The sequence below is a fragment of the Xanthobacter sp. ZOL 2024 genome, assembly GCF_052932325.1.
In genome coordinates, this window is the sequence record NZ_JBRFIN010000001.1 from 55567 (window position 1) to 100409 (window position 44843).

Annotated in this window: 34 protein-coding genes and 10 pseudogenes (1 of these 44 running past the window's edge); 38 read left to right on the forward strand and 6 right to left on the reverse strand. The window is 62.9% G+C overall.

What is annotated here, in order from left to right; all coding sequences use genetic code 11:
- The 9 genes and pseudogenes from ACU4E7_RS22735 to yfdX2 form a co-directional block, all read left to right on the forward strand.
- Window positions 1–511 carry the 3' portion of an RNA polymerase sigma factor gene (locus ACU4E7_RS22735; protein WP_447021706.1) on the forward strand. Its footprint begins 662 nt before the window's first position, so only the last 511 of its 1173 coding nucleotides appear in the window; its start codon lies beyond the left edge, outside the window; its stop codon occupies window positions 509–511.
- A complete protein-coding gene (locus ACU4E7_RS22740; protein WP_447021707.1) occupies window positions 508–1155 on the forward strand; it encodes an HdeD family acid-resistance protein in 648 nt (215 codons plus the stop codon). Before ACU4E7_RS22735 ends, ACU4E7_RS22740 begins: the two co-directional genes overlap by 4 nt.
- An 8-nt stretch (window positions 1156–1163) precedes the next feature.
- Entirely contained in the window at window positions 1164–1385 is a 222-nt protein-coding gene (locus ACU4E7_RS22745; RefSeq protein WP_447021708.1) for a hypothetical protein, read from the forward strand.
- A complete protein-coding gene (locus ACU4E7_RS22750; protein WP_447021709.1) occupies window positions 1366–1986 on the forward strand; it encodes a hypothetical protein in 621 nt (206 codons plus the stop codon). The genes ACU4E7_RS22745 and ACU4E7_RS22750 overlap by 20 nt, the downstream gene beginning before the upstream one ends.
- A 1-nt stretch (window position 1987) precedes the next feature.
- Entirely contained in the window at window positions 1988–2551 is a 564-nt protein-coding gene (locus ACU4E7_RS22755) for an NADH dehydrogenase ubiquinone Fe-S protein 4 (protein WP_447021710.1), read from the forward strand.
- Between the two features lie 46 nt (window positions 2552–2597).
- A pseudogene (locus tag ACU4E7_RS22760) lies at window positions 2598–3395 on the forward strand (IS3 family transposase); the annotation flags it as partial.
- A 13-nt stretch (window positions 3396–3408) separates the two neighbouring features.
- Window positions 3409–3552 (forward strand): annotated as a pseudogene (locus ACU4E7_RS22765) (Hsp20/alpha crystallin family protein); the annotation flags it as partial.
- Window positions 3553–3574: 22 nt separating this feature from the next.
- Window positions 3575–4489 carry a heat resistance protein YfdX1 gene (yfdX1, locus tag ACU4E7_RS22770; RefSeq protein WP_128094963.1) on the forward strand — a complete coding sequence of 305 codons (915 nt, stop codon included), beginning with the start codon at window positions 3575–3577 and terminating at the stop codon, window positions 4487–4489.
- A gap of 102 nt (window positions 4490–4591) precedes the next feature.
- Complete coding sequence (gene yfdX2 / locus ACU4E7_RS22775) at window positions 4592–5479, forward strand: heat resistance protein YfdX2 (RefSeq protein WP_447021711.1); 888 nt, start codon at window positions 4592–4594, stop codon at window positions 5477–5479.
- Window positions 5480–5553: 74 nt separating this feature from the next.
- On the opposite strand, the pseudogene ACU4E7_RS22780 reads toward yfdX2, so the two are convergent.
- Window positions 5554–5943, reverse strand: a pseudogene (locus tag ACU4E7_RS22780) (IS5 family transposase); the annotation flags it as partial.
- Between ACU4E7_RS22780 and ACU4E7_RS22785 the strand changes: the two are divergent.
- From ACU4E7_RS22785 to ACU4E7_RS22800, 4 genes and pseudogenes are all read left to right on the forward strand, one after another.
- Window positions 5923–6126 (forward strand): annotated as a pseudogene (locus ACU4E7_RS22785) (SDH family Clp fold serine proteinase); the annotation flags it as partial. The pseudogenes ACU4E7_RS22780 and ACU4E7_RS22785 overlap by 21 nt on opposite strands.
- A 51-nt stretch (window positions 6127–6177) precedes the next feature.
- Window positions 6178–6600 (forward strand): thioredoxin TrxC, encoded by a 423-nt coding sequence (gene trxC, locus ACU4E7_RS22790; RefSeq protein ID WP_011982916.1) that lies wholly within the window; start codon window positions 6178–6180, stop codon window positions 6598–6600.
- Window positions 6601–6648: 48 nt separating this feature from the next.
- A complete protein-coding gene (locus ACU4E7_RS22795; RefSeq protein WP_447021712.1) occupies window positions 6649–7818 on the forward strand; it encodes a cation:proton antiporter domain-containing protein in 1170 nt (389 codons plus the stop codon).
- 110 nt (window positions 7819–7928) lie between these two features.
- Window positions 7929–8148 (forward strand): annotated as a pseudogene (locus ACU4E7_RS22800) (Tn3 family transposase); the annotation flags it as partial.
- A 178-nt stretch (window positions 8149–8326) separates the two neighbouring features.
- Here ACU4E7_RS22800 and ACU4E7_RS22805 read toward each other — a convergent pair.
- From ACU4E7_RS22805 to ACU4E7_RS22825, 5 genes and pseudogenes are all read right to left on the reverse strand, one after another.
- Window positions 8327–8734, reverse strand: a pseudogene (locus ACU4E7_RS22805) (IS6 family transposase); the annotation flags it as partial.
- A gap of 23 nt (window positions 8735–8757) precedes the next feature.
- Complete coding sequence (gene tnpC / locus ACU4E7_RS22810) at window positions 8758–10341, reverse strand: IS66 family transposase (RefSeq protein ID WP_447021713.1); 1584 nt, start codon at window positions 10339–10341, stop codon at window positions 8758–8760.
- A 74-nt stretch (window positions 10342–10415) separates the two neighbouring features.
- Complete coding sequence (tnpB, locus tag ACU4E7_RS22815) at window positions 10416–10760, reverse strand: IS66 family insertion sequence element accessory protein TnpB (RefSeq protein WP_447021714.1); 345 nt, start codon at window positions 10758–10760, stop codon at window positions 10416–10418.
- Window positions 10757–11170 carry a transposase gene (locus ACU4E7_RS22820; RefSeq protein ID WP_447021715.1) on the reverse strand — a complete coding sequence of 138 codons (414 nt, stop codon included), beginning with the start codon at window positions 11168–11170 and terminating at the stop codon, window positions 10757–10759. Before ACU4E7_RS22820 ends, tnpB begins: the two co-directional genes overlap by 4 nt.
- Window positions 11171–11235: 65 nt before the next feature.
- Window positions 11236–11538 (reverse strand): annotated as a pseudogene (locus ACU4E7_RS22825) (IS6 family transposase); the annotation flags it as partial.
- 47 nt (window positions 11539–11585) lie between these two features.
- Between ACU4E7_RS22825 and ACU4E7_RS22830 the strand changes: the two are divergent.
- The 25 genes and pseudogenes from ACU4E7_RS22830 to ACU4E7_RS22950 form a co-directional block, all read left to right on the forward strand.
- Window positions 11586–12032, forward strand: a pseudogene (locus ACU4E7_RS22830) (nucleotidyl transferase AbiEii/AbiGii toxin family protein); the annotation flags it as partial.
- A 59-nt stretch (window positions 12033–12091) separates the two neighbouring features.
- Window positions 12092–13735, forward strand: a pseudogene (locus tag ACU4E7_RS22835) (ATP-dependent nuclease); the annotation flags it as partial.
- Between the two features lie 79 nt (window positions 13736–13814).
- Window positions 13815–15166 (forward strand): IS3 family transposase gene (locus ACU4E7_RS22840; protein WP_447021716.1). Its coding sequence is split into 2 segments (ribosomal slippage): window positions 13815–14151 and window positions 14151–15166, totalling 1353 coding nucleotides; the frame shifts between segments, so codons are not numbered across the junction.
- Between the two features lie 155 nt (window positions 15167–15321).
- Window positions 15322–15774, forward strand: a complete 453-nt coding sequence (locus tag ACU4E7_RS22845) for an OB-fold nucleic acid binding domain-containing protein (protein WP_447021717.1) — start codon at window positions 15322–15324, stop codon at window positions 15772–15774.
- Window positions 15775–16017: 243 nt separating this feature from the next.
- Entirely contained in the window at window positions 16018–16536 is a 519-nt protein-coding gene (locus tag ACU4E7_RS22850; protein WP_447021718.1) for a helix-turn-helix domain-containing protein, read from the forward strand.
- 93 nt (window positions 16537–16629) lie between these two features.
- Window positions 16630–17349: a hypothetical protein gene (locus ACU4E7_RS22855; RefSeq protein ID WP_447021719.1), complete on the forward strand. Its 720-nt coding sequence runs from the start codon at window positions 16630–16632 to the stop codon at window positions 17347–17349.
- Window positions 17350–17358: 9 nt separating this feature from the next.
- A complete protein-coding gene (locus ACU4E7_RS22860) occupies window positions 17359–21363 on the forward strand; it encodes a PIN domain-containing protein (RefSeq protein ID WP_447021720.1) in 4005 nt (1334 codons plus the stop codon).
- Window positions 21364–21479: 116 nt separating this feature from the next.
- On the forward strand, window positions 21480–21758 hold the full coding sequence (locus ACU4E7_RS22865; RefSeq protein WP_447021721.1) for a hypothetical protein: 279 nt from the start codon (window positions 21480–21482) through the stop codon (window positions 21756–21758).
- Between the two features lie 290 nt (window positions 21759–22048).
- Window positions 22049–22234: a hypothetical protein gene (locus ACU4E7_RS22870; protein WP_447021722.1), complete on the forward strand. Its 186-nt coding sequence runs from the start codon at window positions 22049–22051 to the stop codon at window positions 22232–22234.
- 219 nt (window positions 22235–22453) lie between these two features.
- A complete protein-coding gene (locus tag ACU4E7_RS22875) occupies window positions 22454–23413 on the forward strand; it encodes a DUF3991 and toprim domain-containing protein (protein WP_447021723.1) in 960 nt (319 codons plus the stop codon).
- Window positions 23414–23560: 147 nt separating this feature from the next.
- On the forward strand, window positions 23561–24163 hold the full coding sequence (locus tag ACU4E7_RS22880) for a DUF1419 domain-containing protein (protein ID WP_447021772.1): 603 nt from the start codon (window positions 23561–23563) through the stop codon (window positions 24161–24163).
- Window positions 24164–24175: 12 nt separating this feature from the next.
- The gene (locus tag ACU4E7_RS22885) at window positions 24176–24574 is read left to right on the forward strand and encodes a DUF3085 domain-containing protein (RefSeq protein ID WP_447021724.1); all 399 of its coding nucleotides are present in this window, start codon (window positions 24176–24178) and stop codon (window positions 24572–24574) included.
- A gap of 96 nt (window positions 24575–24670) precedes the next feature.
- Window positions 24671–29779, forward strand: coding sequence for an Eco57I restriction-modification methylase domain-containing protein (locus tag ACU4E7_RS22890; protein WP_447021725.1), 5109 nt, complete (start codon window positions 24671–24673; stop codon window positions 29777–29779).
- A gap of 338 nt (window positions 29780–30117) precedes the next feature.
- Window positions 30118–31782 carry a ParB/RepB/Spo0J family partition protein gene (locus ACU4E7_RS22895; protein ID WP_447021726.1) on the forward strand — a complete coding sequence of 555 codons (1665 nt, stop codon included), beginning with the start codon at window positions 30118–30120 and terminating at the stop codon, window positions 31780–31782.
- Between the two features lie 281 nt (window positions 31783–32063).
- Entirely contained in the window at window positions 32064–33563 is a 1500-nt protein-coding gene (gene istA, locus ACU4E7_RS22900; protein ID WP_447021727.1) for an IS21 family transposase, read from the forward strand.
- The gene (gene istB, locus ACU4E7_RS22905; RefSeq protein ID WP_447021773.1) at window positions 33563–34291 is read left to right on the forward strand and encodes an IS21-like element helper ATPase IstB; all 729 of its coding nucleotides are present in this window, start codon (window positions 33563–33565) and stop codon (window positions 34289–34291) included. The genes istA and istB overlap by 1 nt, the downstream gene beginning before the upstream one ends.
- A 94-nt stretch (window positions 34292–34385) precedes the next feature.
- Window positions 34386–34808, forward strand: a complete 423-nt coding sequence (locus tag ACU4E7_RS22910) for a hypothetical protein (RefSeq protein ID WP_447021774.1) — start codon at window positions 34386–34388, stop codon at window positions 34806–34808.
- Window positions 34808–35695, forward strand: a complete 888-nt coding sequence (locus tag ACU4E7_RS22915; protein WP_447021728.1) for a DUF7007 domain-containing protein — start codon at window positions 34808–34810, stop codon at window positions 35693–35695. The genes ACU4E7_RS22910 and ACU4E7_RS22915 overlap by 1 nt, the downstream gene beginning before the upstream one ends.
- The gene (locus tag ACU4E7_RS22920; RefSeq protein ID WP_447021729.1) at window positions 35695–36021 is read left to right on the forward strand and encodes a hypothetical protein; all 327 of its coding nucleotides are present in this window, start codon (window positions 35695–35697) and stop codon (window positions 36019–36021) included. The genes ACU4E7_RS22915 and ACU4E7_RS22920 overlap by 1 nt, the downstream gene beginning before the upstream one ends.
- 409 nt (window positions 36022–36430) lie before the next feature.
- Window positions 36431–37018 carry a hypothetical protein gene (locus ACU4E7_RS22925; RefSeq protein ID WP_447021730.1) on the forward strand — a complete coding sequence of 196 codons (588 nt, stop codon included), beginning with the start codon at window positions 36431–36433 and terminating at the stop codon, window positions 37016–37018.
- A gap of 286 nt (window positions 37019–37304) precedes the next feature.
- A pseudogene (locus ACU4E7_RS22930) lies at window positions 37305–38021 on the forward strand (ArdC family protein); the annotation flags it as partial.
- 166 nt (window positions 38022–38187) lie between these two features.
- Window positions 38188–39612, forward strand: a complete 1425-nt coding sequence (locus ACU4E7_RS22935) for a tyrosine-type recombinase/integrase (protein ID WP_447018920.1) — start codon at window positions 38188–38190, stop codon at window positions 39610–39612.
- Complete coding sequence (locus ACU4E7_RS22940; RefSeq protein WP_447018919.1) at window positions 39609–41396, forward strand: hypothetical protein; 1788 nt, start codon at window positions 39609–39611, stop codon at window positions 41394–41396. Before ACU4E7_RS22935 ends, ACU4E7_RS22940 begins: the two co-directional genes overlap by 4 nt.
- Entirely contained in the window at window positions 41393–43567 is a 2175-nt protein-coding gene (locus tag ACU4E7_RS22945) for an integrase (RefSeq protein WP_447018918.1), read from the forward strand. The genes ACU4E7_RS22940 and ACU4E7_RS22945 overlap by 4 nt, the downstream gene beginning before the upstream one ends.
- A gap of 318 nt (window positions 43568–43885) precedes the next feature.
- Entirely contained in the window at window positions 43886–44788 is a 903-nt protein-coding gene (locus ACU4E7_RS22950) for an ArdC family protein (RefSeq protein WP_447018917.1), read from the forward strand.
- Window positions 44789–44843 lie beyond the last annotated feature (55 nt).

The window sequence follows — 44843 nt, forward strand, 5'->3', positions numbered from 1 at the left end:
CTCCATCGAGGCGGAACCCGAGGCCCCGGCGGAGGATCCGACCGAGGCGGATCAGGCGATGTTCGAGTTCTACCAGCCCGACGAAGTGCTGATGCTGGAGGACCTCATCGCCGACGACGGCGGCACAGACGCCGAGACCGAAGTGGATCGTCATGATATCGCCATGGCACTGCACCGGGCTATCGCAGATCTTGCTCCGGTCGAGCGCCGCGTCCTGTATCGGATGTACCTGGAAGACGCCACGATCGCGGAGACGGCGCACCTCCTGGGTCTCACTGAGGCGGAAGTGTTGAAGATTGCAGAGAACGCGGCGGAGACACTGCGCGGCACGCTGGTCGAAGCCGGGTTGATCGGCGAGGCATCGGGGCGCGCGCCCGTGGAAAGGGAAATCGCCCGGACGCAGTGTCTGCCTCAACCGGTCGAGGACCGCCGCCGCGTGGCGGCCGCCCTGGCCGGCGCGGAGACAATCGGTACTACTGAGTTGAAACCTGAACAGGAGATGGACCAATGACGACAACATCTGCAAACCAATCCGACACGATGCAGGACATGCTGTGCAGCCTGTCCGGGAACTGGTGGCTGTTCGTGCTGCGCGGTATCCTGGCGCTGGTGATCGCGGTTCTCGCCGTCCTCATGCCTGCGGAGTCGCTGCTTGCTCTGACGCTGGTCTTCGGCGCTTTCGCCTTTGCCGACGGCGTGTTCGGCCTCGTCGCCGCGATACGTAACATCCGCAAGGGCGAACGCTGGGGCTGGCTGATGTTCAGCGGCATTCTGGGCATCGCCACGGGCGTCGTCGTGGTTGTCTCGCCTTTTGTCGCGACGCTTGTGCTTGCGACATTCCTCTGGGCCAGCATCGCCTTCTGGTCCGTGTTCTCGGGTGCCCTCGAGATCGCGGCAGCGATCCGCCTGCGCAAGGAAATCGAGGGCGAGATCTGGCTGATCCTGAGCGGCCTTCTCTCGGTCGTTCTCGGTGTCGTCGTGACCTGGATGCTGCTGACGCGCCCGCTCGAAAGCTTCCTCGCGCTCGGCTGGCTGATCGGCTTCTACGCCGCGATCTTCGGGGTGATGATGATCCTCCTCGGGCTACGGCTTCGCAAGGCGGATCGTTCGGACGGTGCGGCCTTCGATGACGCTCCCCCATCGGCAAAGGCGTGAGGTGCCCTGTGGTGGATGACGGGCGACTTGCCGGCGAGGAGCACGATTTCACCCGATGGGACGAAACGATCTTCGACCGTTGCCTGAGCACCGGCTTCAATCCGTTCGGCAGCGGTCCGACGCCAATCTTCCTGCGGCACCGGGTCGCAGAGGCGCCGGACGCCGATGCAAAGCCGTGCATGCCACCTGACACCGAAATGCGAGGTGCTGATGTCGAACCGCCTGCCTGACTTGGCATTTGCTGCTGCGGCCGCTGCCTTGGGCATCGGCATCGTTTTCGTTTTTCGTTCGATGTATCTTGCCGAAGACACACTGCCTTTCGCGCAGGAGATGACGCTCATCTTCCTCGGCGCTGTCGTGACGATCATTCTGACCGCGGCGCTTCTCAATCGCCAGACCGATCTCGAGCTTCGCAAGGAAGGAAGGGTCATCATCCTCCAGCAGCAATGCGACATTTACATGGCCTGCATCGAGAAGGTCGCAGAGATCGTGGAAACCGCAAGGCACGATGCGAAGCTGATCGATGAACTGCGTGTTCTCAGCCACAAGCTGGCTGTGGTCGCGAGTGCAGGGGTTGTGTCCAGCTTCGAGCAGGTACTGGAGAGCTTGCAGTCCGGTTTTGCTGACGGCACGCTCTCGGATGGGGACGGAGAGGGCGTGATGAATGCCGTCGCCGATCTCACGATAGCGATGCGGTCGGACGTCCTGCACGCTGCTGCCTTTCCTTCGCAGAACACCGAACGCGCCGTTCGCCTGAACTCAAGGCGAATGGAAAAACTCGACGATCTCGAACGTCACCTTCTCGTATCCACCGACACCCGGGAGAACTGATATGCGCGGCCATAATCGCCCACCATTCCCGCCGAAAATTCCCGGAACCGATCTGCCATCCTGGGACGTGCCGACGGCAATCATCTACCGTCCTGCCCGTTCCGCGATGACATCGGCGCCTCGGCCCAACTACTGGGTCCTCGAGTTCGAGCCGTCCCGGCCGCCGCAGATCGAGCCGCTGATGGGATGGACTGCAAGCGACGATCCCTATCGCCCGATCCGGCTGAAGTTCCCCGATCGTGACAGCGCTGTGGACTTCGCTGAGCGGCAGGACTGGCATTATGTCGTGCGCGAGGACGCTGGGGGAGCCCGGATGGCGAACCCTTGGGCGGGTGAGACGCGCCACCGGCTGCACAGGGGCGTCGATGCCCCGGGAGCCTTCCGGGTCCCGTTCCGCCCCGATCGCCGCCTCTCAAGAGGCGTCCAGCATGAGAGCACGGCCGACCCGTCTACCAGCGACAGGGAGAGTTTCGATCCGGTCCTCGAAGCCTCGCTCGAATCCTTCCCCGCCTCTGATCCTCCGGCGTGGACGGGTGTGACAATTGCAAGAAAGACGACGGGATGACGGCCAGCTACATGCGCTCGGGGAAATGAGATGTTTCCATGGGCCGGAGACGGAGTTGCGCGGCAAGCTGCGTGACCTCGCAAACGAACGCCGGCGTTTCGGCTACCGGCGCCTGTTCGTCCTGCTGCGGCGGGAGGGCGAGACGTCTGGCGTCAACCGCATCTACCGGCTCTACCGCGAGGAGGGCCTGACGGTGCGCAAGCGCCGGGCGCGGCGACGCGCGGTCGGCACGCGGGCGCCGATCCTGGTCGAGGCAAGGGCGAACGCGCGCTGGTCGCTGGACTTCGTGCACGATCAGTTCGCCTGCGGGCGGCGCTTCCGTGTGCTCAACATCGTCGATGACGTGACGCGCGAATGCCTGGCAGCGATCCCGGACACGTCGATCTCCGGTCGCCGCGTTGCTCGTGAGCTGACGGACCTGATCTCCCGACGCGGCAAGCCGGGCATGATCGTCTCCGACCACGGCACGGAGTTCACCTCGAACGCGATCCTCGCCTGGTCGAAGGATCATCGCGTCGAGTGGCACTACATCGCGCCCGGAAAGCCCATGCAGAATGGCTACGTCGAGAGCTTCAACGGCCGGATGCGCGATGAGCTCTTGAACGAGAGCCTGTTCTTCGGCCTCGACCACGCCCGCAGCGCCATCGCCGAATGGAGGCAGGACTTCAACACCGCGAGACCGCACTCCTCGCTCGGATACCAGACCCCGGCGGCCTTCGCCGGAACCCTTACCGCAACCGGCTCCGACGCTTCGCTCGATAAGGGCTTCGCGTCTCCGCCCGTTGCTCAACCCGCGCCCAACGGCGTAACAGAAACGGTCGAGACTCTAATCGCCGCTGGATGAAAGTTCAGTGGCAGGTCACTTTGTGCGCAACTTTGTCTTGCCTGACAACGTTGATCCGACCAAGGTGACGGCTTCGATGAAAGACGGCGCGCTGGAAGTGCGGCTTGTCAAGGCCGAGCAAGCCAAACCGAAACAGATTGAAATCTCAGTCAACTAACTTTAATTAGGAGCCCAAGATCATGAATATCAAACAGCCCCAATCAACCTTCTCCGCACTTGCCCTGGCGGTCGTCGTCGGACTTAGCGGACCGGCTCAGGCCCAATCGGCGGCAGGTTCTAGCCCAGGTGCTGCAGCACCCTCTGCCGCATCCAAGGCGGCGCAGCCACAGGTAGATGACAAGGCCGCCCGGGAAGCCGAAAAAAAGCGTGCTGAGCTCACTCAGGACGCCATCACGGCGCTCACCAAGACCCAGGAGGCTTTGACACTCCTTGATGCAAAGAAGACCAAGGAGGCGCTCGCTGCGCTGGAACTGGCCAGCGGAAAGCTGGAACTGGTATTGGCACGCGACGCCAAACTTGCTTTGGCGCCGGTCGATGTACGCGTCATCACCCACGATATCCACGCCAACGTGGAAACGGTGAAGAAAGCGGTCGAGTTGTCTCGGGAGTTGTTGGGTGATGGCGAGGTGCAAAAGGCCCGGCCCATCGTCGCCAATCTGGCCAGCGAAATCGTGATCGAAACCGACAACCTGCCGATGGCAACGTACCCGGCAGCGATCAAGTCGGCCGCACGGCTCATCGACAGCGGCAAGATCGACGACGCCAAGGCGGAACTCGCCCGAGCACTGAACACGCTGGTGGTGACCTCGGTCGCCTTTCCTCTGCCCGTGCTACGGGCTGAAGCCGCGATGGCAAAAGCTGAAAAGCTGGCCGAGACCGACAAGCGCGATGCCAAGCAGAACGAGGAGCTCAGCACCTTGCTGTCGTCCGTGCGCACGGAGATCGAGATGGCGCAGATCCTGGGTTATGGCAAGAAGGCGGATTTCAAACCCATCTTCGATCAGGTGAAGTCCATTGAGCAAAAGTCGGCTGGTGGCAAAAGCGGCAAGGGATGGTTCGACGAGTTGAAGACGCGCCTCCAAAAGCTGTTTTGAGGTGATGAAGGAGCCGACTGTTCGGTCGGGCAGTCTCGCGATGTTCGCAGTCAGCCCCAATAGATTCGCCTATTTTCACTAACTCATACGAGGCATATCACCATGAATGAGCAAACATCGAATCCCAATGCGACGAACAAAGAAATAAACGAACAGGCCGCGGTAAGCAGCCTTCCTGTCAGTCCAGAGGCCAAGCCTGAAGTCGTCACGGAGGTACAGCCTGAGGTTCAGAAGGAAACGGACTCGCAGGCGGCAGACAAACGTAAACAAGTCCTCGATGAGGCCGTCTCGGCCTTGGCGCTGACCAAATCAGCGCTGGCCGCACTTGACGGCAAGGACGCTGCACGCGCATTGGCAACGCTGGCCGAAGTGACGGGAAAGCTGGAGCTGATCGTTGCGCGCGAACCCACGCTCGCCCTGGCCCCCGTTGATGTGCGCACCATCGTGCACGACTTGTTCGCCAACACGGAAACCATTGAGGCGATGACCGACGAGGCGCTGGATGCCCTCAAACATGGCGAGGTGCAACAGGCACGTCACGTGCTGGCTTTGCTGGCCAGTGAAATCGTGATCGCGGTCACCAACATCCCTCTGGCGTCCTATCCCGCAGCCGTGAAGTCAGTCGTGCCGCTGATCGATCAGGGCAAGATTGAAGAAGCCAAAGCCGCGCTGCAGGCAGCGCTCAGCACGCTGGTCGAGACGCGCAGCGTGCATCCGCTGCCCGCCCTGCGCGCCAGGCTGCTCCTGAAGCGCGCCGAGACCTTGGTAGAAGATGGTCAGCGGAGCGAAGCGTCCAATGAGCGCCTGGAGACATTCTTGAACGAAGCGCGGCAGCAGTTGGAAATGGCAGAACTGCTGGGCTATGGAAAGAAGAAGGACTTTGAGCCCCTGTATGCTGAACTCAGGAAAGTCAAGCAAAAGACGGCTGGGGGAGGCGGCGGAAAAGGCTGGCTCGATGAAATCAAGGCAAAGCTGTCCAAGTTGTTCTGAAACCGCTGGATAGGGCGTAAGAGGGGCGCGTCGCGCCCCTCTCTTTGCTCAGGAGTGTATGCTTTTTCACCCCATTAGGCCGCGTGGACGAACCTGATCCATAAGCGGATGCAGCCGAGCAGGGCGAAGCCGAGAAAGCTGGAAGCGGTGTGGTCGTAGCGGGTGGCCACGCGGCGGCAGTTCTTGAGACGGTTGATGAAGCACTCGATGCGGGAACGCAGGGCGTAGAGGCGTCGGTTGACGCTGTGCTGCACCTTGCGGTTCCGCTTGGTCGGGATCTCCGGCTGGGCCCCCCGGTCGCGCGCATCCTGCCGCAGGCGGTCACTGTCGTAGCCCCTGTCACCGAGCAGCACGCCGGGATCGCTGTCGCGCTCGGCCATGAGGTCGTCATAGGCGATTAGGTCGTGGGTCTCGCCGGGCGTCAGCACGACGCTGATGGGCAGGCCACCGGCACCTGGACGCACGACTACCCTATCTCTGCGGAAGAGGCGCGCGAGATGGGGCTGCCGGTGCGGACCGACATGCCCGAGGAAATACTCGAGCTGATGACCCTCTATCCGCAGCCCGTCCGCCGTCTGGGCGGCGGCGTCGAATACCTGCCCGAACCCCGCCACCGAGAGGCCCGGCGGGCCACGACCTCGCGCTGAACGGCGCCGCCCTGCCTGCCCCTCCGAAACGATACTCAAAGGGAGAACAGAATGCCCACCGTTGCTTGCCCGAAATGCAGTTCCGTCAATCGCGTTCCGCAGGAACGACTGACGGATAACCCCAGCTGCGGCCGCTGCGGCGCCGCCCTGTTCGAGGGCCGGCCAGTCACACTGACCGCCGCCAGTTTCGACCGACACGCCGATGCCGATCTGCCCCTGCTCGTCGATTTCTGGGCGGAATGGTGCGGGCCATGCAAGATGATGGCACCTCAGTTCGAGGCTGCGGCGCGTTCGCTCGAACCCCAGTTCCGTCTCGGCAAGCTCGATACCGAAGCCGAACAGCAGATCACCGACCGTTACGGGATCCGCGGCATTCCCACCATGATCTTGTTCAGGGGCGGCAAGGAAATCGCGAGGACGAGCGGTGTAATGCCTGCCGCGCAGATAGCGCAGTGGGCGCGGTCGCACGTTTAGAGTATACAGGTATTGGCATTTCCTGCGACATGATATCAGGAGAAGAACATGCATGGCGTGACTGGATTTGCCGAAAGTGCGGCCTTGTTGGTTTGCGCCGCGTTCGTACTCGTGACGATATGTTCACGGATTGGCGTGCCTAGCATCGTCGGTTACATTCTTGCCGGTATAGTCATTGGACCCGCTGGCCTCGGCCTGATTGCGGAGAGCGCTGCCCTGAGCAGTATTGGCGAAATCGGAGTGGTGCTGCTGCTGTTCGCGCTCGGCCTGGAATTCTCCTTCGAGAAGCTCGTAACACTCAGGAAGCATGTCTTCGGTCTTGGGGCTGTACAGGTTTCAGTCACGACGATAACGGTTTCGTTGGTAGCGAGTTTGGTCTTCGATCTCGCATCAGTTTCCGCAATCCTCATCGGCGGGGCCGTTGCGATGTCATCCACAGCCATGTGCCTCAAGGTGCTCGCAGGCGCGAACGCTCTTGGATCGGCTCATGGGCGCTTGGCCATCGCAGTGCTTCTGTTTCAGGACTTGGCAGCCGTCGCGTTCCTGCTTCTGCACGATGCAATGAGTGGTGCCGCCGAAGGGTATGGCGTGATAACGGTCATCGCCAGTGCAACGGCAGTGGTTGCTGCTCTGTTCATTGCCCGAGGTCCGTTGCAGGTACTTGCCCGTTGGGTCGCGTTGCGTGGCGATCCGGAGCTTGCCCAACTCCTCGCACTTACCATTGCGCTTGGGTCCACGATCGTCGCGACATCTGCTGGCCTTTCTCCGGCGCTCGCCGCATTCGCGACCGGTATGATCATCGGCGAGGGCGACGCGCGCCATGCTGTCGAGAACGAGATCCGGCCCTTTCGCGACTTGTTTGTAGGGATTTTCTTTATCGGTATCGGGACTCAATTGCCACTTTGGATCCTTCCATCTCAATGGCCTGCCGTGCTGGTCTGGCTTGCAATAATACTCTGCGGAAAGACGCTGATTGTTTTCGTCGTCGCCCGACTATTCGGCGAAGCGCTTCAGACCGCATTGCGGACCGGGGTCATCCTGGCCCACGGGGGAGAATTCAGCCTGATGTTGCTATCGGTTTCCTCGACGTCGGGTACAGTGGCCGAGGAGTTCGCCGGCCCCCTCCTCCTCGCGATTGGAGTGAGCATGATGGCTGGAAGTCTTATGATTAGATGGGCGGGGTCAGGCCTAGGACCAATCGACATTAGGCCCTGTTGACAAAGTATGGCAGCCATATCTTTGCGGCGGCCAAAGCGAGAAATGCTGACACTCTAACCAAGCAAAGTCAGCCTTCGGCCCCCATTGCGGTCATCACGGGCCGAAGGGATATCCTGTGGAACACAGTCTATCGCAGCCGCGCTGTCGATTATGTTCGCACCCAGAGCATCGATATTCCCGCCGAACTGCTCTCCCAGGTCGCACCGCTTCCCTGGGCCCATATCGCACTCACCAGCGACTATCTCTGGAACGAAATTGACGGCCCCCCTCGAACGCTTCAGGCCGATCCGCGCTAACCGTTTCAACCCAAACAACTTAGCTTTCCCTTAGCGGGTTTTATTGCAGAAATGTCCACGGAACCCCTATTTGCAACACCTCTACCGGCGCGAATTGCTCTCGACTACGGGCAGGACAACCGGGCAACGCTGCTCCTTCTGGCTCTGGAACATATCCGCAAGGCGTTGTCACGTTGTTCGATTGAGGCCGGACGAAGCGCTTTCAGTTAAACTCAGGCAGTTGCGCCGGTCACGGCCTTCCAGTGCGCCATGGCGCGGATCCGATGAATGTGGGTGGCGAGGGCGGAGTGTTTTTGATGCGACGGGACAAAATGATTTCTAACCGCTGAAAATACGGGGACAAATTGTTGCAGACTGCCGACGGATCGGAAGCCCTGCATCACTCGTTCTCGTTTTCGCAGCGGCAGATGGGAATTTTCCGCACGGTTGTTAAGGCCCTTGTGTGATCTATGTTCAATGGCCGGCATCACATCTCGCTTTGCCGCCCCGTATGAACACAGTTTATCGGTGACAATCCTCTTTGGCGCGAGGCCTTGCTTCTTCAGCAGCCTGATCAGCAATCGCTTGGCAGCCTTGGTGTCTCGACGGGTCTGCACGATCTCGTCGAGAACATATCCGTCCGTAAGCGCGTAGCCGGCACCGTTCAGGGATTGAAGTTCCAGGGCATGAGCTGGTCGAGCTGAGAGATGGGCCAGCGGTCGGCGATGCGCTCCAGCGTTTGGGTCAGCCATGCGAGCGGGTCGACATCGTTCATGCGGCAAGTCTGGAGCAGCGTCGCGATCGTTGCCCACGTCCGGCCGCCGCCGTCGCTGCCGGCGAAGATTGCGTTCTTTCTGACAATGGTCTGGGGCCTGATCGCGCGTTCGACGGTGTTGGAGTCGATTTCGATCCTGCCATCGATGATGAAGCGCTCCAGGGCCTGGCGGCGCGTGATCGCATAGCGGATCGCTTCGGCCAGTTTCGATTTCCCCGGGATCCGTCGCAGCTCGGTTTCCCACAGCGCGAAGAGCCCGGCGACGATCGCGGACGACCGATCCCGCCGGCCGGCGGCACGGATCACCGGATCCTGGCCGCGGATTTCCTCCTCGATCTTCCAGAGCTCGGCCATGACGGTCACGGTTTGCGTGGCGACCGTGGATGTCCCGTTGATATGGAGTTCATAGAAGCGCCGGCGCAGATGCGCCCAGCAGCCGGCGAGCGTGACGGTTTCGTTGGTGCCGGCCTTCGCCTTCGCGAGCTGCGCATAGGCCGCGTATCCGTCGACCTGCAGGATGCCGGCAAAGCCCCGCATATGGCGCGCGACGCAATCCCCGCCGCGACTATCCTCGAAGCGATAGGCGACCATGGGAGGCGATGTGCCGCCAAAGGGCCGATCGTCGCGTGCATAGGCCCATAGCCAGGCCGTTTTCGCTTTGCCGCTCCCCGGTGCCAATGTCGGCAGCGTGGTCTCGTCGGCGAAGATCCGCTCGGCCTGCTTGATGCGCTCCAGAACGTAATCAGCCAGTGGCGTGAGTTCGAAGCCCACCTTGCCCATCCATTGCGCCATCAGCGATCGGCTGAGCTCGACCTTGTCGCGCGCGTAGATCGCCTCCTGCCGGTAAAGCGGCAGGCCATCGGCGTATTTGGAGACCGCGATCTGGGCCAGCAGCGCCTCGCTCGGGATACCGCTTTCCACGAGATGGGCAGGCGCCGGCGCCTGGATCACGCCATCACGGCCCCGGAAGGCGTATTTCGGGCGACGGGTCACGATCACCCGGAACCTGGCTGCCGTGACGTCGAGGCGCTCCGAGACGTCCTCGCCGATCAGCACCTTTTCCAACCCTTCGCAGCCGGGCGGGATCTCCGGTTCGATCACGTGCTCGATGCGCTCCAGATGCGGAGCAAATCTCTTCCGCGGCCGAGGCGCGCGCTTCGGGCGATCCGCGTCGGCCGCCTGCAGTTCCTCCTGGATCGCCGCAAGGCCTGTCTCGATCTCATCGAGCACGAAGGCATACTGGTCGTCGTCCAGTCCCGCGTCGACCAGCCGCTCCGAGCGCCGGCCGTAACGCGCCCGCTCCAGCATCTTCACGATCGCCGTCAGCGCCGCGATCCGCTCGTCGGCCGCCTTGTTCACGGCCTCCAGATGATGGCTGCGCTCTTCAAGGCGTGCCGATTGCGATGCCATGGCGAGAACCATCGCCTTGAGCGCTTCGATGTCGTCCGGAAGCTCTGAAATGGCCGCGGTCATCACCGCGATCACAGCACAGGCCGGCGCGTTCTCCCAAGCCTTTCAAAGGCCTGATTCACTTTGCCACAGACCGCTCAACCCAATGATTGCGGCCGCCGGACCGAGGCCGAGCGGACCTTCTTCCAGTCCATCCCGTCGACCAGCGCCAGCAACTGGGCATGGTTCAGCCGGACCCGCGACGCAGACACCGGCGGCCAGCAGAACCGCGTCGTCTCGATCGTCTTGGCGTAAAGGCAGATCCCGCTGCCATCCCACCAGACGATCTTCACCCGGTCGGCTCTTTTCGAACGGAACACGTAAAGCGCCCCGTTGAAGGGATCGACGCCGCCGTCGCGCACAAGCGCCATCAACGACAGCGGCCCCTTGCGGAAGTCGACCGGCGTGCTCGCGACGTAAACCGCCACACCCGACGGGATCATGCCTGGCGAACCGCCCGCAGCACCGCCGCAAGATGGTCACTCGTCACATCGGGGCCGGCACGGACCACGATGTCGCCGATCACGATCTCAACCAGCGCACTGCGGGCTGCCTCAAAGCGCGTGAAGCTCAGCGGCGGGTCACCTTCGGCTGCAGCCGCGACCGCGCCGCTGGCCAATGCCTGACGCCGCCAGCCGAACAACTGCGACGGCGCCATCCCGGCCCGGCGGGCGATCGCCGAAACATTCGCCCCAGGAGCAAAAGTCTCCGCGACGAGCCGCGCCTTCGCTTCATCCGACCAGCCCCTCCGTCCCCGCAACGGCCGGGCCTCCAGAGCCTCGATCACATGACAATTTCTGTCATCAGGCATAGGCGTAGATATAGAAATTTCCATCAGCAGATCCTTCGACACCAAACGGCGCGAAGAATCTCAGATCACCGCAAGAACCGCTACGCGGTGGCCCCTTGGCGCTTACATCCGTCCTGGTCGACGGCTCGCCAAAGCCAATGCTTTCGCCCGCCGATCGTTACGACCACTTCGTCCAGATGCCAGATATCCTCTCGCGACGGCGTCTTTCTGCGCAGTCGCTTTGCGTAGGCCGCACCGAATTTCCGGCCCCAGCGCCGGATCGTTTCGTAGGACACGACAATGCCGCGCTCCAGCAGCATTTCTTCCACCAGCCGCAGGCTTAACGGGAACCGGAAATACAGCCAGACGGCATGGGCGATGATATGCGGTGGGAAACGGTGGTTCTTGTAGCTGATGGTCGGCGTGCTCATCACGTCCGGTTATCCGTCAACCGTTAAGCCACGAACAACGTGACAACGCCGTCCAGCGTGCTGATGGCGCCGATCTCGCGCTTCGTTTCTATCAGCTCGTCGCCATCTCCGGCGAGATGCCGGAAGGCGGGACTAATCGCGTCGAAGTCGCCGTATGCTCAATTCCGGCCCTGCTGGCTATGAAGGGCCATGCCGTGAACGGTCGTCACAAGCAGAAGGACGCCTACGACATCTATTACTGCATCAGAAATTATCCTGACGGGATCGATGCGCTTGCGGAAGTCTGCAAACCTCTGCTCGATCAACAGAGCGGCGCGCAGGGTTTCAAGTTCATCGCCGAGAAGTTCGACGCTCCGGAGGGATATGGTGCGACCAGCGTGCGCAAATTCGTGGACGAAACGGCAATACTCGACGGACGGACACCGGAACAGTGGCAACAGGACGCCTTCGGTCAGGTTGATGCCTGGCTGCGCGCACTCGGTTTGCGGCATTAGCGTGAGGACACGATGAAGTCGGCAAAACGGCAATAACAGAGCTTCATGGGGGAGGGGACATGCGCATACAGAAGGTGAGGGTCCAAGGCTTCCGCCTGATCGAGGATGCCGAAATCATGCTCGAATCTGGATCGACCGTCATCGTTGGCCGCAACAACAGCGGAAAGACCTCGCTAACCGATGTGTTCGAGCGCTTCGCAGGAGATGGTGGTGCGAAGTTCCGGCTGGAGGATTTCTCTGCCGGTACACGCAACAGGTTTTTCGAAGCAAAGGAACTCAGGGAAAAGGGTGAGGCGCCGGAAAAAGTGCTTGCGACTATGCCGCGGATCACGATCACCCTGACCTTCGCCTATAGTAGCTCTGCCCCCGCCCTGGGCCCGCTCTCTCCGTTCATCATCGATCTCGATATGAACTCGACGATTGCTGTTGCCCAGCTGGAGTACGCGCCAACCCTCTCTTCGTTGCAGCAACTGCTCAAGGTCGCAGACGCCCCCGAAAATGTCGATGCGAAGGTGCATTTCATGCGACATTTGAAAGAGGCGATACCGAAAGCCTACAGCGTCCATGTCAGTGCGATCGATCCCACCGATCCAGCAAATGTGCGGCAATTCGAGGGTACGACGCACCTTGCGGCGCTGCTTCAATGCAATCTGGTGCGCGCACAGCGCACGCTCGATCACGCCAAGCATGGCGATGCCGATGTTATCGGCAAGCTGCTCAGCACCTTATTCAAGACTGCATCCACCCCGACAGCGGCCATTGCGGACCAGCAGCTCGCAGCCCAGCTGAAATCCTCGGTCGAGAACATCGAGCGGGAGATGCAGTCGGAATTCGATACTATGCTGAAGGCACTGCTGCCGGCGATGAACGTGCTTGGCTTTCCGAGTATGAATGATACCGAGTTGCAGCCGGAGACGTCGCTTAATGTCGATGCACTGCTGTCGGACCACACCAAGGTGGTCTATGCCGGCGCCGACGGCGTCCACCTGCCCGAGGGATATAACGGGCTTGGCACACGCAACCTGATTTACATGCTCCTGCAGCTAGAGAGCTACCATAAGCTCTACCGCGCGCGGCCGACGCGTCCCGCGACGCATCTCATATTCATCGAAGAGCCCGAAGCGCATCTGCACCCCCAGATGCAAGAAGTGTTCATCGGGCAACTGAACGCTGCCGTCGGCAAGCTATCGGCGAAGTATCCGGACGAACCTGCATGGCAGGTGCAGTTTATCATCACGACGCATTCCTCGCATGTTGCAAACGCCGCGCCGTTCGAAGCGATACGCTATTTCCTGAATCAGCAGCCGGTGCCGACGTCGGGTCGCCGCACGAAGGTGAAGGATTTCAAGAAGGGCATGGCGGCAATTCCGAAGCCCGACCAGGAGTTCCTGCACCAGTATATGACCCTCACGAAGTGCGACCTCTATTTCGCTGATAAGGCCATCCTAGTGGAGGGCACGACCGAGCGAGTGCTGATGCCGAGGCTATGCGAGATCGTTGATCGCGATCTCGGTGATGGCCATAAGCTGGCCAAGCAATACATCACCACGGTAGAGGTGGGCGGCGCGTATGCCCATATCTTCTATCCTTTGCTGAACTTCCTCGAACTCAAGACGCTGGTCATTACCGACCTCGACGCTGTTCGTTCGGCCACCAGGAAGGATAAGAAAGGAAAGGAGCGCCAAGTCTGGGAGAAATGTCCGGCATCAGCGCCCCTGGCACAGAATTGGGTTTGAGCTTTAAGGAGAGTTCTGGTCTCGTCTGAAGGACGAAAGACCCAGAATGACGACGAAAACCATAAAGACGAAGAAGCGCGCCGAGCAGGTGGTCAAGGATATCCGCCGGGCGACCCGACGGCACTTTTCTGCCGAGGACAAGATCCGGATCGTGCTCGATGGATTGCGCGGTGAGGACAGCATTGCCGAGCTATGCCGGCGCGAGGGTATTGCCCAGAGCCTTTATTATACCTGGTCCAAGGAGTTCATGGAGGCCGGCAAGCGTCGCCTCGCCGGTGATACTGCGCGTGCGGCGACCAGCGACGAGGTCAAGGACCTGCGCCGGGAGACGAGCGCTCTGAAGGAGTGCGTTGCCGACCTGACGCTCGAAAACCGCCTGCTCAAAAAAAGCATGCTGGGGGATGGGGAAGACCAGGAATGAGGTATCCCGCTTCCGAAAAACTCGAGGTCATTTGGCTGGTCGAGCAATCGCACCTGCCAACTAAACAGACGTTGGACCGGCTGGGCATCCCTCGCCGGACCTTCTATCGCTGGTATGATCGCTACCTCAATGGCGGCCCCGAGGCGCTGGAAGACCGATCCTCGGCGCCCAGCCGGGTCTGGAACCGTATCCCGGCCGGCATCCATGACCAGATCATCGAGATGGCCCTGGAGCACTCCGAGCTGAGCCCGCGCGAACTGGCGGTGCGCTTCACCGACGAGAAGGGCTACTTCATCTCGGAAGCCAGCGTTTACCGGCTCCTCAAGGCCCATGACCTGATCACCAGCCCCGCCTATGTGGTGATCAAGGCGGCCAATGAGTTCCACACCAGGACCAGCCGTCCCAACCAGATGTGGCAGACCGATTTTACCTACTTCAAGATCATTGGCTGGGGCTGGATGTATCTGTCCACGGTGCTGGATGATTACTCCCGCTACATCATCGCCTGGAAGCTGTGCTCGACCATGCGGGCCCAGGACGTCACCGACACGCTGGACATGGCACTGGCCGCCTCAGGCTGCGATCAGGCCCATGTTCAACACCGGCCGCGCCTGCTCAGCGACAATGGTCCGAGCTACATCGCCGGCGAACTGGCCGACTATATCGAGGCCAATGGCATGGACCATGTTCGCGGCGCCCCGCTCCATCCCCAGACACAGGGCAAGATCGAGCGCTGGCATCAGACCCTCAAGAACCGCATCCTGCTCGAAAACTATTTCCTGCCCGGTGACCTCGAAAGCCAGATCGAGGCCTTCGTCGAGCACTACAATCATCGGCGCTATCACGAGAGCCTCGACAATGTGACACCCGCCGACGCCTACTTCGGCAGGGCCGAAGCCATCATCAAACACCGAGAAAGGATCAAACGCCAGACCATCCAGCATCGCCGCTTGCTGCACGCCGGCATCGCCGCATAACATCAACTGGTTGACGAGCAGAACTCTCCGCTAATCGCGACACCCGTCTGCGCCAAAGCATCTGACGACGGACAGAGGACTACGGCCATGTCGGGCTGACTCTGCGCCGGCACCCTCTCTCATTCCTCCGGCCGGACCTTGCGCGCCGACGTATCATGACCTGCGCGGAAGCCGTCGCCTGCCGCGACAGGCGCTGGGTTCATGTCGCCGGCCTCGTTCTCGTCCGCCAGAGGCCGGGATCGGCCAAGGGCGTTATGTTCATCACGCTGGAGGACGAGACTGCAGTCGCCAACCTCGTCGTCTGGACCAAGGTGTTCGAGAAATACCGCCGCATCGTACTCGGCTCCGGCATGATCGGGGTGAAGGGCAGGGTGCAGCGCGAGGGCGAGGTCGTGCATATCGTCGCCCACGAGCTGATCGACATGTCGGCGGAGCTGGCCAGCATCGGTTCGCGGGAAGTGGCGTTCGCGCTGCCGCATGGCCGTGGCGATGAATTCCATCACGGCTCCCCGACGCCCGATCCGCGCGGCATGCCGAAGGCGCGCAACATGGTCGATCCCTATGGGCACATCGACGAGATCCGGGTCAGGACGCGGGATTTCCGCTAGTCGGACGGTTCTTAGCGGCGACCCACCGGTCATTCTTGACCGGGAGTGAAGCGATACTCGTTTATCCCGCATCCCGCTTCGTCCGAATTGAACGATGCGTCTTTCTTTAGGAGACGCCCTTGTCGCCACTCCTGCGGACGCTTATGTCTAGTGGGAGGCGTCAGATATGTCCGCTTGATGCATATTGCGCATCGCCACAACCGACTGCATTTGTTGGCTTCAACAGTCAACGGGAACTCTATCATGACGACGGAAGCCGAACAACCTCCTGAAGACGAGGCCGCCCCCGCCTCGAAAGCGACGAAGAAGGCCTCGGCCGCGAAATGGGGCCAGGCCGTTATGGACCTTGGCTTTTGTGTCGTGCCGTCTCTCCTGCTGCGAGCGCAGCGTCGGCTGAACCTCAATCCGACCCAGCTCGCCGTTCTGCTGCAACTCTGCGACTTCTGGTGGGACAAGGAGCGCAAGCCGTTTCCGAGCAAGGAGACCCTGTCGCAGCGTCTAAGCCTGAGCGAGCGCCAGATCCAGCGCTACATCGCGGAGCTGGAGAAGGAGGGGTTGGTTCAGCGGATCGAACGACGGGCGAGCAACGGTGGCAAGCTCAGCAACACCTACGATCTGACCGGGCTTGTGAAGAAGTTGCAGGCGCTCGAGCCGGATTTTCGGGAGGCCGAGGAAACAGCCCGGGCGGCGCGCAAGGCGGTCGCCAGGCGCGGCTTTAAATCCGCAAAAGCGTCTGCGGCCTCCAAGGAGGCGGCGGCATGATCTACAATCTCTGGGGGAAGGGAGGCTCTGGAAAGGCTGAGCCCCGGGTGCATGCCAATGGCAGAGGCGATCCCAGGGCTTACGGGAGGCAATATGGGTGACCCGGGGGCAGTAGTCAAGAACGCCTTCTCCTATACCGACGCTATCATCGACGCCCTGGAGACTTCCCTGTCGCCGGAGCGCATGGCTACCTATGTCGGCCACGCTGGCGGAGACCGCGAGAAGGCGGTTCGCCTTTATAGCTGGAACACGGCCGTCAGCGCAGCTTTCTACGGCCCTCTTCAGGGGCTGGAGGTTGCCTTGCGCAACGCCATGCATCGTGAGCTTGCCGCGCGCTATGGCGCGGATTGGTACGATAATGCTGCCGCGGGGCTCGATGCCGGCACGCTGTCAAGGATCTCCGGAGCCCGAGCGGATTTGCGCCGCGACGGCTATCCCGACGATCCGTCTCACATGGTGGCGGCGCTCTCCTTCGGATTCTGGGTCGCCCTACTCGGACCGGGCGGGCGCCTTCCAGGCTACGGCAAAGCCAATTACGACATGACCATCTGGCGCGCCGGTGTCTTCAGAGCATTTCCCCATGCTCGATTGAGCCGTAAGGCGGCCCATACACCGCTCGACTATCTCCGCACCTTCCGGAACCGGATCGCCCATCACGAACCGATCTTCGACCGCCACCTCGTCGCGGACTATGCGTCTTTGCTTCAGGTTGCCGGATGGATCAACGCGGAGACGCGGGCGTGGATCGAGCACCACAGCCGTGTGCCGGCGGTGCTGGCGCTGTCGCCCGACGATGCCGGCCTTCTGTTCTGACGGTCGCCGATGTCGCTGCTCGCTGCCACCCAAATCCCCAAGCCCGCCGATGAGCAGGCATTCGAACGCGCATCCGTCGTCCTATGGCGCGGCCTGCTCGACGACCCAGCAGTCCAGCGCAATGGTCGGAGAGGCCAGCGCCAGAATGGCGTCGACCTTTCCGGCATGCGCGACGGTAACGTTGACTGGCATGTCGGCATCCAGTGCAAGCTGAAGAGCGAAGGGCACGCGCTTTCGGAAGACGAGGTTCGGGCCGAGGTCAAGAAGGCGCTGACCTTCATGCCGCCGCTCAAGGAATATTACGTCGTCACCACCGCGCCCGACGATGTCGCGATGCAGGAGCTGGCGCGCGGGATCACGAAGGAGCTCGCTGCCGACGGGAAGACGATGCGCGTCTTCGTGTGGGGTTGGAATACGCTTGAAGAGCGGATCAGCGAGGATCCGGCGGCGCGCAAGGCCTTCGATCCGACCTACACCCTTTTCAGCGAGGAGATTCTTACCGAAACCAGATCGATTGCCGCCGGTCAGAGTGCGACGCGCGAGGATCTCTCCGTCGGGTTCGCCCGTATGGAATCCATGCTCGCTGAGGTGACCGGCAGGCTTGCCAGTCCACCCGGCGACACCACGGTCGAGATCAACGCGGTCGAAGCGTATCTCGATGCCGAGATCGACGAGTATCGAGATCTCAACAACAGCGGCAAGACGCTCACCGCCATGCCTCTGTTGGAAAAGCTGCTGGCGCGCGTCGCCGCCTCGGCCTCCGGCCGCGTCCTGTTTCGCATCAAGGCGAATATAGGCCATTGCCTTCTGGCGCTCGGCAAGGACGATGAAGCCGCCGCTATGCTTCTCACATCGTTCGACCACGCGCCGGGCGAACCGAAGGCGATCGCCAACAAGGCCTTCGGCCTCCTGCTGCAGGGCAAGTGGGAAGAACTCCTCACGTTCGGCAAGACGCAGCTTGAGGTCGATCCAGCGAACGAATGGGTTGCCGGCTATCTCGTACAGGCCGCCCGGTTCGACATGTCGGTGTCCGACCCGCTCGAGCTGATTCCCGAACAATTGCATCGAACTGCTGCCGTGCAAGTCGGCTGGGTCGATTTTATCAGGCGGCGGGGCAAGCCCGGAGAGTGGTGGGAGCCGGCTCGGGCGGCGCTTGGCATGCATCCCCACGAGAACCATGCCGTGCAGTTCGCGGCGGAGGCGGATCTCGACGAAATCCTGACCAGCACGAGCTTCCAACGCATGCGCGTTCTCTCGTTGCCGGAACGGCGAAAGCTGGAGGCAGCGACAGCTACATTGACGTCGCACTGGGACCGGGAGCGTAAGACCGACGGCCCCCTACGGCCGGAAGATGCTGCGCTCTGCGGCAACGTCCTGGTGGGCCTGGCGGCGCTCGATGATTTCGCAAAAGCCGTCGAGATCGCGCGGCAAGGCCTCGCTCTCGCTCCGGACGATCATGATATTCTGGTCAGAGCGGCCATGGTCGCGGTCGAAGCCGGTGACGATGCGCTTGCAGGCGAGCTTCTTCCGAAGCTGCCGGCGACTGCCGACGGCCTCGTGCTCAAATTCCGCTATCACGCGGCGCGGGCCGACTGGCCGGAAGTCGTCGCGCTAATCGAAAACAGTGCGTCCTTGATCCCCTCAACCGAGGAACCGATCATCACAACCACCGCGAGGCTTGCGGCGATCAAGATCGGCGTCAAGGATCCAGAAGAACGCCGGCAACAGATCACGGTCGTTGCTGCGGACGCCGCCCGCGATCCCCGCGCCGGCATCGTCGTTGCCGACTTCGCCCGACGCGAAGACTTGGAAGACATCGCGGACGCTGCATTTGAGGCCGCCCTGAAGCAGATCGACGACAATAGCCATGCGGCCGACCGGCTGATGGTCGCCCATCACGCCAATCGCCGCGGCGACGCCGGCATCGTCGTCGATCTGCTGGATGGCCGGATCGCCGAAGACCACGACAGCAGTGAACTGCGGATGCTCACCCGCGCCTTCGTCAACGACAGCCCGATCCGCCGGCGTGCGCTTTCTTTCTTCGCCCGCCTGCCCGCCACGATGCGCGAGCTTCCCTACTACCTGCATGCGGAAGGTTTGCTGCATTTCAATCGCGGAGCGTTGAACGAAGCAGAAGCCGCCCTGCGAAAGGCGACCGAAGCCGAGCCCGATCTCGAAAACTACATCACCTTGTTTTCGGTCCTGCACCGCCTTGATCGCGGCGACGAGGTGAAGGCGCTCGTCGATGGCATCGATCTGGCGACGGTGAAGGGATCGCCAGCGCAGAAGATGTTCCTGGCCCAGGTGATGCGCAAGATCGGTCAGGGGCCGAAGGCGCTCCAATACGCCTATGAGGTTCTGCAATCGGCTCGCAACGATCAGAAGGCCGTCCTGCGCTACTTCGGGCTGATCATGATGGATCCCGACTCGGATCTGATCCCGCCGACGGCGATCGTTGCCGCCGATACCTGGGTGCGACTCGAGGGTGACCGGCATGAACGTCACGCCTTCCTCATCGAGGAAGGAGCGGATCGCCCGGCGGATGACGTCGTCAGCCCGACCCATCCGATTGCGGCGGCCGCGCTCGGGCTTCGGGTAGGCGATGAATTCGAGTTGCCTGTCGCATTCGGCGGGACACGGCGGTGGCGTGTCACCGAGATCAAGCACAAATATCTCCATGCGCTCCACGATGTCATGGAGAACTTCGAGAACCGGTTTCCTGACGCGAAGGGCTTCTACACCATCACCATGCAGGATGGTGATATCCAGCCGGCGCTGGAGCAGGTTCGTCGCGTTGCCGAAAGCAATCGCAATCGCGCCGATCTCCATTTGAAGCACAACTGCCCGATCAGTTTCGTCACGTCCAAGGGCGAGCGCGATTCAATCCGCTTTGTCGAATACATCCGTTTCCTCGATTTCGACATTAGGACCTGTCTCGGCACGGAGCCCGAACGTTTAGCCGCCCGTGGTTTGATCGACTCTCACCGGAAGGCGGGCCTCGTACTCGACGCCTACGCGGCCTGGACTGTGTCCACCATGGACGCCTTCGACGTGCTTGAAGCGGTCTTCGGTAGGCCGACCGTGCCGCAGACTGTGATCGATGAGATCAAGACGCTTCGGGACGAGCAGGAAACCACCGCGCCGCGCTCAATGACGATGACCTGGCATGATGGTCAGTACATCCGGCAGGAGCATACGGCAGAGGAGATTGCCACGCGGCGCGACTATATCGTCGAGCAGCTCACGCGGATTGAGGCTGCTTGCGAGGTTCGCCCTGTTGTCGCCCCGGACGATCCGACCGACATCGCCATCCTGATCACCCAATCATTCGGCAGCCATGTCTTGGATGCCGCAAATCTGGCGGGCGCGGAACGTCTGCTCCTCTCCGAGGACATGTATTATCGCCAGTTCGCCGACGCCGCCTGCGGTGCCAAGGGCATATGGCTGCAGGCGATTCTCTCGTTCGCGCTTGAAACTGCGGTGATCGACCATCGTCGTTATGCCGATCTCGTGATCAAACTCGCTTGGCGCCGCCACGGGCATCTCGCTCTCACCGCCGACACCATGCTCGCGGTTGTTCGCGAGGATCGGGAACACGGGTCTGACAACTTCAAGGCTGTTGCGGCCTTTATCGGGACGCAGAACGCCGATCTCCGATCGCATATCGAGGTATCGAACGAGTTCCTCAACCGCCTTTGGCACGATCTTGGGCAGTTCGATCTACGTTGCATGCGGGCGACAAGCACAATCTTGGACCGGCTTATCCGCTTCAGGCCGGCACAGTGGGCCATTGTTCTTGCGTTCCTAAGGCGCGGTTCTTCCCCGGCCGTTCAGCGCTACATCGATGGATGGATTAGGGGTCATTTCCTTCCCAGTGGGGAATTTTCGGCCGCCATTAGCGAGATCGATGCTGCCGCAAACCGATTGCGAGCGGGACGAGAGCGGCGTGCGAAGGTCGCGTCAATTCCGCCACCGAAGAAAAAGCGTGCTCGGCACAAAAGCCGTCGGAGATGAGTTGGGACGTCTCCCTACGGGGCGGGCTGTCGGCAGAGCTGAAGCCCTGCGAGGTCTTCACCCATGCGGGCTTCCATCCCTGACGCTGGAACGGCTGCCGCCGGAGAGGAAAAGGAATGCTCGGCATCCTGAAATCCTGGCTGGAGCGGCGCGGCGCCATTCGCCGGCGGTGGCAGGCCGAGGCGCGTCGCCTCGTGCGGGAGGATGAGCAGGACGCCTATTACGAGGCGCAGCGCCTGGCAGCGCGGGCGCGCGCTGAGGGCAGGGGCAGGGAGTTCGCCCATTGGGCCAAGGTCGCGGCGGAGGTGGCGCGGATCTCGCCGCGTGCGGAGATGGATCTCGCGACCGTGCAGGCGATCGTCGACGCGGAGCTGCGGCGGGCGGGGAGGCCTTAAGCGGCGTCTCGCCGGGCGGCGCGACAGGACCATCAGGGGCGATGCCGCGGCAGCGCCCGGCGAGAATGGTTTGTTCGGGAGAGACAGGGGACCAACGGAAGCAGCCCAATCCCGCTCTTCTGCGATGTCTCCTGGTCCAGTCCCGGATCTTCCACGATCAACCCGCTGCGGGGTCGGCTAGCAAGCTGCCGCCGCTTTCGTCTTCGACTTCGCGGTGATCGCGACCGGGACCGGCCCCTCTGGGGAGCCATCGAGCGGGAATTGGCCCGCTCCCGATGGAGCCTCAACCCATGTCGAACGACCTCGATCTCGCACAAAACGCCGCCTTCCAGCTCGCCCGCACCCTGATGGTCCCGGTCTCCCTCTTCGAGGTCGACGGCTCATACGGCGTCCTGCCGGCCGACGAGCTCGACGGTGACGATGTCACCGTGCTTTTCGAGTACGATCCCTTCTCGGGCGCGCGGCCGGTTCATTGAACCGGCCTTGCCGTGCCGGGTGCCGCTTGCGAGCTGGCACCCGCAAGGGAAGCTGACGCCGCGGGCCGGATCGCCCGCGACCATGCTGATGAATTCCCCAGTTGCCGGCCCACGCCCTTGCGGGCTTGCTCTTCGCGCCCGGCGGGAAGCGGTCCCGCGAGGTGCGGGGAGAAGAGAGACGAAGAAAGGACGTCCGCGAGTGCGTCCGGGAAGAGCGAGATGGAGACGAGCGAGGTCGAATATCTGAAGGAACGCGTATCCTGCGCGGCAGTGCTGGAGAAGGCCGGCTTCGCGGTCGATCTTAAGGAAAGCACCCGCCGCGCGGTCAAGTATCGGCGCGGCGACGAGATCGTCATCGTGATCCATGACGGCAAGGGCTGGTTCGATCCGCAATCGGATGCGAAGGGCGACGTGTTCTCGCTGATCCGGCATCTCGCCGGCGGCAACTTTGCCGACGTGCTCGCGATCGCGGCAGAGCTGGTCGGTTTCGTCCCGGCGGAGCCGGCATGGACACGCGCGCCCCGCGAGCAGGAGCCCGTGGCTTCGCTTTCCGAACGCTGGCGCGAGCGCCGCAAGCCGTGGCCCGGTTCGGCGACCTCGCGCTATCTACGCGACGAGCGTTTCCTTCCAGATGCGATCATCCGTGCTGCAATCCGACACGACCGGCTGCGGGAAGGTCCGCACGGCAGTATGTGGGCGGCCCATGTCGATGACGAGGGCAGCGTCACCGGCTGGGAAGAACGCGGTCCCGACTGGCGCGGCTTCTCGACCGGCGGGTCGAAGGTGCTGTTCCGGTTGGGCGCGCCCGATGCCCTGCGCCTCTGCGTCACCGAGGCGGCCATCGACGCGATGAGCCTCGCTGCCCTCGAAGGCCTGCGGGAAGGCAGCCTCTATCTCAGCACGGGAGGCGGTTGGTCGCCGGCGACGGAAGCGGCGGTGCGATCGCTCGCCTCGCGCTCCGGTGCACAGCTCCTCGCCGCGACGGATGCCAATCCTCAGGGCGAGACTTTCGCCGGGCGGCTTCGCGATATCGCCGAGGAGGCCGGATGCGAATGGTTTCGCCTCACGCCTCCGGCCGAGGACTGGAACGACGCGCTGCGCGCAAAGGGGACGGAGAAAATTGAGAATGGAGAGGGGAGGCGGGGCCTGCCGCATGCCCGCCGGCCGCGTCAAGGGTGAAGCTCCGCCCGGCTGCGCCGGCCCTTGACCCGTCCGGACGGAGAGGCGGCGGCGAGGGAGGGGTCTGAAGGGCTGAAGAAAAGATGGCGACCCGGTGGGTGAGCCGCGCTTCGGCCCGGACGAGGCCAGAAGGAGCCCGTCATGAAAATTTCCGTTCACCCCATCCGGAAGATCTATCAGGGCGTCGCCGATCGTCGGCAGATGTTCCGCCTGTTCGATCGCCATGCCCAGCGCCCCAACCGTTTCGAGGGTGACGACAGCGCTCTCTTTCGCGGCGAGTGGTTCGAGCTCGGCAAAGTCGAGCACGATTACATGTTCGAGATCCTGCCGCCGCTTTGGATGCGGGGCGAGATGTTCGCGATGCGCGAATACCTGACAGGCTCGATCACCTCGATCTTCTTCGAGCTGTCGATCGACGGCCGCATCCGTCACTTCCACGGCTATTGCGATCTGGCCGAGAAGGCCTCGGCCGCGCGGATGCGCGACGCGATCGTCGAGCGTGAAGCCCGGCCGGTACGGGCCATGTCGCGAGAAGAACGGCTCGAGCACATCTGGAGCGCCACCGAGGACGCCTATCGGGGTTATGCCGATGAGCGATTTCCGCCAGCGCAGCGTGGCCAGCGTATCGTGATGATGTGCGCGTCCTGGCAGGCGCGGACCTTTAGACTGCTCGACCAGCTCACCGATGCGGAGGTCTCGGCGAAGCTGCCGGTGCATCTTCGCTACCTCCCAGATGCCATCGCGGCGTGAGCGGAGGCGACGATGTTCACCTTCTCCGTGCCGCATGTCCACGCGGTCATCACGCGCGGCCGCATCGACGCCTTCCTCAATGGCGGCTTTCGCAATCCCTATTATGGGACCCGCCCGGGCGAGGGCGAGCAGCCCGGTGCATGGCTGGTTGGAGACGAGGGTGTTTACCTCATGGCCAACGGCAAGCTTGCCGAAGGCCAGAAGACCTTCGTGATCTATGCCGAGGAGTGCGATCCGAAGACCAACCCCGACCACTGGCACTACAAGCGCCAGCACTTCGGGGCAGATGACGGCATCGAGTTTCTCGATGCCGCAATGCTCGTGAAGCTGATCCGGGCCTCGCCTTGGGCGACCCATCTGCGGATCGAGATGACCGACAGCAACCTGTCGATCTCGCTGCTCCGTCGCTGACCTTCGCGGTCACCCATCCACTACCTCGCGTTCATCCAGCCTGCCGGCACTCCGGCGGGAGGATGACGCGCGCCTTCAACACAGGGGATATTCCCAATGGCGCATGACGATCCTTTCACGCTCGATATGTTCGGCAGCACCTCGCTGTCCTCCGGTCTCGGCCTTGGCGTGACCGCCTTTGCCGACGATTTCGATCCCGATGACGATCCCGATCCAACCACACCCGCACCGGCCATTGCCGTTGCGGGCCTCGCCCAGCCGCAGAATGCGAAGGTCCAACATCCCGGTCGCGGCGTGAACTTCCATCTTGCCGGCCGCCGTGCTCTGGCGAAGGGCTGGAGGAAGCGTGCGCGCGACAGTATCGCAGCGATCCGACTTGCCGCCGAGATCGAGGCGGAGGACAGGTCAGCCACAGCCGAGGAGCAGAAGCGGCTGATCCGCTTCACCGGCTTCGGCGCGTCAGAGCTGGCCAATGGCGTGTTCCGCAAGCCCCGCGCGGTCGAATTCAGCAAGGGCTGGGAAGAGATCGGCAGCGAACTGCAGGATGCAGTCGACGATGCAGCCTACGCCTCGCTGTCACGCTGCACCCAATATGCCCATTTCACGCCGGAGTTCATCATCCGGGCGATCTGGTCAGGGCTTGAGCGGCTTGGCTGGCGCGGTGGCCGCGTGCTTGAACCCGGGATTGGAACCGGGCTGTTTCCGGCGCTGATGCCTGAGGAGTTGCACGATGTCAGCCATGTTACCGGCATCGAGCTCGATCCGGTCACGGCGCGTATCGCCCGGCTGTTACAGCCACGTGCAAGGATCATCACCGGCGACTTTGCCCGCACCGATCTGTCGGCGAGCTTCGACCTCGCCGTCGGCAATCCGCCATTCTCCAGCCGGACGGTGCGCTCCGACCGTGACTATCGGTCGATGAGCCTGGTGCTGCATGATTACTTCATCGCGCGCTCTATCAATCTCTTGAAGCCCGGAGGCTTTGCCGCCTTCGTTACCAGCCATGGCACGATGGACAAGGCAGATTGCTCGGCGCGCGAGCTTATTGCGAAGTCCGCCGACCTGATTGCCGCGATCCGTCTGCCCGAGGGCAGTTTCCGGGCCGAGGCCGGCACGGATGTGGTTGTCGACATCCTGTTCTTCCGCAAGCGCAAGGCAGGCGAGCCCGAAGGCGATCAATCTTGGCTCGATGTTGATGAGGTGCGTCCAGCGACGGAGGACGAGGGCGCCATTCGCGTCAACAGATGGTTCGCCAGCCATCCCGACTTCGTGCTCGGCGAGCATGTCGTGCGCCACGGTATCTATGGTCCGAGGGAGACCTATTCCTGCCTGCCGCGTGACGGCGAGGATCTCGACGCAGCGCTTGCCGCCGCCATCTCCCTTCTTCCGGAAGCCCTCTATGACGGCGAGCCCACTGTCATTGATGCCGATCTGGAAGACGCGGCCGATGGCGCTCCGGTCGATTTTCCCTCAGAGCGCCATGTCCGCGAAGGCAGTTTCTATTTCGACAGTTCGCACGGCCTGATGCAGATCATCGACGGCGAGCCTGTTGCGGTGAAGGTTCGCAAAGGCCGCAGCAGCGACGGTATCCCGGAGAAGCATGTCGGCATCATCCGCAAATTGATCCCGGTCCGCGACGCCGTGCGCGAGGTGCTGAAGGCGCAGGAGCTCGACCGTCCCTGGAAGGATTTGCAGGTCAAGCTCCGGATCGCCTGGTCCAACTTCGTGCGCGAGTTCGGCCCGATCAATCATACGACCGTCTCGATCACCGAGGATGAGGAAAGCGGCGAGGTGCGCGAGACGCATCGCCGTCCGAACCTCCAGCCTTTTTTGGACGATCCCGATTGTTGGCTCGTCGCCTCCATCGAGGACTATGATCTCGACACGGATACGTCGCGTCCCGGCCCGATCTTCTCCGAACGCGTGATCTCTCCGCCCGCGCCGCCGGCCATCACCAGTGCGGCCGACGCTCTCGCCGTGGTCCTCAACGAGCGCGGTCATGTCGATCTCGACCATATCGCCGAGCTTCTGCACCGTGATGCGGATTCCGTCGTCGAGGAACTCGGCAGCGCCATCTTCCGCGATCCCGAAGACGGATCGTGGCAAACCGCCGATGCCTATCTGTCCGGCCATGTTCGAGACAAGCTCAAGGCGGCGGAAGCAGCAAGCGCGCTCGATCCCGCCTATCAGCGCAATGTCGCCGCACTTGCCGCCGTGCAGCCGGTCGATCTCGGCCCTTCGGACATTACCGCTCGACTCGGCGCGCCGTGGATACCGGCCGCCGATATCGTCGCCTTCATCAAGGAGACGATGGATGCCGACATAAAAATCTATCACATGCCCGAACTCGCGTCATGGACGGTCGATGCTCGGCAGCTCGGCTGGCTCGCCGTCGGCACATCGGAATGGGGGACCAACCGCCGTCATGCCGGTGAACTGCTTGCCGATGCGCTCAACAGCCGCGTGCCGCAGATATTCGATACGGTCGTGGAAGCGGGGAAGGAGCGGCGCATCCTCAATGTCGTCGATACCGAGGCGGCGAAGACCAAGCTGCAGAAGATCAAGGACGCCTTCCAGCGCTGGATCTGGTCCGATCCCGACCGCACTGACCGACTGGCGCGCGACTATAATGATCGCTTCAACAATATAGCGCCGCGCCGTTTCGACGGCTCCCATCTCCATCTTCCGGGAGCCTGCGCGGCCTTCACGCTCTATCCGCACCAGAAGCGCGGCATCTGGCGCATCATAGCGTCAGGCGCGACCTATCTGGCGCATGCCGTCGGCGCCGGAAAGACCATGACCATGGCCGCCGGCATCATGGAACAGCGTCGTCTCGGGCTGGTCGCCAAGGCGATGCTGACCGTTCCCGGTCATTGCCTGGCACAGGTGGCGCGCGAGTTTCTCACGCTCTATCCCAATGCCCGCATTCTCGTCGCCGACGAGACCAATTTCACCAAAGACAAGCGGGCCAGGTTCCTGTCGCGTGCTGCGATGGCGACATGGGATGCGATCATCATCACGCACAGCGCGTTCAGGTTTATCGGCGTTCCCTCGGTCTTCGAGCAGCAGATGATCCAGGACGAGCTGGAGCTTTATGAGAAGCTGCTACTCGATGTCGAGGATGACGACCGTGTGTCGCGCAAGCGCCTCGAGCGGTTGAAGGAGGGATTGCAGGAGCGGCTTGAAGGTCTCGCCACCCGCAAGGACGATCTGCTGACCATTTCCGAGATCGGCGTCGACCAGATCATCGTCGACGAGGCGCAGGAGTTCCGGAAACTATCGTTCGCCACGAATATGTCGACGCTGAAGGGCGTCGATCCGAACGGTAGCCAGCGCGCCTGGGACCTTTATGTCAAATCCCGCTTCATCGAGGTGAAGAATCCGGGCAGGGCGCTCGTGCTGGCGTCGGGGACGCCGATCACCAACACGCTCGGCGAGATGTTCTCGGTGCAGCGGCTCATGGGCCATGCCGCATTGATGGAACGCGGCCTTCACGAGTTCGATGCCTGGGCGTCGACCTTCGGCGAGACGACCACGGAACTGGAGCTCCAGCCTTCCGGCAAATACAAGCCGGTCAGCCGGTTTGCGTCTTTCGTCAACGTACCGGAACTGATCGCCATGTTCCGCAGCTTTGCTGACGTCGTGATGCCGGATGACCTGGCGCGCTATTTGAAGGTTCCGGCGATCTCGACGGGACGACGCCAGATCGTGACGTCGAAGCCGACGCAAGACTTCAAGAACTATCAGATGGTGCTGGCGAGCCGCATCAAGGCGATCGAGGAGCGCGAGCGCCCGCCCGAGCCCGGTGACGACATACTGCTTTCCGTCATCACCGATGGCAGGCATGCCGCGATCGATCTGCGTCTTGTCGATTGCGACAATGACAATGAGCCTGAAAACAAGCTCAACAATCTGATCTCGAACGCCTACCGCATCTGGCAGGAAACGGGAGGCAACAGCTACCTCCGTCCCGACGGAAAAGCCTATGAGCTTCTCGGCGCGGCGCAGATGATCTTTTCCGATCTCGGCACGATCAATGTCGAGAAGACGCGCGGTTTCTCCGCCTATCGCTGGATCCGCGACGAGCTCATCCGCATGGGCGTGCCTGCGTCCGAAATCGCCTATATGCAGGACTTCAAGAAGTCCGAAGCCAAACAGCGCCTTTTCGGCGATGTTCGTGCCGGGAAAGTGCGGTTCCTTCTCGGAAGCTCGGAAACGATGGGGACCGGCGTCAATGCCCAGCTACGGCTCAAGGCTCTGCACCATCTCGACGTCCCGTGGTTGCCATCCCAGATCGAGCAGCGCGAGGGCCGGATCGTCCGGCAGGGCAACCAGCACGACGAGGTCGATATCTTTGCCTATGCCACCGAGGGCTCGCTCGACGCGACTCTTTGGCAGAACAACGAGCGCAAGGCCCGGTTCATCGCGGCGGCATTGTCCGGCGATACCTCGATCCGCAGGCTGGAGGATATGGGCGAAGGCCAGGCAAACCAGTTCGCCATGGCGAAAGCGATTGCATCAGGCGATCAGCGGTTGATGCAGAAGGCCGGCCTGGAGGCGGACATAGCCAGACTGGAACGGCTGCGCGCAGCTCATATCGACGATCAGCACGCCGTGCGGCGCAATATCCGCGATGCCGAGCGCGATATCGAGCATTCCACCCGCCGTATTGCCGAGATCGGTGAGGACATCGCGCGGCTCGTGCCAACTTCGGGCGAAGCCTTCACCATGAAGGTGACAGGCAAATCCTATGTCGACCGCAAGGAAGCCGGTCGCGCAATGCTCAAGGAAATCCTGACCCTCGTGCAGCTCCAGCAGGAGGGCGACACCGTCATCGCTTCGATCGGCGGCTTCGATCTTGAATTCTCGGGCCAGCGCTTCGGCAATGACAGCTACCACTATGTCACTTCGCTTCTGCGCACCGAGGCAGACGACGAAATCGATCTACCGATCACGGTGACGCCGCTCGGCGCGATCTCCCGCCTCGAGCATGCGCTCTCCGGCTTCGAGCATGAACAGGAGCGCTATCGCCAGCGTCTAGCCGACGCTAATCGCCGGCTGGCGTCCTATCAGGCCCATGGCGACGGCGGCGAGTTCGCCTTCGCCGACGAGCTGGCCGACAAGCATCGGCAGCTTGCCAAGGTTGAGGCCGATCTGGCGCAGGATATCGACGGCATCGTCGATGTGGAGCCGCTCGCAGCCTGATCGATCCTGATGGCTCGCCATGTCGCAGACGTGGCGGGCCATTGTCATGTCGTCACTGAGAAAAGATGGGGAGGGAAAAAGAGGAAGATGAAGAGGAAGAGGGGAAGGGAAAAGCCCGCTCGCAGATCGGGCGGTCAGGTGACGCTTGCGCTCAAACGCGCCGCTCGCGATCCCGGCCCGTCGTTCTTCGCAGGGCTGGAAGCCCCGCTCGTCCGGCCGGGCAGGGATGCTCGGCCGCAGTTGCACCAGCCCGTCCGCTCCGCGGGCCGGTGGGGGTCTTCGGGAAGAAGACAGGACCGGCAGGCCCGGTTCCCCAACCCCAATGAAGGAGTAATCCCATGCACGTCATGAAGGTCGATCCGCGCGCGCTGAACGAGAATCCCGACCGTTCGCGCCAGACCAAGTCAACACCGCAGGCAGACCTGCTTCTGCTTGCGACGATCAAGGCCGTCGGCATCGTTCAGCCGCCGGTGATCTTTGCGCAGACCGATGGCGGCAATGGCTATGTCATCGATTCCGGTCATCGCCGTGTCCGGCAGGCAATCAAGGCCGGTCTGGAAGAGATCGAAGTCATTGTCGTCGAGGCTTCCAACGACAATGGCGCAATGCGCTCGATCGTTGAGAACACGGCGCGCGATCCGCTCAACCCTGTCGATCTCTGGCGTGCTATCGAGCGCCTGGTTGCGCTGAGCTGGACCGAGGAGGCGATTGCCATCGCTCTCTCGCTGACAGTCCGTCGCGTCCGTCAGCTTCGGCTGATGGCCAATGTGCTGCCGGCCATGCTCGATCATATGGCGAAGGGCGATATGCCCAACGAGCAGCAGCTTCGCACGATCGCGTCGGCCTCGCTCGATGAGCAGAAGGAGGTGTGGAAGGCCAACAAGCCGTCGAAGTCAGATCCCAGGGCGAACTGGTGGGGCATTGCCAATGCGTTGTCGAAGACGCGCATGTTCGCCAAGGACGCCAGCTTCGATGACGAGCTTGCCCGCGCCTACGGCATCGAATGGGAGGAAGACCTGTTCGGTCCCGCCGACGAGGATGGTCGCTACACCACCAATGTCGAGGCCTATCTCGGCGCGCAGCAGGAATGGATCACCAACAACCTGCCCAAGCGCGGCATCATTGCCGAGACCGGCGATTATGGCGACGTCAAGCTGCCGAAGAAGGCAGAGCGCGTCTATGGCAAGCCGACGAAGTCGGATCACACCGCCATGTATATCGACCGGCAGGGCAAGGTGCAGAGCGTGGTCTATCGCATGCCCGAGGAGAAGAAGACGGCGAAGGGTGACGGTGGCGATACAGGTGTGGTTCCGACCGCTCGCCCGGATGTCACCCGCAAGGGGCTCGACATGATCGGCGACCTGCGCACCGACGCCCTGCATGAAGCGCTCGCCCGCGCGCCGATCGAGGACGACACGCTGATGGCGTTGCTCGTTCTGGCCTTTGCCGGATCCAACGTCTCGGTGACATCTGGCGCCAGCGGCGCATCGCCCTACGGCTCAGCCCGTCTCGGCGGACATGCTGCCAGGCTGTTCAATGCCGAAGGAGCCTTCGTCTTCGACATGGATACGCTGCGCATTGCGGTGCGATCGCTGTTGATCGACGTCCTGTCTTGCCGGTCGGGTCGATCAAAGAGCGGCATTGTCGCGCTCGTTGCCGGCGATGCCGTCGGCGCTGACGGCTTCCTCGCCAATATGGGGACGGAGGAGTTCCTGTCGTGCCTGTCGCGTCCGGCGCTCGAGGCATCGTGCAAGGACACGCCGGTGCTTCCGCGCCAGAAGGTGAAGGACACGCGCTCTGCACTGGTCGAGCATTACGCAGAGGGGCGGTTCGTCCATTCTGCGGCGCTGTTCGAGCCGAACGCGATCAAGCTCGCGAAATGGCTCAAGGACAACGAGCCGGTCGCCGATGAACAGGATCTCGATGAGGAAACTCCGTTCGAGTCCGACGATGAGGCTGGGTCGGACGAGCTCGAGGTGTCCTTCCGCGAAGCCGCCGAATAGGCCGCCCCTTCTACTTCCGAAAGTCAATCGCCGCCGGGTCACACCGGCGGCGGTTTCGTTTCCAGCAACAGAAAGGTTTGCACCATGTCAGCATCGCTGATCTTCGACATCGCCCCGATAGGCTCAATCGTTTCTTGGTCGGACGGGACCCGACGTCCGCCAGACCGTCATTGTGTGTTTCGGCATGGAAGATTGCCCCCGTTGTGAGGGGGATCGGCGTGTAATTTTGACCCCCCTCTTGGCTCATGGTCCGTCGTTTTGTTGCGACGGGCGGGCTGGGGATGAAGGGCGTGGATACGATTGCGCGGATCCGGCGCGAGCATTTCGTGCGCGGCAAGTCGATCAAGGAGATCGTGCGGGAGCTGCACGTCTCGCGGAACACGGTGCGCAAGGTGCTGCGGACCGGAGCGACGGCCTTCAGCTACGAGCGGGAGGTGCAGCCGCTGCCGCGGATCGGGCCCTGGCGGGAGGCCCTGGATGGGCTGCTCGCCGGCAACGAAGGGAAGCCGACGCGGGAGCGGCTGACGCTGATCCGCATCTTCGAGGAGCTGCGCGGCCGGGGGTATGAGGGCAGCTACGATGCGCTACGCCGCTATGCCAAGGGCTGGCGGCGGGCGCAGGCGACGATGACGGCTGCGGCCTACGTGCCCCTGAGCTTCGCGCCCGGCGAGGCCTACCAGTTCGACTGGAGCCACGAGATCGTCCTGATCAACGGCACCACGGTGTCGGTGCGCGTCGCCCATGTGCGGCTGTGCCATTCGCGGATGCTGTTCGTGCGGGCCTATCCGCGCGAGACGCAGGAGATGGTGTTCGACGCCCACGATCGGGCCTTCGCCTTCTTCAAGGGCTGCTGCACGCGCGGCATCTACGACAACATGAAGACCGCGGTCGATGCGATCTTCGTGGGCAAGGAGCGGGCTTATAATCGCCGCTTCCTGCAGATGTGCAGCCACTACTTGGTCGATCCCGTTGCCTGCACCCCGGCGTCCGGCTGGGAGAAGGGTCAGGTGGAGAACCAGGTCGGGCTGGTGCGGGAACGCTTCTTCACCCCCCGGCTCCGGGTGAAGAGCTACGACGAGCTGAACGTCTGGCTGCTGGACCAGTGCATCGCCTACGCCAAGGGCCATCCGCACCCCGAGCGGCGGGAGGAGACCATCTGGCAGGCGTTCGAGGCCGAGCGCCCGGCCCTGGTGCCCTATGCCGGGCGGTTCGACGGCTTCCACGCCGTCCCGGCTTCCGTATCGAAGACCTGCCTGGTCCGCTTCGATAACAACCGGTATTCGGTCTGCGCCAGCGCCGTGGGCCGCCCGGTCGAGGTCCGGGCCTATGCGGAGCGGATCGAGCTGCGCCAGGACGGCCGGCCGGTCGGCTCCCACCCGCGCTGCTTCGGCCGGGACCAGACCATCTTCGACCCCTGGCACTATGTGCCGGTCCTGGCGCGCAAGCCCGGCGCCCTCAGGAACGGCGCTCCGTTCAAGGACTGGGTTCTGCCCACCAGCCTCGATCGCGTCCGGCGCAAGCTCGCCGGTGCCACCGACGGCGACCGGCAGATGGTGGACATCCTCACCAGCGTGCTGAGCGACGGGCTGCCCGCGGTCGATGCAGCGTGCGCCGAAGCCCTGCACCAGGGCGTCCACTCGGCCGACGTGATCCTCAACATCCTCGCCCGGCGCCGTGAGCCTGCAGCCCCCGTCACCATCATCACGCCCGACGCCTTGCGCCTCCGCCACACCCCGAGCGCCGACTGCTCACGATACGACCTGCTCAGGAGATCCCCATGATGGAGCGTTCCCAGATCCTCGAGGCCATGGGCGAGCTCAAGCTCTATGGCATGAAGGCCGCCTACGACGAGATCATCGCCACCGCCGTCAAGCGCCAGCACGAGCCGCAACGCATCGTCGGAGACCTTTTGTCAGCGGAGATCTCCGAGAAGCAGGCCCGCTCCATCAAGTACCAGATCACCATCGCAAAGCTGCCCCTGGCCAAGGACATCGACGACTTCGTGTTCGACGACACCCCTATCAACGAGACTCTGGTGCGCGACCTCGCCGGCGGCAACTTCCTCGCCCACCAGCGCAACGTGGTGCTGATCGGCGGCACCGGAACCGGCAAGACCCATCTGGCCATCGCCATTGCCCGGGCCTGCATCCGCTCGGGTGCCCGCGGCCGCTTCTTCAACGTGGTCGACCTCGTCAACAAGCTGGAAGCCGAGGCTCGATCCGGCCGCCAGGGCCGCATGGCCGATTATCTCTCCCGCAAGGACTTCATCGTCCTCGACGAGCTCGGCTACCTGCCCTTCGCTCAGTCCGGCGGCCAGCTCCTGTTCCACCTCGTCAGCCGGCTCTACGAGCAGACCTCGGTCATCGTCACCACGAACCTCGCCTTCGGCGAGTGGCCGAGCGTCTTCAACGACCCCAAGATGACCACGGCGCTCCTCGATCGCCTCACCCACCACTGCGACATCGTCGAGACCGGAAACGAGAGCTGGCGCTTCAAGAACCGCGCCTGACCGCATCGACCATTGACCCCACTGCCGCTGCGCCACACCAACGCTCCGCGACAGTGGGGTCAATGCCCCAGCCCGGGGTCAATATTCGGCGCCGATATGGGGTCAGGTTTCCACGCCGATTGACAGTCATTGCGTAAAGCTGTCCGCGTGGAAGGGCAACAACAGCACCGGTCGCCTGATCTCCAAGCAGGGTGAGCGCGTCACCGGGCAGTTTACCATGCCTGCCAGCTTCACCCTGCATGAGGGCGATCATGGCGCGAATGGCGTGATCGTCATTCGTGTGCATCGCAGCTTCTCGGTCAATACGAACCTGCGCTTCACGGTGCTGGAGCGCCCTGCTATCGGCGCGGTACGGATATTCGACCGCGCCGGCGACGGTGCCGAACTCGTGCATCTCGCGGTGAGCCGGCAGCAGGCCGAGGAATGGCTATCCCGCCATGGCTATCCGCGCGCCGTCACGGAAACCGTGTCGGCCGATGAAGTCGCGGCAGACAGTGTCGAGGGGAGGGCAGCGTGATGGCGAACTCCCCGACCACAGCAACATCAGTCTCCACTTCCGGGTTTCCGGAGGTGGAGTTCGGGCACACCGCCGATGGAATGTTCGCCGCTCGTGTGGCCGACACCGCCTTTGCCATGGCGTCGGGCCGCGACGGCACTCATTACCTCGTGACGGCCTGGCTTATCGGCAGGCCGATCTCCGAGTGGAAGCGCGGTGATTTCTACGGTCATTCCGGCGCGCTCGCCGATGAAGCCGCCTTCCGCGCCAGGGTGCTGGAAAACGCAGAACATCAGCGCGAAAGGAAGGCGCTCGGTCGGCGCGAGATCCACTCCACAGCCTATACGCCGTGGGGATCCTCGCAGGGCGTGACCGTCTATGCCGAGGGCATTACCTGCCACTCGACGGCAGGCCATGGCGGCTTCCATCTGTCGGCTGAGCGCAACTGCAAGGTTCATCCGTCGCTGCGCGCCAATCGCGGTTGGTACGAGGAAGATGAGTGCTGGGCGATCGTCGCGATCACCTATCCGCACCTCTTCACCAGCTTCGAGCGGCGCTGCGCGGAATCCACCATGAAGGACAGTTGGCCCGACCAGTGGGAGGCCATCACCGGCATAGTCCTTCAGCCGGGTGAATCCCGCACCAAGGACGAGCGCGCCTTCCTCGCAGAACATGCCGATGACTGGCTGGTGCAGTCGGCAATCCTGTCCGATCAGCATCCCGGCTTCACCGAGGTGATTGCCACCCAGGGCGGCCGCCATGGACATGACGTCGAGCGTCGGCGTTTCCTGATCCCTTCGTCCGAATACCGGATGGGCCGCTTCGGCTTTGTCATCGATCCCGAGCGACATGCCGAATGTGAAGGTGCGTCGAGCTTTCCCGGCATCCACGGCAAGAGGGCCTCGTGATGTCCGCGCTCGATCCCCGCACCCGCCTCTTCCGCATGGAGGAGGCGCGTCGCCAGACGCAACATCAGCTCAGCATGATCGAGCGCCAGATCACGCGCCGCATGACGGCGCTGATCCCGCAATTGCAGCCGAAGCGCAAAGCCTTTCATCGTGGCCGGCCGCCCGATCCGGCAGCGTTCCTCGAACGCTACCGGTCGAACCTTGCCGCGGTCACGGCCGAGCGTCAGCACGAGATCGACGCCCTGTCGCGCAAGCTGGCGCGGCAGGATGAGGCAATAGCTGCTTTTCGAGACCGGCATGGCCTCGACTTGTGTCGTGCAGCCTGAGCTGTTCAGGGACTGCGGGCCTGGTTTCTCAAGTGGAGCCTGGCAGGCGACAGGGAGGGAGAGCAGGGCATGGTCGCGGGAGGCCGGTGCCTCCTTTCCGGTTGCCTCGGTTCACCTGAAACGCGCTCACCGGCATCTCCTCGGGTTGGCTGCGGTCTGAACCGTCTGCCGTGCGCTTCAAGGCCGCGTTCCGCGCCGCGTGGCGGCCGGCCTGTGCCGATCTCGTCAGACCGGGCCCGCGTTCTGCGCGAGGGCTGACGCCCTGCTGGTCCGCAAACCCGGTCCGCTCGCCTGGCACAGGCCGGACCCTGAAGCGCCCGGCGGCCGCCGGTTCCTTTCGACCGCACCCGAGGGGACGCCGGCGAGCGCCGGCCAGGCCTCGGGATACGAAACCGGAAAGGATCACATCATGGCCAAGGCCGCCCAGTCTCCCCGCTCATCCGCCCGCGTCGTCCAGCTTCGCAAGGGCACCACCCTCGAAATGGTCCGGCTCGCCTGCCCCGACAGCACGCAGATGACCCTCATCGCCGAAAGCTTCGGCCTGCCCGTCCTCGACAGCGACGGCATCCGCGACCAGCACGAGCGCCTGATCGTCGAGAGCGCCGATGGCCTCAAGGAAGGGCTCGGCGACCGGGCGATGCAGATCCACCTGCAGCGCATCGTCGGAGCCTATGTCGGCTCGGCCCACGGAGCCGGCCAGTTCTACAGCAAGGCCGTGACGGAAGCCCGCGATGCGACCGCCAAAGCGGCGAACGACCTGCGCGACGAAGACCTCGACGGTCCGGTCGGCTTTGACAGCGGCGCCCAGCGCAAGCGTGAGTTCGCAGCCGACATGGGCGTTCAGGCCCATGCGCTCAGGATGGCGGCCGAGGGCGCCGTCACCGCCTACGAGCACATCGTCGGGGAGCGCTGGAAGCCCTTCGAGCGCCCGGTGGACAATCCGGGCCAGAGCCTCGATCGAAAGGCGGCCGAGCTTCAGATGGCGGCTCTCGGCTGAGCCTCCAGGGACTGACTTCGGTCCCGCCCATTTCCACACAGGCCGGCCCCTCGCGGGGTCGGCCTTTTGTCATGCGCCATGAAGGATGAAGAGGAAAAGGGCCGGCGGCCGGCGCTCGCGGCCCCGTCCCGGTTGGCGGTCCTGCCGGGGCAGCCGTCCCGCGCAACGGCTTCGCCGTCCTCCACTTCGTTCCGGTCCTGCGGATGCGCGAACCGGAGATGCCCCGGCCTGCGGACCTCCGTGACGGGGTAGCGATGGGCGCGACCTCCTGACCGGAGGTTTGAGCATGAGCAGGAAACAAGAAAAGCCGCGTGTCGACATCTATGCGCGGATCACGGAGAAGATCGTCGCCGATCTGGAGAAGGGCGTGAGGCCCTGGATGCAGCCCTGGCGTTCGGGGAACGCGATCGGTCGGGTGACACGGCCGCTGCGACACAATGGATTGCCGTACTCCGGCATGAACGTGCTGCTGCTGTGGTCGGAAGCCATGGCGCGGGGCTATGTCTCGCCGGTCTGGATGACTTTCAAGCAGGCGATCGAGCTCGGCGGCGCGGTGCGCAAAGGCGAGACCGGCTCGCTGGTCGTCTTCGCCAGCCGCTTTACCAAGGCGGAAGCGGACGGCCATGGCGGCGAGATCGAGCGCGAGATCCCGTTCCTGAAGGCCTATACCGCCTTCAATGTCGCGCAGATCGACGGATTGCCGGAGCGCTACTACGAGAAAGCGAAGCCCGTCCGCGATCCGATCGAGCGGATCGAAGAGGCTGACCGCTTCTTCGCCAATACCGGCGCTGTCATTCGCCATGGCGGCGATTGCGCCTACTATTCCCCGGGCAGCGATCATATCCAGATGCCGCCGTTCCAGACGTTCCAGGACGCGGCGAGCTACGTCGCTGTCCTCAGCCATGAGGCAACCCACTGGACTTCGGCATCGCATCGCGTGAACCGCGACCTCAGCCGCTATGCGAAGGATCGGAGCGAACGCGCCCGCGAAGAACTGATCGCCTTATCTTGACAGTCTGCACCGATTGCCAGTGTCATTCTGAAGTCGATGCAACAGGACTGACGGAGGCGTTATCCAGGCCGGCCGCAGCGCTCCCACATAGCTGGCGGAGGCCGGCCTGGATAGCGCCGGGCAAGTTGAACTCCTTCGTTGATGCTGGACTCCCCGGATGGGGGTCCGGGGGAAGGTTGAACAACTTGTGGACAGTGTAATCGCAGCTTCGAGCATTACGATTCAGGAGCGCAGATCGGCGGAGGGTCTTGATACCCATGTCCCGATGATCCTCCGGGACGGGGTGCTATACGATCCTGATCTGGATCGTTTTTTCCGCGACCTTCCTCTCAACGGCGTTCGCTCCCGTCATTCCCTTCGCGCCTATGGCTACGATGTTCTCGTCTGGGCTCGTTTTCTTTCGGAGGCCCGCGCCAAGACGATATGGCAAGCCGACCGGCATGATGTCCTTGCCTATCATCGCGTCCGCCGCCGCGCCGACGCGGGACAACGCATTTCCGCTGCGTCCTGGAATCGCGCCGTTGCCTGTCTCGATCGGCTATATCGCTGGGGTGTGCAGGAAGGACTGATTGCGGAAGCCCCCTTCACGCATCGCTCGGTCTGGAGGCAGGGGTACACCGGGCGCCGGTCGCAGGTGGCAGCGCGGAACGATGCCTATGAACCTGCCGCGCGTCGAGCGGACGTCAGTTTCGTCACGCTCGAAGACTATCGGCGCTTTCGGGATGTCGGCCTGAAGGCGCTTTTGCCTGACGGCAGCACACGCCCCGGCGCCCGAGATCGCAACGGTATCCGCAATGCGCTCTTCGCCGATCTCCTCGTAACCACAGGGCTTCGGCTGGAAGAAGCATCATCTCTCTTCGCCTCCGATCTCGTTTTCGCCGATCAGCATTCGGGCCGTCAGGTCTGGCTGGACCTGCCGGATGCACAGACCAAGGGTGATCGCGGTCGCCAGATCCTCGTTCCCGCTCGACTGCTCGAACAGGTGCGCGCCTATGTCGATGTCGAACGTGCTCATGCCGTCGGGAAGTTCCGGCAGCGCTCGGCGTGGCGGTCGATCGACCGACCGATCTTCGTTCATCGGGATCAGCATGCTACCCGGCTGCGGCTGATTGATGGCGGCGATGTGGCACTCGACCTGCTCGACCCGGAGGAACGCGGTCGGTTCATTGTCTGCGACAGCGACGGCACACCGAGCGAACCGGCGATATTATGGCTTTCGGAGATCGGCTTGCCGGTGCAGCCGAACTCCTGGGAAGTCGCTTTTGCCCGTGCCTCCAGCCGGTGCAGATCCTTCGGGTTCGATATCAACATCAGCCCGCACCAGCTCCGCCACACCTTCGCCGTTCACATGCTGGCGATGCTTATCCAGCACCGCCTCCGCGATGCTACCTTGCCTGCCGGGCCGATGGAGGGATATCGGCAAGTTCTTGGCGATCCTCTCCAGCAGGTGCAACGGCTTCTCGGCCATGCCAGCCTGACAACGACCTATATTTACCTCGACCACATTGCGACGCGCGCCGATACCGTCGATGCGGCCGTCGAGGAACTCCTGGGGCTGCTCCCCTCGGAGGCCTCGTTATGAGGGGGCGTCCGCGCAAAGGAACCGCGGTGCGCTTTGCGCGCGCCGATGGCGCTGTTCCCCCGCACGCAGGCGATCCGGTGCTCGGTCTGCGCTTCAACATCGAGGCGCGCTATGGCGGAACCGTCGAGGTTGATCTTGTCAGCGAGCGTCCGCGAGCCATCGCTGTCGCGTTTGCAGGTGCCCTCCGGCGGCAGTCCGAGCTTGGCGGATCGCTCGGCGCGCGGAGCACCATCAAGCAGCATCTCGCTGCGTACCTTCGGTTTTTCGCATATCTGCGTGAGCACTCCACGGCAAAGACGCCCGCCGATCTGCGTGCTGACGATCTCGATGGGTATGAGCATTTCCTCGAAGCTGGCGGGATGACCCCGATCCACCGGCACACCGTTCTCGCCAAAGCCATCCTCGCTCTGCGCTCGATCGATGCCGACCAACCTGGCCTTCTGGTTGAAGGGGTCCGTTACCGGTTGAGCTACACCAGCGCACAATCGGCCGGACGATCCCGACCGCGGGATGCCTATAGCCCGTTTGTCGCGCGGCAACTTCGGGACGCTGCCCGCCGCGATATCGCCAGGATATTCCGGCGGATCGGGAAGCCGCTCGATGAAGACGACAACTATCCCAACCTTCGCAGAGTGACCGATGAGGCCAATGCCCGGATCATCGCCTCCGGCAGGCTCAGCAGTGGGGATCGCGCCTTCAAGAGCCTCTATTTCATGAGGCTGCGTCGCGGTCTGCCGGTTTCCAACCTGTCCGAGGATCTGCACGCACGTTTCCATCTGTGCGCAATGGATATTCCGCCTCTACTGACCTTCCTGTCACTGGAGACCGGCCTTGAGATCGAGTGCTGCAAAGCCTTGACGATCAACTGCCTTCAGAACCCCGGACCCGGCACGATCGAGATCTCCTATGTGAAGCGCCGTGCCCGCGGCGCTGAGCACAAACGCATTCGCGTTCGTGACGGCGGGATCGGAACACCGGGCGGTCTGATCCGTAAGCTGATCGAGGCCACGGCCTTCACCAGGCAGTTTGTCCCGAGTGATAACCTTTGGCTTTATTACTATACCGGGCCTACGCAGCTCCGGGCGGGTATCGAGCATCCACATGAGCTCGTCGACCGATGGACCGCAGGCCATGGCATCGTCGATGACAATGGTGAACCTCTTCGTCTCGTTCTCTCCAGGCTGCGCAAGACCCACAAGGCGCTTTGGTATCTGAAGACCGAGGGGCATATGACCCGCTTCGCCATCGGGCATACGCCGGAGATCGCCGCTCGCCACTACGCGGATATCCCCTCGCTGCGGCCGCTGCACGAAGCCACCATTGCCGACACGTTTTCGGAAGTTGCCGCAATGGCCACCCCGATTATTCTGGCACCTGCCGATGAAGTGTCCTGGCGGCAATGCGATGCAGCGCCTGAGGAGCATGAGGAACGCGACGGTATCCTGCGTGGCGAGCAGGACGTTTGGCTGGCGGCATGCTCCGGTTTTGACCGTAGCCCCTTCGGGGCGCCGGGAACGCCGTGCCCGCAGCCGTTCTGGGGCTGTCTGGAGTGCCGCAATGCGGTCATCACCGCGCGTAAGCTGCCAGCGATCATAGCGTTCCAGCAGTTTATCGAGGAGCAACGGGCCAGTCTGTCCGCCTCAGACTGGGCCATGAAGTTTGGCCGCGCCCATGCTCGCATTGCCGGGCAGGTTCTGCCGGCATTTCCCGAGAGCATGGTTGCCGCAGCCCGCCGTGAGGCGGAAGTGCATGCGCTCTATCTGCCACCGGAGGCCCGGCAATGAAGGGATTGTCGCCAGCAGCTTCCAACTCCCTGCAACTCGATCAGCGCCCGGTTCTTGCAACCGCTCCGTTGAAGCCTGGCTTTGATCGGGATTCCCTCTCTCGCTACGGCGATCCAAGCTGGGATCTTGGGCCGGCCGTGTTTCGTGAGAACGCCCGCCGCTGTCACGTCACCGTGCATTTCACGTCGGTCGAGGACGCGTGTGTCCGCGACGCATTGCGCGAGTTCCTCTACGCCCGCCTCAACGTCGACCTGCCAGGTCACCGCAAGATCCTTCCTCCCGGAAGTGTCCGGCAGATATTCAACCGCGCGCGGCGCTTCTTCGATTTCGTGCGCGATGAACTTGGCGTTGTCGATCTACACCGGGTCGACCAGTCCCTTCTGGACCGATATGCCCGCCATCTCAGGGATGATCGTGCCCGTCGCCCGATCATCGTCGCTCACTTGCTGGAGATCCCATTCGACCTCCATGTGTTGCGGGACTATCTTCCCTCTGGCGGCCTGGCATTCCAACCGTGGGCAGGACGCGCACCTGCGCGCGTCGCGGGTTATCGTCATGCTCCCGAGAACCGGACGCCGCGCATTCCTGAGGCGATCATATCGCCGCTGCTGGCCTGGTCGATCCGATATGTCACCGAGTTTGCTGCCGATATCTTCGCGGCCCGCGAGGAGATGGATCGTCTCGAAGCGCATCGCGCCATGCTTGTCGAGCAGGACAGCCCCCTCGACCGTCATGGCCGACGGCGCGAGCAGCGCAAGCGGCTTGAGGATTATTTCAGGCGGCTTCGCAATGAAGGTCGCGGGGTGCCAATCTGGGGTACCGCCCATAACGGCATATTGCTCCGGCATCCCGAGACAGGAGACGTGTCGCCACCTGTCAACGCCCACCTGCTTCATCTGCATATCGGCATCGACGCCCGCGCCGAGAAGCGAATGCATGTTCAACTCGCAAGTGGTGCGCCCGATCTCATCGATGCCGCTCTACGCGAACTCGGCGTGGAAGCTGGAGGGATGGATACGCCGATCGCCATTCTGCCTGAGACCGGCAAGCCGTGGCGACCCCGCTTCGACACCAAGACCCTCGCTGCGGAAGAGCGCATGCTGCAGTCGGCGGCCTACATCCTGTGCGCCTATCTGACCGGCATGCGGGACTGCGAAGTCCAGGCGATGCAGCATGGATGTCTTTCGCTGGCGCGCAGCGAAGACGGCATGATCATGCGCCATCGCGTGCGATCCGTCGCTTATAAGGGCAAGTCCGCCCGAGGTGAGCCTGCCGAGTGGGTCACCATCGAACCTGTCGCTAAAGCTGTCGATGTTCTGGAACGCTTATCCCTTCGGGCAACATCAGCGCGTGGGCTGACGACGCTCTGGCCAGTGCTCGCGGCCAAATCGGTCTGCAAGGATCACCTCTCGGCTGAGGTAGTTCGCCAGCTCAACCTCTTCCGGGACCACCTCAACGACCTGTTCGGCACGTCTGACGCGCCAGCGATCCCTGACGGGCCAAGTGGACAGCCATGGCGCATCACGACGCGGCAGTTCAGACGCACGATCGCGTGGCACATCGCCAACCGTCCGTTCGGCACCATCGCCGGCATGATCCAGTACAAGCATGCGTCAGTCGCGGCGTTCGAGGGATATGCCGGCTCCAGCCGATCCGGCTTTCGGGCCGAAGTCGAGAACCAGCGGAGTCTCGGCCAGCTCGATGACCTGTTGGTCTATTTCGACGAACGACAGGCCGGGGCCAAGCTGTCGGGGCCTGCGGCGGCACGTATCGCAAAGACGCTCGACAGCATATCGGATGATCTAGGCCCGCTTCCGGCCATGATCGCCGATCGGGCCCGGCTGCGCACCATGCTCGCGAGCCTCGCGCGAACATTGCATGTCGGCGTGCTGGCCGATTGCTTCTTCGATCCCGGTACGGCCGCCTGTTTGAAGCAGGCCACCGGAGCCAAAGGCCCGCTGACCGCGCTTTGCCAGCCGACTCTTTGTCCAAATGCCTGCATCACCGCGAGGCACCGGCCAGTATGGGCACGTTCCGCCCAGGAAGCCGCAGACCTGTTGAAGGAGAAGCGGCTGTCTACGCTTCAACGGCGCATCCTTCAGCAGGATCTCGAGCGGGCGAAGACGGTCCTCGACAGCATCGACAAGGACCAATCCGCGCCCGGCTCCTGAGGGGAGCTGGGTGCTCATTCGCCGGTGGCCCGCCCGGCGTGCTCGGAGCGCGCGATGCCCGACGCATCCGCGCAACGGCTGACGCCGTCCTCCGCTCGCGCTTCGGCTCTGCGAGTGCGCGGCCGCGCCTGAGACATCGCAATCCGCTGCTCCGACGCCGGGACAGGCCCCGGCGGAGAAGGAGCAACAATCATGACAAGAGAAAAAATCAGGAACAGCCGCCCGAACGGGCGGCAGGAGAGGAAGAGGACTGCCGGAGTCGGGCGGTCGGTTGAAGGGGCGAGAGAGGCTCGCGCCGCCGGCCACGGAGATTCCACAATGAGGAATACCTCGTCATCCGTCCAGCGCGCCGACGTCTATTCCCGCGTCACCGCAGAGATCATCGCCGCGATCGAGCAAGGCGCCGGCGAATGGCGTGCGCCCTGGTTCCATAACGGGTCCAGCATCGCGCGCCCGACCAACCTCTCCTCTGGCAAGCGCTATCGCGGGATTAATACGCTGGCCCTCTGGGCAGCGGGCTTTGCCGCCGGATATGGCGATGGCCTGTGGGGCACCTACAAGCAATGGCAGGATGCCGGTGCGCAGGTGCGGGAGGGAGAGCGTTCCACCACTGTCGTGTTGTGGCGGGAGATTCAGGCTTCCCGGCAGGCCGACAAAGAAGACGACGATGACGACCATCGCCGTATGTTCGCCCGCGCATTTTCCGTCTTCAACATCGCGCAGGTTGACGGCTACGAGCGCCCGGATACGCCCATGCTGCCCGAGGCTGAACGTCTCGCCCATGCCGAAGCGTTCATCGCGAACCTGGGCGTCAAGACTGAGTTCGGTGGGTCGGAAGCCTACTACCGCCCGTCAGCCGACACCGTGTTCATGCCACCGTTCTCCTCCTTCCGCGACGCCGCATCGTTTTATGGGGTGTGGCTCCATGAATGTGGGCACGCCAGCGGCTCCAAGCACAGGCTCGACCGCGATCTTTCCGGGCGCTTCGGTTCGGCCGCCTATGCCGTCGAAGAATGCTGCGTGGAAATTCTCAGCGGGCTCGTCCTCGCTGACCTTGGCGTCGCCCACCATCCGCGCCCCGACCACGCCGCCTATGTCGCCTCGTGGCTAAAGGTCCTGAAGGACGATCCTAAGGCCATCTTCACCACAGCGAGCAAGGCGCAGCAGGCAGCCGACTGGATGCACGCCCAGCAGCCCCAGGCAGAGGAGATGGCAGCATGATCAGCCTCATCTTCACTGCGGAAAAATTTCAGATTGGGGCTGGACTGTCAGGATA

Coding starts and splice junctions, on each gene's coding strand:
- ACU4E7_RS22740 (WP_447021707.1), top strand. CDS start 508: ATGACGACAACATCTGCAAACCAATCCGACACGATGCAGGACATGCTG.
- ACU4E7_RS22750 (WP_447021709.1), top strand. CDS start 1,366: ATGTCGAACCGCCTGCCTGACTTGGCATTTGCTGCTGCGGCCGCTGCC.
- ACU4E7_RS22755 (WP_447021710.1), top strand. CDS start 1,988: ATGCGCGGCCATAATCGCCCACCATTCCCGCCGAAAATTCCCGGAACC.
- yfdX1 (WP_128094963.1), top strand. CDS start 3,575: ATGAATATCAAACAGCCCCAATCAACCTTCTCCGCACTTGCCCTGGCG.
- yfdX2 (WP_447021711.1), top strand. CDS start 4,592: ATGAATGAGCAAACATCGAATCCCAATGCGACGAACAAAGAAATAAAC.
- trxC (WP_011982916.1), top strand. CDS start 6,178: ATGCCCACCGTTGCTTGCCCGAAATGCAGTTCCGTCAATCGCGTTCCG.
- ACU4E7_RS22795 (WP_447021712.1), top strand. CDS start 6,649: ATGCATGGCGTGACTGGATTTGCCGAAAGTGCGGCCTTGTTGGTTTGC.
- tnpC (WP_447021713.1), bottom strand. CDS start 10,341: ATGACCGCGGCCATTTCAGAGCTTCCGGACGACATCGAAGCGCTCAAG.
- tnpB (WP_447021714.1), bottom strand. CDS start 10,760: ATGATCCCGTCGGGTGTGGCGGTTTACGTCGCGAGCACGCCGGTCGAC.
- ACU4E7_RS22845 (WP_447021717.1), top strand. CDS start 15,322: ATGACCTGCGCGGAAGCCGTCGCCTGCCGCGACAGGCGCTGGGTTCAT.
- ACU4E7_RS22850 (WP_447021718.1), top strand. CDS start 16,018: ATGACGACGGAAGCCGAACAACCTCCTGAAGACGAGGCCGCCCCCGCC.
- ACU4E7_RS22855 (WP_447021719.1), top strand. CDS start 16,630: ATGGGTGACCCGGGGGCAGTAGTCAAGAACGCCTTCTCCTATACCGAC.
- ACU4E7_RS22860 (WP_447021720.1), top strand. CDS start 17,359: ATGTCGCTGCTCGCTGCCACCCAAATCCCCAAGCCCGCCGATGAGCAG.
- ACU4E7_RS22865 (WP_447021721.1), top strand. CDS start 21,480: ATGCTCGGCATCCTGAAATCCTGGCTGGAGCGGCGCGGCGCCATTCGC.
- ACU4E7_RS22870 (WP_447021722.1), top strand. CDS start 22,049: ATGTCGAACGACCTCGATCTCGCACAAAACGCCGCCTTCCAGCTCGCC.
- ACU4E7_RS22875 (WP_447021723.1), top strand. CDS start 22,454: ATGGAGACGAGCGAGGTCGAATATCTGAAGGAACGCGTATCCTGCGCG.
- ACU4E7_RS22885 (WP_447021724.1), top strand. CDS start 24,176: ATGTTCACCTTCTCCGTGCCGCATGTCCACGCGGTCATCACGCGCGGC.
- ACU4E7_RS22890 (WP_447021725.1), top strand. CDS start 24,671: ATGGCGCATGACGATCCTTTCACGCTCGATATGTTCGGCAGCACCTCG.
- ACU4E7_RS22895 (WP_447021726.1), top strand. CDS start 30,118: ATGCACGTCATGAAGGTCGATCCGCGCGCGCTGAACGAGAATCCCGAC.
- istA (WP_447021727.1), top strand. CDS start 32,064: ATGAAGGGCGTGGATACGATTGCGCGGATCCGGCGCGAGCATTTCGTG.
- istB (WP_447021773.1), top strand. CDS start 33,563: ATGGAGCGTTCCCAGATCCTCGAGGCCATGGGCGAGCTCAAGCTCTAT.
- ACU4E7_RS22915 (WP_447021728.1), top strand. CDS start 34,808: ATGGCGAACTCCCCGACCACAGCAACATCAGTCTCCACTTCCGGGTTT.
- ACU4E7_RS22920 (WP_447021729.1), top strand. CDS start 35,695: ATGTCCGCGCTCGATCCCCGCACCCGCCTCTTCCGCATGGAGGAGGCG.
- ACU4E7_RS22925 (WP_447021730.1), top strand. CDS start 36,431: ATGGCCAAGGCCGCCCAGTCTCCCCGCTCATCCGCCCGCGTCGTCCAG.
- ACU4E7_RS22935 (WP_447018920.1), top strand. CDS start 38,188: ATGGGGGTCCGGGGGAAGGTTGAACAACTTGTGGACAGTGTAATCGCA.
- ACU4E7_RS22940 (WP_447018919.1), top strand. CDS start 39,609: ATGAGGGGGCGTCCGCGCAAAGGAACCGCGGTGCGCTTTGCGCGCGCC.
- ACU4E7_RS22945 (WP_447018918.1), top strand. CDS start 41,393: ATGAAGGGATTGTCGCCAGCAGCTTCCAACTCCCTGCAACTCGATCAG.
- ACU4E7_RS22950 (WP_447018917.1), top strand. CDS start 43,886: ATGAGGAATACCTCGTCATCCGTCCAGCGCGCCGACGTCTATTCCCGC.